Origin of the sequence: Terrisporobacter othiniensis, from assembly GCF_000808015.1 — a bacterium.
GTDB lineage: Bacteria > Bacillota > Clostridia > Peptostreptococcales > Peptostreptococcaceae > Terrisporobacter > Terrisporobacter muris.
In genome coordinates this window covers 1-57354 of the sequence record NZ_JWHR01000111.1, presented here as the reverse complement: position 1 = coordinate 57354, position 57354 = coordinate 1, and the positions used below count along the sequence as shown (strand labels likewise).

The 57354-nt window shown below is 31.1% G+C and carries 68 protein-coding genes, 12 tRNA genes, 1 riboswitch and 1 other annotated feature (1 of these 82 only partly in view); of the genes, 79 read left to right on the top strand and 1 reads right to left on the bottom strand.

Going from position 1 to position 57354, the window contains the following annotated elements:
• The 70 genes from QX51_RS13185 to rpsI form a co-directional block, all read left to right on the top strand.
• Positions 1-54: transfer RNA gene (locus tag QX51_RS13185), tRNA-Gln, on the top strand (it extends 22 nt beyond the left edge of the window).
• A 9-nt stretch (positions 55-63) separates the two neighbouring features.
• A tRNA-Lys gene (locus tag QX51_RS13180) sits at positions 64-139 on the top strand.
• A 7-nt stretch (positions 140-146) separates the two neighbouring features.
• A tRNA-Ser gene (locus QX51_RS13175) sits at positions 147-235 on the top strand.
• 5 nt (positions 236-240) lie between these two features.
• Positions 241-316 (top strand) — tRNA-Phe (locus QX51_RS13170).
• A 14-nt stretch (positions 317-330) separates the two neighbouring features.
• Positions 331-407, top strand: a tRNA-Met gene (locus QX51_RS13165).
• A 28-nt stretch (positions 408-435) separates the two neighbouring features.
• A tRNA-Ile gene (locus QX51_RS13160) sits at positions 436-512 on the top strand.
• Between the two features lie 11 nt (positions 513-523).
• Positions 524-600: transfer RNA gene (locus tag QX51_RS13155), tRNA-Pro, on the top strand.
• Between the two features lie 37 nt (positions 601-637).
• Positions 638-714, top strand: a tRNA-His gene (locus QX51_RS13150).
• 11 nt (positions 715-725) lie between these two features.
• Positions 726-801: transfer RNA gene (locus tag QX51_RS13145), tRNA-Lys, on the top strand.
• Positions 802-810: 9 nt separating this feature from the next.
• Positions 811-885, top strand: a tRNA-Cys gene (locus QX51_RS13140).
• Positions 886-894: 9 nt separating this feature from the next.
• Positions 895-971 (top strand) — tRNA-Arg (locus QX51_RS13135).
• Between the two features lie 19 nt (positions 972-990).
• Positions 991-1066, top strand: a tRNA-Val gene (locus QX51_RS13130).
• A 119-nt stretch (positions 1067-1185) separates the two neighbouring features.
• Positions 1186-1599 carry a hypothetical protein gene (locus QX51_RS13125; RefSeq protein ID WP_039680367.1) on the top strand — a complete coding sequence of 138 codons (414 nt, stop codon included), beginning with the start codon at positions 1186-1188 and terminating at the stop codon, positions 1597-1599.
• Positions 1600-1958: 359 nt separating this feature from the next.
• Positions 1959-5393 (top strand): pyruvate carboxylase, encoded by a 3435-nt coding sequence (locus QX51_RS13120; protein WP_039680366.1) that lies wholly within the window; start codon positions 1959-1961, stop codon positions 5391-5393.
• A gap of 254 nt (positions 5394-5647) precedes the next feature.
• Positions 5648-7579, top strand: coding sequence for an elongation factor G (locus QX51_RS13115; protein ID WP_039680365.1), 1932 nt, complete (start codon positions 5648-5650; stop codon positions 7577-7579).
• Positions 7580-7762: 183 nt separating this feature from the next.
• Positions 7763-8227 (top strand): CtsR family transcriptional regulator, encoded by a 465-nt coding sequence (locus QX51_RS13110; protein ID WP_039680364.1) that lies wholly within the window; start codon positions 7763-7765, stop codon positions 8225-8227.
• Between the two features lie 4 nt (positions 8228-8231).
• A complete protein-coding gene (locus QX51_RS13105) occupies positions 8232-8771 on the top strand; it encodes a UvrB/UvrC motif-containing protein (RefSeq protein ID WP_039680363.1) in 540 nt (179 codons plus the stop codon).
• Positions 8772-8783: 12 nt separating this feature from the next.
• Positions 8784-9788: a hypothetical protein gene (locus tag QX51_RS13100; protein ID WP_039680362.1), complete on the top strand. Its 1005-nt coding sequence runs from the start codon at positions 8784-8786 to the stop codon at positions 9786-9788.
• Positions 9789-9799: 11 nt separating this feature from the next.
• Positions 9800-12250: an ATP-dependent Clp protease ATP-binding subunit gene (locus tag QX51_RS13095; protein WP_139045092.1), complete on the top strand. Its 2451-nt coding sequence runs from the start codon at positions 9800-9802 to the stop codon at positions 12248-12250.
• 156 nt (positions 12251-12406) lie between these two features.
• Complete coding sequence (gene radA / locus QX51_RS13090) at positions 12407-13774, top strand: DNA repair protein RadA (RefSeq protein WP_039680360.1); 1368 nt, start codon at positions 12407-12409, stop codon at positions 13772-13774.
• An 18-nt stretch (positions 13775-13792) separates the two neighbouring features.
• Positions 13793-14863, top strand: coding sequence for a DNA integrity scanning diadenylate cyclase DisA (gene disA, locus QX51_RS13085; RefSeq protein ID WP_334291551.1), 1071 nt, complete (start codon positions 13793-13795; stop codon positions 14861-14863).
• A gap of 79 nt (positions 14864-14942) precedes the next feature.
• Positions 14943-16043, top strand: coding sequence for a PIN/TRAM domain-containing protein (locus tag QX51_RS13080; RefSeq protein WP_039680359.1), 1101 nt, complete (start codon positions 14943-14945; stop codon positions 16041-16043).
• A gap of 86 nt (positions 16044-16129) precedes the next feature.
• Positions 16130-16804, top strand: a complete 675-nt coding sequence (gene ispD, locus QX51_RS13075) for a 2-C-methyl-D-erythritol 4-phosphate cytidylyltransferase (protein ID WP_039680358.1) — start codon at positions 16130-16132, stop codon at positions 16802-16804.
• Positions 16805-16831: 27 nt separating this feature from the next.
• Positions 16832-17305 (top strand): 2-C-methyl-D-erythritol 2,4-cyclodiphosphate synthase, encoded by a 474-nt coding sequence (ispF, locus tag QX51_RS13070; protein WP_039680357.1) that lies wholly within the window; start codon positions 16832-16834, stop codon positions 17303-17305.
• Positions 17306-17533: 228 nt separating this feature from the next.
• Positions 17534-17747: a binding site (T-box leader), on the top strand.
• Positions 17748-17866: 119 nt separating this feature from the next.
• Positions 17867-19579 (top strand): proline--tRNA ligase, encoded by a 1713-nt coding sequence (locus QX51_RS13065; RefSeq protein WP_039680356.1) that lies wholly within the window; start codon positions 17867-17869, stop codon positions 19577-19579.
• A gap of 24 nt (positions 19580-19603) precedes the next feature.
• Positions 19604-21088 carry a glutamate--tRNA ligase gene (gene gltX / locus QX51_RS13060; RefSeq protein ID WP_039680355.1) on the top strand — a complete coding sequence of 495 codons (1485 nt, stop codon included), beginning with the start codon at positions 19604-19606 and terminating at the stop codon, positions 21086-21088.
• Between the two features lie 288 nt (positions 21089-21376).
• Positions 21377-22774 (top strand): cysteine--tRNA ligase, encoded by a 1398-nt coding sequence (gene cysS, locus QX51_RS13055; protein WP_039680354.1) that lies wholly within the window; start codon positions 21377-21379, stop codon positions 22772-22774.
• A complete protein-coding gene (locus tag QX51_RS13050) occupies positions 22759-23172 on the top strand; it encodes a Mini-ribonuclease 3 (RefSeq protein ID WP_039680353.1) in 414 nt (137 codons plus the stop codon). Before cysS ends, QX51_RS13050 begins: the two co-directional genes overlap by 16 nt.
• Positions 23173-23326: 154 nt before the next feature.
• Positions 23327-24085, top strand: coding sequence for an FAD-dependent thymidylate synthase (gene thyX, locus QX51_RS13045; RefSeq protein ID WP_039680352.1), 759 nt, complete (start codon positions 23327-23329; stop codon positions 24083-24085).
• Positions 24086-24098: 13 nt separating this feature from the next.
• Positions 24099-24830 (top strand): 23S rRNA (guanosine(2251)-2'-O)-methyltransferase RlmB, encoded by a 732-nt coding sequence (rlmB, locus tag QX51_RS13040; RefSeq protein WP_039680351.1) that lies wholly within the window; start codon positions 24099-24101, stop codon positions 24828-24830.
• Positions 24831-24841: 11 nt separating this feature from the next.
• On the top strand, positions 24842-25372 hold the full coding sequence (locus QX51_RS13035) for an NYN domain-containing protein (RefSeq protein ID WP_039680350.1): 531 nt from the start codon (positions 24842-24844) through the stop codon (positions 25370-25372).
• A 60-nt stretch (positions 25373-25432) separates the two neighbouring features.
• Positions 25433-26080, top strand: coding sequence for an RNA polymerase sporulation sigma factor SigH (gene sigH, locus QX51_RS13030; RefSeq protein ID WP_039680349.1), 648 nt, complete (start codon positions 25433-25435; stop codon positions 26078-26080).
• A gap of 73 nt (positions 26081-26153) precedes the next feature.
• On the top strand, positions 26154-27347 hold the full coding sequence (gene tuf / locus QX51_RS13025) for an elongation factor Tu (RefSeq protein ID WP_039680348.1): 1194 nt from the start codon (positions 26154-26156) through the stop codon (positions 27345-27347).
• Positions 27348-27720: 373 nt separating this feature from the next.
• The gene (gene rpsJ, locus QX51_RS13020; protein WP_018590366.1) at positions 27721-28032 is read left to right on the top strand and encodes a 30S ribosomal protein S10; all 312 of its coding nucleotides are present in this window, start codon (positions 27721-27723) and stop codon (positions 28030-28032) included.
• A 94-nt stretch (positions 28033-28126) separates the two neighbouring features.
• Positions 28127-28756 carry a 50S ribosomal protein L3 gene (rplC, locus tag QX51_RS13015; protein ID WP_039680347.1) on the top strand — a complete coding sequence of 210 codons (630 nt, stop codon included), beginning with the start codon at positions 28127-28129 and terminating at the stop codon, positions 28754-28756.
• Positions 28757-28783: 27 nt separating this feature from the next.
• The gene (gene rplD, locus QX51_RS13010; protein WP_039680346.1) at positions 28784-29407 is read left to right on the top strand and encodes a 50S ribosomal protein L4; all 624 of its coding nucleotides are present in this window, start codon (positions 28784-28786) and stop codon (positions 29405-29407) included.
• Positions 29407-29697, top strand: coding sequence for a 50S ribosomal protein L23 (rplW, locus tag QX51_RS13005; RefSeq protein ID WP_039680345.1), 291 nt, complete (start codon positions 29407-29409; stop codon positions 29695-29697). Before rplD ends, rplW begins: the two co-directional genes overlap by 1 nt.
• 30 nt (positions 29698-29727) lie before the next feature.
• Positions 29728-30558 carry a 50S ribosomal protein L2 gene (gene rplB / locus QX51_RS13000; RefSeq protein ID WP_039680344.1) on the top strand — a complete coding sequence of 277 codons (831 nt, stop codon included), beginning with the start codon at positions 29728-29730 and terminating at the stop codon, positions 30556-30558.
• Between the two features lie 54 nt (positions 30559-30612).
• On the top strand, positions 30613-30894 hold the full coding sequence (gene rpsS, locus QX51_RS12995) for a 30S ribosomal protein S19 (RefSeq protein ID WP_039680343.1): 282 nt from the start codon (positions 30613-30615) through the stop codon (positions 30892-30894).
• A 32-nt stretch (positions 30895-30926) separates the two neighbouring features.
• Entirely contained in the window at positions 30927-31271 is a 345-nt protein-coding gene (rplV, locus tag QX51_RS12990; protein WP_039680342.1) for a 50S ribosomal protein L22, read from the top strand.
• 11 nt (positions 31272-31282) lie between these two features.
• Positions 31283-32074, top strand: coding sequence for a 30S ribosomal protein S3 (gene rpsC / locus QX51_RS12985; RefSeq protein WP_039680341.1), 792 nt, complete (start codon positions 31283-31285; stop codon positions 32072-32074).
• A gap of 31 nt (positions 32075-32105) precedes the next feature.
• Positions 32106-32537: a 50S ribosomal protein L16 gene (gene rplP / locus QX51_RS12980; RefSeq protein WP_039680340.1), complete on the top strand. Its 432-nt coding sequence runs from the start codon at positions 32106-32108 to the stop codon at positions 32535-32537.
• A 1-nt stretch (position 32538) separates the two neighbouring features.
• Entirely contained in the window at positions 32539-32742 is a 204-nt protein-coding gene (rpmC, locus tag QX51_RS12975) for a 50S ribosomal protein L29 (protein WP_039680339.1), read from the top strand.
• 23 nt (positions 32743-32765) lie between these two features.
• Positions 32766-33020, top strand: coding sequence for a 30S ribosomal protein S17 (gene rpsQ / locus QX51_RS12970; RefSeq protein ID WP_039680338.1), 255 nt, complete (start codon positions 32766-32768; stop codon positions 33018-33020).
• A gap of 25 nt (positions 33021-33045) precedes the next feature.
• A complete protein-coding gene (rplN, locus tag QX51_RS12965; protein WP_039680337.1) occupies positions 33046-33414 on the top strand; it encodes a 50S ribosomal protein L14 in 369 nt (122 codons plus the stop codon).
• 22 nt (positions 33415-33436) lie between these two features.
• Positions 33437-33742: a 50S ribosomal protein L24 gene (gene rplX / locus QX51_RS12960; RefSeq protein WP_039680370.1), complete on the top strand. Its 306-nt coding sequence runs from the start codon at positions 33437-33439 to the stop codon at positions 33740-33742.
• 25 nt (positions 33743-33767) lie between these two features.
• Positions 33768-34310 (top strand): 50S ribosomal protein L5, encoded by a 543-nt coding sequence (gene rplE, locus QX51_RS12955; RefSeq protein WP_039680336.1) that lies wholly within the window; start codon positions 33768-33770, stop codon positions 34308-34310.
• Positions 34311-34327: 17 nt separating this feature from the next.
• Complete coding sequence (locus QX51_RS12950; RefSeq protein ID WP_018590380.1) at positions 34328-34513, top strand: type Z 30S ribosomal protein S14; 186 nt, start codon at positions 34328-34330, stop codon at positions 34511-34513.
• A 31-nt stretch (positions 34514-34544) separates the two neighbouring features.
• Positions 34545-34943 carry a 30S ribosomal protein S8 gene (rpsH, locus tag QX51_RS12945; protein WP_039680335.1) on the top strand — a complete coding sequence of 133 codons (399 nt, stop codon included), beginning with the start codon at positions 34545-34547 and terminating at the stop codon, positions 34941-34943.
• A gap of 29 nt (positions 34944-34972) precedes the next feature.
• Entirely contained in the window at positions 34973-35515 is a 543-nt protein-coding gene (rplF, locus tag QX51_RS12940; protein WP_039680334.1) for a 50S ribosomal protein L6, read from the top strand.
• 35 nt (positions 35516-35550) lie between these two features.
• Complete coding sequence (gene rplR / locus QX51_RS12935; RefSeq protein WP_039680333.1) at positions 35551-35919, top strand: 50S ribosomal protein L18; 369 nt, start codon at positions 35551-35553, stop codon at positions 35917-35919.
• Between the two features lie 22 nt (positions 35920-35941).
• Positions 35942-36448, top strand: a complete 507-nt coding sequence (gene rpsE / locus QX51_RS12930; RefSeq protein ID WP_039680332.1) for a 30S ribosomal protein S5 — start codon at positions 35942-35944, stop codon at positions 36446-36448.
• Between the two features lie 14 nt (positions 36449-36462).
• Positions 36463-36648, top strand: a complete 186-nt coding sequence (gene rpmD / locus QX51_RS12925; RefSeq protein ID WP_039680331.1) for a 50S ribosomal protein L30 — start codon at positions 36463-36465, stop codon at positions 36646-36648.
• Positions 36649-36680: 32 nt separating this feature from the next.
• Positions 36681-37124, top strand: coding sequence for a 50S ribosomal protein L15 (rplO, locus tag QX51_RS12920; protein ID WP_039680330.1), 444 nt, complete (start codon positions 36681-36683; stop codon positions 37122-37124).
• A 35-nt stretch (positions 37125-37159) separates the two neighbouring features.
• A complete protein-coding gene (secY, locus tag QX51_RS12915) occupies positions 37160-38428 on the top strand; it encodes a preprotein translocase subunit SecY (RefSeq protein WP_039680329.1) in 1269 nt (422 codons plus the stop codon).
• Positions 38429-38443: 15 nt separating this feature from the next.
• Entirely contained in the window at positions 38444-39094 is a 651-nt protein-coding gene (locus tag QX51_RS12910; RefSeq protein WP_039680328.1) for an adenylate kinase, read from the top strand.
• A 3-nt stretch (positions 39095-39097) separates the two neighbouring features.
• Complete coding sequence (gene map / locus QX51_RS12905; RefSeq protein ID WP_039680369.1) at positions 39098-39844, top strand: type I methionyl aminopeptidase; 747 nt, start codon at positions 39098-39100, stop codon at positions 39842-39844.
• A gap of 79 nt (positions 39845-39923) precedes the next feature.
• Entirely contained in the window at positions 39924-40142 is a 219-nt protein-coding gene (gene infA / locus QX51_RS12900) for a translation initiation factor IF-1 (protein ID WP_039680327.1), read from the top strand.
• A 29-nt stretch (positions 40143-40171) separates the two neighbouring features.
• Positions 40172-40285 carry a 50S ribosomal protein L36 gene (gene rpmJ, locus QX51_RS12895; RefSeq protein WP_018590391.1) on the top strand — a complete coding sequence of 38 codons (114 nt, stop codon included), beginning with the start codon at positions 40172-40174 and terminating at the stop codon, positions 40283-40285.
• A 158-nt stretch (positions 40286-40443) separates the two neighbouring features.
• Positions 40444-40815 carry a 30S ribosomal protein S13 gene (gene rpsM / locus QX51_RS12890; protein WP_039680326.1) on the top strand — a complete coding sequence of 124 codons (372 nt, stop codon included), beginning with the start codon at positions 40444-40446 and terminating at the stop codon, positions 40813-40815.
• A 26-nt stretch (positions 40816-40841) separates the two neighbouring features.
• Complete coding sequence (gene rpsK, locus QX51_RS12885) at positions 40842-41240, top strand: 30S ribosomal protein S11 (protein WP_018590393.1); 399 nt, start codon at positions 40842-40844, stop codon at positions 41238-41240.
• A gap of 15 nt (positions 41241-41255) precedes the next feature.
• Positions 41256-41879 (top strand): 30S ribosomal protein S4, encoded by a 624-nt coding sequence (gene rpsD / locus QX51_RS12880; protein ID WP_039680325.1) that lies wholly within the window; start codon positions 41256-41258, stop codon positions 41877-41879.
• Positions 41880-41953: 74 nt separating this feature from the next.
• Complete coding sequence (locus tag QX51_RS12875; RefSeq protein WP_039680324.1) at positions 41954-42901, top strand: DNA-directed RNA polymerase subunit alpha; 948 nt, start codon at positions 41954-41956, stop codon at positions 42899-42901.
• Between the two features lie 21 nt (positions 42902-42922).
• Positions 42923-43264, top strand: coding sequence for a 50S ribosomal protein L17 (gene rplQ / locus QX51_RS12870; RefSeq protein ID WP_018590396.1), 342 nt, complete (start codon positions 42923-42925; stop codon positions 43262-43264).
• Positions 43265-43442: 178 nt separating this feature from the next.
• Complete coding sequence (locus QX51_RS12865; protein WP_039680323.1) at positions 43443-44279, top strand: energy-coupling factor transporter ATPase; 837 nt, start codon at positions 43443-43445, stop codon at positions 44277-44279.
• Positions 44264-45130 (top strand): energy-coupling factor transporter ATPase, encoded by an 867-nt coding sequence (locus QX51_RS12860; RefSeq protein ID WP_039680322.1) that lies wholly within the window; start codon positions 44264-44266, stop codon positions 45128-45130. Before QX51_RS12865 ends, QX51_RS12860 begins: the two co-directional genes overlap by 16 nt.
• Positions 45124-45921: an energy-coupling factor transporter transmembrane component T family protein gene (locus QX51_RS12855; protein ID WP_039680321.1), complete on the top strand. Its 798-nt coding sequence runs from the start codon at positions 45124-45126 to the stop codon at positions 45919-45921. The genes QX51_RS12860 and QX51_RS12855 overlap by 7 nt, the downstream gene beginning before the upstream one ends.
• A gap of 12 nt (positions 45922-45933) precedes the next feature.
• Positions 45934-46665, top strand: coding sequence for a tRNA pseudouridine(38-40) synthase TruA (gene truA / locus QX51_RS12850; protein ID WP_039680320.1), 732 nt, complete (start codon positions 45934-45936; stop codon positions 46663-46665).
• 119 nt (positions 46666-46784) lie between these two features.
• The gene (rplM, locus tag QX51_RS12845; protein ID WP_039680319.1) at positions 46785-47213 is read left to right on the top strand and encodes a 50S ribosomal protein L13; all 429 of its coding nucleotides are present in this window, start codon (positions 46785-46787) and stop codon (positions 47211-47213) included.
• Positions 47214-47240: 27 nt separating this feature from the next.
• Positions 47241-47633, top strand: a complete 393-nt coding sequence (gene rpsI, locus QX51_RS12840; protein WP_039680318.1) for a 30S ribosomal protein S9 — start codon at positions 47241-47243, stop codon at positions 47631-47633.
• A 173-nt stretch (positions 47634-47806) separates the two neighbouring features.
• Here the strand turns inward: rpsI and rbr are convergent, their stop codons facing one another.
• The gene (rbr, locus tag QX51_RS12835; protein ID WP_039680317.1) at positions 47807-48346 is read right to left on the bottom strand and encodes a rubrerythrin; all 540 of its coding nucleotides are present in this window, start codon (positions 48344-48346) and stop codon (positions 47807-47809) included.
• 189 nt (positions 48347-48535) lie between these two features.
• Positions 48536-48652: riboswitch (FMN riboswitch) on the top strand.
• Between the two features lie 179 nt (positions 48653-48831).
• Here rbr and ribD point away from each other — a divergent pair.
• The 9 genes from ribD (at position 48832) to cwlD (ending at position 56909) form a co-directional block, all read left to right on the top strand.
• Positions 48832-49935 carry a bifunctional diaminohydroxyphosphoribosylaminopyrimidine deaminase/5-amino-6-(5-phosphoribosylamino)uracil reductase RibD gene (gene ribD, locus QX51_RS12830; protein ID WP_039680316.1) on the top strand — a complete coding sequence of 368 codons (1104 nt, stop codon included), beginning with the start codon at positions 48832-48834 and terminating at the stop codon, positions 49933-49935.
• Positions 49920-50567, top strand: a complete 648-nt coding sequence (locus tag QX51_RS12825; protein ID WP_039680315.1) for a riboflavin synthase — start codon at positions 49920-49922, stop codon at positions 50565-50567. Before ribD ends, QX51_RS12825 begins: the two co-directional genes overlap by 16 nt.
• Positions 50568-50578: 11 nt before the next feature.
• Complete coding sequence (locus QX51_RS12820) at positions 50579-51778, top strand: bifunctional 3,4-dihydroxy-2-butanone-4-phosphate synthase/GTP cyclohydrolase II (RefSeq protein ID WP_039680314.1); 1200 nt, start codon at positions 50579-50581, stop codon at positions 51776-51778.
• Positions 51779-51909: 131 nt separating this feature from the next.
• The gene (gene ribH, locus QX51_RS12815) at positions 51910-52377 is read left to right on the top strand and encodes a 6,7-dimethyl-8-ribityllumazine synthase (protein WP_039680313.1); all 468 of its coding nucleotides are present in this window, start codon (positions 51910-51912) and stop codon (positions 52375-52377) included.
• Positions 52378-52508: 131 nt separating this feature from the next.
• A complete protein-coding gene (locus QX51_RS12810) occupies positions 52509-53129 on the top strand; it encodes a VanZ family protein (RefSeq protein WP_152607239.1) in 621 nt (206 codons plus the stop codon).
• Positions 53130-53167: 38 nt separating this feature from the next.
• On the top strand, positions 53168-53869 hold the full coding sequence (locus QX51_RS12805) for a response regulator transcription factor (protein WP_039680312.1): 702 nt from the start codon (positions 53168-53170) through the stop codon (positions 53867-53869).
• Positions 53856-54050 (top strand): hypothetical protein, encoded by a 195-nt coding sequence (locus tag QX51_RS12800; RefSeq protein WP_039680311.1) that lies wholly within the window; start codon positions 53856-53858, stop codon positions 54048-54050. The genes QX51_RS12805 and QX51_RS12800 overlap by 14 nt, the downstream gene beginning before the upstream one ends.
• A 17-nt stretch (positions 54051-54067) precedes the next feature.
• Complete coding sequence (locus QX51_RS12795) at positions 54068-56095, top strand: sensor histidine kinase (RefSeq protein WP_039680310.1); 2028 nt, start codon at positions 54068-54070, stop codon at positions 56093-56095.
• 100 nt (positions 56096-56195) lie between these two features.
• Positions 56196-56909 carry an N-acetylmuramoyl-L-alanine amidase CwlD gene (cwlD, locus tag QX51_RS12790; RefSeq protein ID WP_052233051.1) on the top strand — a complete coding sequence of 238 codons (714 nt, stop codon included), beginning with the start codon at positions 56196-56198 and terminating at the stop codon, positions 56907-56909.
• The last annotated feature ends 445 nt before the right edge of the window (positions 56910-57354 follow it).

Below are 57354 nucleotides of genomic sequence, written 5' to 3'. Positions count from 1 at the left end.
GGCACATGACTTTGACTCATGCATGCGTAGGTTCGAGTCCTGCATCCCCAGCCATATAAATATGACTCATTAGCTCAGTCGGTAGAGCACTTGACTTTTAATCAAGGTGTCCGGAGTTCGAATCTCCGATGGGTCACCATTAATCTGGAGAGGTGTCCGAGTGGTTTAAGGAGCTGGTCTTGAAAACCAGTGATGCTTAACGGCACCGTGGGTTCGAATCCCACCCTCTCCGCCAATAGCGCCCAGATAGCTCAGTCGGTAGAGCAGGGGACTGAAAATCCCCGTGTCGGTGGTTCGATTCCGCCTCTGGGCACCATATTTAAATATTGTGGCGGTATAGCTTAGTTGGCTAGAGCGTTCGGTTCATACCCGAAAGGTCACAGGTTCGACTCCTGTTACCGCTACCATTTAAACTTTAACAATATAAATTAACGTGGACCATTAGCTCAGTTGGTTAGAGCGCCCGGCTCATAACCGGTAGGTCTGGGGTTCGAGTCCCTGATGGTCCACCACTTTTTTAGTTCGAGGTGTAGCGCAGTTTGGTAGCGCACTTGGTTTGGGACCATGGGGCCGGGGGTTCGAGTCCCTTCACCTCGACCATCAACTAAAAAAATAAAAACTAGTGCATTAGATTATGGTGGGTATAGCTCAGTTGGTTAGAGCGCCAGATTGTGGCTCTGGAGGCCGTGAGTTCGAATCTCATTATCCACCCCAAAAAAACATATGACTCATTAGCTCAGTCGGTAGAGCACTTGACTTTTAATCAAGGTGTCCGGAGTTCGAATCTCCGATGGGTCACCAATATAAAAAGGCGACATGACCAAGTGGCTAAGGTAGAGGACTGCAACTCCTTCATCCCCAGTTCGAATCTGGGTGTCGCCTCCACTTAAACATGCGCCTATAGCTCAACTGGATAGAGTGTCTGACTACGAATCAGAAGGTTGGGGGTTCGAGTCCCTCTGGGCGCACCACATATAAATAAAAAATTTCGGGACCATAGCTCAGCTGGGAGAGCACCTGCCTTACAAGCAGGGGGTCACAGGTTCGAGCCCTGTTGGTCCCACCATTTATCCTCTAGTTAATAAACTAGAGGTTTTTTAATATATAAAATAAGTTATAAATATTACTGTTTTAATTAACAATAAAATATAAGGTTTTTATAGAAAAATTAAGGAAGGTGTTATTATGTATATTATATTTGGAGAAGAGATAGTAGATAGTGAAGAAATAAGAGAAAGTATTGAAAAAAATAGTGATTTTACAGTAGATAGAGATATGTGCAAAGGAACAAAAAGAGAGGATGTTGTAGCATATCAACTAAGCATATCTATAAATATATTAAATGAAAAATTAAAGCATAGTTATGATTTAGATGAAATGAGTGAAGAAGAATTATTTGAAGAATATATAAATTTATCTGAAGAAATGGCAGTAGAATTACAGGATTATATGCCAAAACATTCTTTAGTAAATTCAATATCTTATAAATGGGATAATTCAGCTGATGTTATTAAAACAATATTTACTATGGCATATATAGGCTTAGGTCAATTAAAGCTAAACGATGTGTCTAGAAGATTATTAAATGAACTAGATTAAAAAAATATATATACTAGATATTATGCATATATATTCAAAGATTAGAGTAATGAAATAAGATATAATTTAATATAATAAGTAAGATAAATCCATGTTTATTAAAATGAAATAAATATGGATTTATTTTTTTATAGATCAATATATATTCATATCAATCGGAATATTATAAAAAATTATTATGAAAACATTCTACTATCACTTAATTAAGAAATAGGAATTTGCTAAAATACAAAATTTATTTACCTGTTTTAATGAATTTGTATTATTTATTAAGAAACTCTTTTGTAGGGGTTCAAAATTAAAATTTTATGGACTATAATCTTTAATATTACAACTAAAATATGGAAAAGGGGGATAACATGCTTAAAAAGTTTAAAAAAGTATTAGTAGCAAATAGAGGCGAGATTGCTATAAGAATATTCAGAGCATGCCATGAATTAGGAATTAAAAGTGTAGGGATATATAGTAAAGAGGATAAATATAGTTTATTTAGAACTAAGGCTGATGAATCTTATTTAATAGGTAAAGATAAAGGACCTATAGATGCTTATTTAGATATAGATGGAATTATAGAGCTTGCAAAAGAAAAAAATGTAGATGCAATACATCCTGGATATGGTTTCTTATCAGAAAATCCAGAGTTTGTAAGAAAATGTGAAGAAAATGGTATTGTTTTTATAGGTCCATCTGCAGAAATAATGGAAAGAATGGGAGACAAGATAAATTCTAAAAAGGTTGCTAATAACGTTGGAGTAAAAACTATACCTGGAGTAGAAAAAGTAATTAAAAGTGTTGAACAAGCAAAAGAAGTTGCAAGTTTTATAGGGTATCCAATAATGATAAAAGCCTCTAATGGTGGAGGCGGAAGAGGAATGAGGGTTGTTTATGATGAAAAGAACCTGGCTATTGAATACGAAAATGCATGTAGCGAATCTAGAAAAGCATTTGGAGAAGACTTAATATTTATAGAAAAATATATAGAAGACCCAAAACATATAGAAGTTCAAATATTAGGTGATAAACATGGTAATTTAGTTCATTTATATGAAAGAGATTGTTCTGTACAAAGAAGACATCAAAAAATAATTGAATATGCACCAGCATTTTCTGTAGATAAAAAAGTAAGAGATGAGCTTTGTGAAGATGCAGTTAAAATAGCTAAAGAAGTAGGATATGTAAGTGCAGGAACGTTAGAGTTTCTAGTTGATAATAAAGGGAATCATTATTTTATAGAGATGAATCCAAGAATTCAGGTTGAGCATACTGTAACAGAAGAGATTACGGGAATTGATATTGTTCAAAGTCAGATTCTTGTTGCTGAAGGATATAGCTTAGATAGTGAAGAAATAGATATAAAATCTCAAGATGATATAAAAGTAACAGGATATGCTATACAATGCAGAATTACAACTGAGGACCCTAAAAATAACTTTATGCCTGATACAGGAAAAATACAAGTATATAGAACCGGTTCTGGTGCAGGTATTAGACTTGATGGAGGAAATGGTTGTGCAGGATTTAGTATAACACCTTACTATGATAGTTTACTAGTTAAGACTATATCTTGGGATAGAACATTTGAAAGAGCAATTAATAGGACGATTAGATCTATAAATGAGCTTAGAGTTAGAGGGGTAAAAACTAACATTGGTTTTTTAGTTAATGTTTTGCAAGATCCTATGTTTAGAGCCGGCAAATGCAGTACTAAGTTTATAGATGAACACCCTCGATTATTTAAGATAAAAGAGAGTAAGGACAGAGGAACTAAACTACTTCAATTTATCGGTGATGTTATAGTTAATGAAAACAAATGTATGCCTAAACCTAAGTTTGAAACATTGCATCAACCAAGAATAATAACTGAAAGAATACCTAAAGTAGAAGGTAGTAAAGTACAGTTTGAGAAACTAGGAAAGAAAGCATATATTGAAAAAATAAAGAATGAAAAGAAATTATTATTAACTGATACTACAATGAGAGATGCTCATCAATCTCTTATAGCAACAAGATTTAGAACTTACGATTTATTACAAGTTGCTAAAGAAACAAATGCGTACCAAAAAGATTTATTCTCATTAGAAATGTGGGGGGGAGCTACATATGATGTAGCTTATAGATTTTTAAAAGAATCTCCATGGAGAAGATTACAAAAATTAAGAACAGAAATACCGGATATTATGTTCCAAATGTTGTTTAGAGCATCAAATGGTGTTGGGTATACAAACTATCCTGATAATGTAATAGTAGATTTCATAAAAGAATCTGCTTATCAAGGAATCGATGTTATAAGAATATTTGACTCACTAAACTGGGTGGAAAATATGAAACTGTCAATAGAGGCAGGGCTTGAAACCGGAAAAATAGTCGAAGGTACTATGTGTTATACAGGAGATATATTAAATCCTAATAAATCTAAATATAACTTAGAATATTATGTAAAAATGGCGAAAGAATTAGAGTCTTTAGGAGTAGATATAATCTGTATAAAAGATATGGCAGGACTTTTAAAACCTTATGCTGCTCACACTTTAATTAAAACATTAAAAGAAAATGTCAAAACACCAATTCACTTACATACCCATGATACAAGTGGAAACGGTGTAGCAACTTGTTTGATGGCGTCTGAAGCAGGGGTGGATATAGTGGACTCTGCATTACAAACTATGTCAGGTCTAACAAGCCAACCATCTTTAAATGCTATAGTAGAAGCTCTAAAAAATACAGAAAGAGATACTAAGATCGACTTATATGGATATGAAGAATTATCAAGTTACTACGGAGACCTAAGACAAATTTATAAAAAATTTGAAAGTGGTATGAGTACTTCTTTTGCTGAAATATATGAATATGAAATGCCAGGAGGACAATATTCAAATCTAAAAGCCCAAGCTGATAGCTTTGGTTTAGGAGATGACTTTGATACTCTTAAGGTAAATTACAAAGAAGCAAATCAAATAGTTGGAGATATAATAAAGGTTACTCCATCTTCAAAAGTTGTAGGTGACTTAGCAATATTTATGACAAAAAATAAATTGAACAAAGATAATATTATTGAAGAAGGTAAGAAATTATCATTCCCAGATTCAGTAGTAGATTATTGTAAGGGTATGATAGGTCAACCAGAAGGTGGTATACCAAAGGAATTACAAAAGGTAGTATTAAAAGGTGAAGAGGCTATTACTGTAAGACCTGGTTTATTAATACCACAAGCGGATTTTGACAAAGATAAAGATTATTTAAATGAAAAATTTAATATGAAATCTAATATAAGAAATATATTAAGTTATGAATTATATCCAAAAGTATATGAAGAATATCTAAAACATTTACAAGGATATAATGATATTTCCAAATTAGAAAGCAACGTATTCTTCTATGGTCTTGACATAGGTGAAGAATGTGATGTGGAAATAGAAGAAGGAAAAATGTTAACTATAAGTTTAAGAAATATAGGTGATGTAAAAGAAAATGGATATAGAACAATAGTATTTGACCTAAATGGAATGCATAGAGAAGTAGAGATAAAAGATAATAATTATGCAGGCAGTATTAAGCAAGTAGAAACTGCTGATATGGATAATACTTTGCAAATAGGGGCTAGTATTCCAGGAAAAGTAATAAAGGTTCTTGTTAAAGAAGGAGATGAAGTTGAAGAACATCAACCATTAATTGTTATAGAAGCTATGAAAATGGAAACTAATATAGTATCAAAAACAAGTGGGAAAATAAAGTCTATTAAAGTTAAAGAAAATGAAATGGTTTGTGATAAACAATTATTGATGACATTAGAATAGAGTAGAATAATAGTGAATTAAAAAAACTCTAAAGCATAGTAAATAACTGCTTTAGAGTTTTTTTATACAAAAAAGAGGAAAAATATAGATGTGTGTAGAAATATATTTTAAATCCAAGGGAAAGAGTACCAAATTGTTCTTATAAGAATAAGGTAATCTTATCTTACATAATTAGGAATATTATACATGTAAATGGTATAAAATTATTTATAACACTTGATAATTTTATATAATTAAAAAAGGTAGGTGCTAATATGAAAGTCTATGATAGTAACAATTTAAGAAATGTTGCAATACTGGGGCATAGTGGATGTGGGAAATCTAATTTAATTGATGCCCTAGCATACACTACAAATATTTCAAAAAAGATGCCCAAGTTGTCTGATAAAGTAAACATGACTTATAGTATTGGGTTAGCTCCCATAGAATACAACGGTATCAAGTACAATTTATTAGACACACCAGGATATTTTGATTTTAGCGGTGAAGTAATTTCTTCGTTAAGAGCAAGTGATGCAGCTATTATAGTAATAGATGCAACTTCTCCTATACAAGTTGGAACTGAAAAATCACTAGAATTGACTGAAAATATGCCGAAAATCATGTTTATAAATAAAATAGACAATGAAAAGGCAAGATATAAAGATGCAATAGAAATGTTAAGAGAAAAATATGACAATAAGATAGTACCAATGATAAGCCCTATATATAAAGATAAAAAATTTGTTAAATTACATAATGTGTTAGAAAACTTGGATGACGATTTAGATGGAGAATTCAAAGAGCAAGTTTCAAGTGTGAAAGAAGCTTTAATGGAACATATAGCAGAAACTGATGATGAAGTGTTAGACAAATATTTTAATGGAGAAGAATTAAGTCCACAGGAAATTCAAAAAGGAATAATAATAGGAATACAAAGTGGAGATATAATACCTGTAATATGTGGTTCTACAATAAATAACATAGGATCAGAAGAAATACTAAAAACTATAGGTGCATACATACAACCAAAAGCTATTGAAAAAGAAAAATCTTTAAGAGCTTTGGTATTTAAAACAATGGTTGACCCATTCATAGGAAAAATGTCTTACATAAAGGTAGTTGAAGGTCAAATAAAAAAAGATACTGAAATAGTTAATGTAAATAAGGATGTAAAAGAAAAAATTACTAATTTATATACAATGAAAAATGGAGAATTAGAAGAAGTAGACTATGCTAATGCAGGTGATATAGTTATAGTTACAAAAATGAATTCTCTAAAAACAGGAAATACTTTAGCAGAACGCTCAGGTGTTTCATTATTAGAAGAAATAGATTTACCAAAACCACAAATATATTTTTCTGTAGTACCAAAAAATAAAGGTGAAGAAGATAAGATAGGATCTTCATTAAACAAAATATCAGAAGAAGATCCAACTATACACTGGTACAGAAACGCAGAAACTAAGCAAACTCTTGTTGGTGGTCAAGGTGAGCTTCATATAAATACAGTTAAAAATAAATTAAAAGAAAAATTTGGTGTTGATGTAGATCTAGAAGATATTAAAGTTGCTTATAGAGAAACTATAAAAAGTTCTTCTGATGTACAAGGAAAACATAAAAAGCAATCTGGTGGCCATGGTCAATATGGAGATGTAAAAATTAAATTTACAAGATGTAGCGATGACTTTGAATTTGCTGAAGAGATATTTGGAGGTTCTGTTCCAAAGTCTTATATACCTGCAGTAGAAAAAGGATTAAAAGATTCTATGCAAAAAGGAATACTTGCAGGATATCCTGTTACAAATATAAAAGCAACATTATATGATGGATCATATCATGATGTTGACTCATCAGAAATGGCATTTAAAATGGCAGCATCAATAGCATTCAAAAAAGGAATGGAGGAAGCTCAACCAATTTTATTAGAACCTATTATGAAATTAACGATAACTGTTCCAGAAGAGTATATGGGAGATGTAATGGGTGATATTAACAAGAGAAGAGGAAAAATACTAGGAATGGAACCTGATGATAAAGGTAGACAAGTAATTTATGCAGAAGCACCACAAAGTGAAACATTTAAATATGCAATAGATTTAAGATCAATGACTCAAGGTAGAGGGTTCTTTGAAATGGAATTAGCAAAATACAATGAGGTACCTCAGCAGCTAGCATCAAAAATAATTGCAGAAGCTAATAATTAAAAAATATATATTAAAAGCGGCATGATGTTAAAAAAATCATGCCGTTTATTTTTTGTTTTATATAAAATATAAATTTGTTTTTGTTTATAATAATTAGATTATATGACTAAAATATGTATATAATATATATTAAATAGTAGTCAAAGAAAGTCAAAAGAAAAATTTATTTAAGTGGTGATGTATATGGCTTCAATTAGTGATATAATAGAAAAATTTATTAAAAATTTAATGGAAGACAGTAATACAGTTCAAATTCAGAGGAATGAGCTTGCTAATTTGTTTGATTGTGCTCCATCTCAAATAAATTATGTTTTGACAACTCGGTTTTCAAGGGAAAAAGGATATGAAGTACAAAGCAAAAAAGGTGGAGGAGGATATGTAAAAATAGATAAGATTTCAAAATTAAATCAAGAACAAATTTTGCATATTCTACATAAAAAGATAGATAAAGAAATAACATATATACAAGGAAAAATAGTTGTTAAGTGGTTATTAGATAAAAACTTGATTAATAATAGAGAATCAAAAATAATATTATGTGCTATAGATGATAAATCTTTAAACTCACCTATACATGGATTAAATGACATAGTAAGGGCAAAAATTTTGAAAAATATGATAGAAGAATTATTTAATATAGAGGAGTGATATTATGTTATGTCAAAAGTGTCATAAAAAAACAGCATCTGTTTTTATTAGCTCCATAATAAATGGTCAAGAAACAAGAATATATTTATGTGATGATTGTGCTAAGGATTATCCATTGCTTAATTTTAACTACCAAGACCCTTTTTCTATAAAAGATGTGATGGACAAATTAAAAATGGATGAAGGTAATTCTACAGATCGAGAAAAAGAAAATTCATTAGTAACTGATAACGATTGTGAGAAAAATAATATCATATGCCCTAATTGCCATAGCACATACAATGAGTATAGACAGACAGGTAAGTTAGGTTGCAGCAGATGTTATGAAGTTTTTGAAGAGCATCTAAAACCTATAATTAAAAATATATATGGTTATGAAGAATATATAGGTAAAACACCTAAAAAAGATAATAGCCGTATGTATATAAGCAGAGAGATTAGAATTTTAAAAGAAGATTTAAATATGGCTGTTGAGAAAGAAGAATATGAAAAAGCAGCTGACATTAGAGACAAGATAAAAGAGTTAGAAGAATGCAATGAATAGGAGGAGGTACTTATGGAAGATAGCATAATTATAGGTACTAAAGTATCATTATCTAGGAATATTAATAACTATCCTTTTCCACATAAGTTAAGTCAATCAGAATCTCAAGTCATAGCAAATAAAATTAACAATATAATATTAGAATCGGAGGATTTATTTCAAGAAGATTTTATTGCATACAATATAAAAGACATTAGTCAAATAGAAAAGAATACATTGATAGAAAGAAATATTATAAGCAATAAATTTTCTACAAATGATATAGGTTCAATTATTATTAACAAAGATAAAACTAAATACATAACAGTTAATGATCAAGAACATATAAAAATTAACATATATGAAAATAAATTTAATGTGGATGAGGCTTTTATAATTGCAAATAAAATAGATGACATATTAGAAAGTAAGTTAGATTATGCTTTTGATGATAAATTAGGATATTTGACTAGTTGTCCTGTTAATGCAGGCACAGGTCTGAAAGCATCTATCATAGTTCATTTACCAATATTATCTTTACAAAGAAGAGTAGATACTTATTCCAATATTGCACATAAATTAGGAGCAAATATAAAGGGTATTTGTAATGAAAAATCAAATATATTAGGTAATATGTATGAAATAAGCAATCAATCAGTAATTGGAAGATCAGAAAAAAATATTATTGAGAGTTTAAAAAGTTTAACAAAAGATATAATAACCAAGGAAAGGGAATCTAGAACTCTAGTAAAAATGGAAGCTTCTATAGAATTAGAAGATGAGGTTTATAGAGCTTTAGGAATATTACAAAATGCAAGAATTATAACAGCATACGAGGCTATGAAACATCTATCAAATATTAAGTTAGGTATCGAAATGGATTATATTAAAGATATTAATATAGACAAAATAATTAACTTAATGAAGGGAATGAAGCCCGCCTTAAGGTTGATGTCACCTATGACTGGTGATAGTGATACAAAAAGAGCAGATTTTTTAAGAGAAGAATTTACTCTAGCAAATAGAAATAAGAAATAGGAGGGATGAAAATGTACTTCAATAGGTTTACTCAAAGAGCTAAAACTGCAATTGACTTAGGTGTGGAGTCTGCAAAGAGCTTTGGACATAAAATTGTAGGAACAGAGCATTTACTTCTAGGTCTTCTAAAAGAAAAAGATGGAATAGCAGCTAAAGTTTTAAATAAATTAGGGGTTACTGAAGATATTTTAGAAAATAAGATTATTGAAATAGAGGGCAAAAATGATATAACTGCAACTGAGGTAACATTAAGCCCTAGATCTAAACAGATACTAGAGTTATCAGGAGCTTTTGCAAATAAACTTAAGACAAATTACATAGGAACAGAACATATATTATTAGCACTTGCTCAAGAAGGTGAAGGATTGGGAATGAGAATTTTGGCATCCTTAAATATCGATTCAAGAGATATTGCTGAAAGCATTATTGATATGATGGGAATAGATAATTACTCAATTGAACCTAAAAAAGTGAATAAAGCGAATTCTACACAAGATAGTACTTCATCAAAGTTACTTGATAAGTATGGTAGAAACCTTACTGAGAGTGCTAAACAAGATAAAATAGACCCTGTAATAGGAAGAAAAAAAGAGATAGAGAGAATTATTCAAATCTTAAGCAGAAGAACAAAGAATAATCCTGTATTGATTGGGGATCCTGGAGTAGGAAAAACTGCAATAGCAGAAGGATTGGCAATTGATATAGCAGAAGGTAGAGTTCCAGATACATTAAAAGATAAGATTCTTTATACATTGGATATGGGTTCATTGTTAGCAGGAGCAAAATATAGAGGTGAATTTGAGGAAAGAATAAAACAAGTTATAGATGAGGTTATTAAGAAGGGAAATATTGTTTTATTCATAGATGAAATGCACACAATTATAGGAGCTGGAGCTACAGGAGAAGGATCTATAGATGCTTCAAATATACTAAAACCTTGTTTAGCTAGAGGAGAAATACAAGTTATAGGAGCTACAACAATAGATGAGTATAGAAAGCATGTAGAAAAGGATTCTGGATTAGAAAGAAGATTCCAATCAGTTTTAATAGAGGAACCAACAAAGGAAGATACTATAGAAATACTGAAAGGTCTTAGAGATAAATATGAAGCTCATCATAAAGTAAAAATAACAGATGAATCTATTAAAGCATCTGTAGAGTTATCCGTAAGATATATAACAGATAGATTTTTACCAGACAAAGCTATAGATTTAATAGATGAAGCAGCTTCGAAAGTTAGGTTAAAAGAAAATACGCCTCCAAAGGAGATAAAGGATTTAGAAGATAAAATAAATAGTATCAAAAAAGAAAAAGAAGAATCAGTAAGAGGTCAAAACTTTGAAAAAGCTGCAAAACTACGAGATGAACAAAGAAAGACTCAAGAACAACTAGAGAAAATTAGAGATAGATGGAATAAATCATCTAAATATGCAAATGTGGTAGATGAAGAAGTAATTGCAGAGGTTGTTGGCTTATGGACTGGAATACCGGTAAATAGAATGATGGAAGAAGAAACAGAAAGGCTACTTAAACTAGAAGATATTTTACATGAGAGGGTTATAGGTCAAGAACAAGCAATAAAATCTATTTGTACAGCTATTAGAAGAGCTAGGGCAGGTTTAAAAGACCCAAATAGACCTATTGGCTCATTTTTATTCTTAGGTCCAACTGGAGTGGGAAAAACAGAACTTAGTAAAGCATTGGCAGAAGCTGAATTTGGAGATGAAAATCAAATAGTACGTATTGATATGTCAGAATATATGGAAAAACATTCTGTATCTAGATTAATTGGATCCCCTCCTGGATATGTAGGTTATGATGAGGGAGGTCAGTTAACAGAAAAGGTTAGAAGACATCCTTATTCAGTGGTATTATTTGATGAAATAGAAAAAGCCCATCCAGATGTATTTAATATTTTATTACAGATATTAGATGATGGTAGACTAACAGACTCTAAAGGTAGAACTGTAGACTTTAAAAATACAATATTAATAATGACATCAAATGTAGGAGCAAAAACAATTAAAAAGCAAAAAACATTAGGCTTTGGAATACCGAATGCAGAAACTCAAGAAAAAGATGAATATGAAAAAATGAAAGAAAATATAATGTCTGAACTAAAAAAACAATTTAGACCTGAGTTTTTAAATAGAATAGATGACATAATAGTATTTCATTCCCTTAATAAAGATGATATATCTAAAATCGTCAAATTAATGTGTAAGACATTAATTGCAAGATTAGAAGAAATGACTATAAAATTAGAAATGGATGAAGAAGCTATAGATTTGATTGCAAAATCAGGATTTGATTTAGAATATGGAGCAAGACCGCTGAAAAGATCTATTCAAAAAGAATTAGAGAATGAGCTGTCAGAACTGATACTACAGGGAACAATAAAATCAGGCGATGTTGTTGAAGCTACTGTAAAGGAAGGTAAGATGTCTTTTGAAGTAAAATGATTTTTTATGAGATAGAGGGAGAAAAACTCCCTCTATTTTAAGGTTTAGTAAAGATTATTTTGATATATTTAACATAAATCCGAATAATATTATATGCAGATATTAACAATATATAGTACAATAAAGTAATAATAAAGCATTTAAGGGTGAATAATAATGGCAAAAATTAAAACAAAGTATGTATGCCAGTCATGTGGATATGAAACTAGTAAATGGTTAGGTAAGTGTCCAGAGTGTACAAAATGGAATACATTTGTTGAAGAAATAGAAGAAAAAAAATCTCAAAGGGAAGTTTTTGTGATAAGTAAGGGTGATTCAAAACCTATAAGCATAAATTCCATAGAGATAAAACACGAAGAAAGATTTTCTACAGAAATTGAAGAATTAGACAGGGTACTAGGTGGAGGAATTGTAAAAGGTTCCTTAGTTTTAGTAGGTGGAGATCCTGGTATAGGAAAATCAACGCTATTAATGCAAGTATCTAGAAATGTTGCCTGTTCAGGAAAAAAAGTATTATATATATCTGGAGAGGAATCACAATCTCAAATAAAAATGAGAGCTCATAGATTGGGAGTAAATACAGATAATCTATTTATTTTCTCGGAAAATAATTTAAGTATAATAGAAGCTTATTTAGATAATATAAATCCAGATTTGATAATTGTGGACTCAATACAAACTGTATATAGTCCAGAGATATCTTCAGCACCAGGAACTGTAAGCCAAATAAAAGAAGGAACATCAAGATTTATGAAAATTTCTAAGAAGATGGGAATATCTACTTTTATTGTTGGACATGTAACTAAAGAAGGTTCTTTAGCAGGACCTAAATTATTAGAACACATGGTAGATACAGTTTTATATTTTGAAGGAGAAAGGTATAATACTTATAGACTTGTTAGGGCAGTCAAAAATAGATTTGGCTCAACTAATGAATTAGGTGTATTTGAGATGAAAGATAAAGGGTTAATAGAACTTACTAATCCATCTGAAGTCCTAATCTCCGAAAAGCCTAAAGATGTATCAGGTTCAGTTATAATATCAACTGTAGAAGGAACAAGACCGATGCTTTTAGAATTACAAGCATTAGTATCTCCAACAAGTTTTGGGATTGCAAAAAGGACAGCAACAGGAGTTGACTACAATAGAGTAGCTTTATTATTAGCTGTATTAGAAAAAAGGGTAGGATTACAAATACAAAATCAAGATGTGTACATAAATGTTGTTGGAGGGATAAAAATTAACGAACCTTCAATGGATTTGGGAATAATATTATCTGTAGCTTCTAGTTTTAGGAACTTGCCTATTGATGGCGATGTGGTTGTAACAGGCGAAGTAGGGTTAACAGGCGAAGTTAGGGCTGTTAGCTATATAGAAAAAAGAATAGCTGAATGCAAAAAATTAGGATTTAAAAAGATAGTTATACCGAAAAATAATTATGCTACAGTAAAAGATATAAAGGGTATAGAAATCATACCAGTAGATAATCTAAGACAAGCTATAAACTTAGTATTAAGGGGGTGATGAATAAGAATGTATAATATCGATAATATTATGGATAATAAAAACTTACTTCATGCTCTTAGAAAAATATCTCCAGGAACTCCTCTTAGACAAGGACTTGACAATGTACTTAGAGCTAAGACTGGTGGGCTTATAGTATTGGCAAATGATGATGAAATATCTGAAATAGTAGATGGTGGGTTTAAAATAGATGCAGACTACTCTCCAGCATATTTATATGAGTTAGCCAAAATGGATGGAGCTATAGTTTTAAGTGAGGATGTAAAGACAATATTATTGGCAAATGCACAGTTAATACCTGACTATTCAATACAAACATCAGAAACAGGGACTAGACATAGAACTGCAGAGAGAGTAGCCAAGCAAACTGGTGCTATAGTAATATCTATTTCTCAAAGAAGAAATATAATTACTGTATACAGGGGAGAACAAAAATATGTAATTGAAGAAATATCAAAAATATTTACTAAGGCTAATCAAGCGTTACAAACACTAGAAAAGTATAAATCAGTTTTAGATCAGGCCATTTTAAATCTTAATTCATTTGAATTTAAAGATATGGTTACTATCTATGAAGTAGCATTAGTAGTTCAAAAAATAGAAATGGTTATGAGAATAATAAATGTAATTGAAAAGTATGTAATTGAGCTAGGTGAAGAAGGTACACTAGTAAGAATGCAGCTAGAAGAATTAATGGGAACTACTAAGAAAGATAGAATGATGATTTATATGGATTACAAAAAAGATAATGTAGAGTTAAAAGAAATTCAAAGAAAGATGAAAAGTCTAACAGATGATGAATTACTTGACTTAGTAAAAGTATCAAAAATCTTAGGTTACTCGGGCATAACTGAAAGTATGGATATGGAGATTAGACCAAAAGGATATAGAGTTTTAAATAAAATTCATAGGTTACCAAGTGCAATTATAGAGAATATTATTAATTATTTCGATGACTTTAAAAGTATTCAAGCAGCTTCAATTGAAGATTTAGATGAAGTTGAGGGAATAGGTGAAATAAGAGCAACTTATATAAAAAATGGACTTATAAAAATGGAAAGAATGGCATCTTTAGATATGCAAATATAATGTAATTTTAAGAAAAAATTAATGAAAAATTCATATATATGATGTATCATATAAATCACACACTATAGGGGGTGAAGTTTTGATAAGCAAAATAATAAGAATGTTAATATCTCTTTTAGGAGTTATAATAGGAACAACTTCATATTTAAGTCTAGAAAAAATATTTCCACAACTTAGTTTTGGAATAGATAACGCATATTTAGTAGGTATAGTAGCAGGGCTATTAGTAGGTGTACTTTTCTACTTGATAAGTCCTTGGATTTTCAATAAAGTAAGAAGATTTGTAAAAATTTTAGATACTGAAATATCTAAATATCCACAGACAGATATATTATTAGGAGTAGTAGGACTAATTGTAGGCTTAGTTATCGCCTATCTAATAGTAGGAGGGGTATTTGGACCAATTTCAGGAATGCCTTTAATCAAAACAATTTTATCTATAATAATCTATTTATTTATGGGTTATATAGGTGTAAAAATTACATTGAAAAGTAGAGAAGATTTATTTAATATTAGTAAGTTAAGTAGATTATCTGCAAATTTAGGAAAAGATAAATCAAGTAAAAAAGATAATGCTACAAAATCAATACCACCAAAAGTATTAGATACTAGCGTAATAATAGATGGTAGAATAGCAGATATCTGCAGAACTGGTTTTGTAGAAGGAAAACTTATAATACCTAAGTTTGTCTTAAATGAATTACAACATATTGCAGATTCTTCTGATGACTTAAAAAGAGTTAGAGGAAGAAGAGGTCTAGATATACTTAATATAATTCAAAAAGAGTTAGATATAGAGGTCGAAATAACTGAAAAGGATTTTGATGACATATCAGAAGTTGATAGCAAACTTCTTAAGCTTGCTCAAGTAATGAATGGAAAGGTCGTAACAAATGATTATAACCTAAACAAAGTAGCTCAATTCCAAGGTGTGGAAGTCTTAAATATAAATGAACTTGCTAATGCTGTTAAGCCTGTTGCTATACCAGGTGAAGAAATGATAGCTCAAGTTGTAAAAGAAGGTAAAGAATCTAATCAAGGAATAGCTTACTTAGATGATGGAACAATGATAGTTGTAGAAGGTGGGAAGAAACATATTGGCGAAACTATAAATGTATTAGTTACATCAGTGCTTCAGACTTCTGCAGGAAGAATGATATTTGGAAAACCTAAGAATTAATATAATAAGGACCTTCTATTCATAGAAGGTCTTTTTTTACTTACTTAATAATAAACTTTTAAATCGAAATAAGAAGAGGTGAAGTTATGAATAGCGTAGTTATCGTTAGCGCAGGTAGGGGAAGTAGAATGAAAGCAGATATAAATAAGCAATTTCTAAAAATCGGAGATAAAGAAGTAATAGCCCATACCATAGATAAATTTTATAACAATGAAAACATAGGAGAAATAATTATAGTAGTAAGAGAAGATGAAAAAGAATTTTTTCAAGAAAATGTTATAGATAAATATGGATATAAAAATATTAAGATTGCTTTTGGTGGAAAGGAAAGACAAGATTCAGTTTACAATGGACTTAAAGCACTAGATAAAAATTGTGAAATAGTTTTAATTCATGATGGTGCAAGACCTTTTGTAACTGATGAAATTATAGAAAAATCCATAGAATGCGCCCAAAAATATAACTGTGCAATAGTTGGGGTTCCTGTTAAAGACACCATAAAAATAGTGAATGAAAATAATGATGTATGTGATACTCCAAGTAGAAATAAATTATGGTCAATTCAAACTCCACAAGTTTTTGACTATTCATTAATTATGAAAGCTCATGAAAAAGCTAAAGTTGATAAATACTATGGTACAGATGATTCAATGTTGATGGAGTATTTAGGATATAATGTAAAGGTAGTAGAAGGTTCTTATAATAATATAAAAATAACTACTCCTGAAGATTTAAAAATTGCAGAGGAAATTTTAAGATAAAACTAACATAAAAAGGAGCAAATTTACATGAGAATTGGTTTAGGATACGATGTACATAAACTTGTTGAAGGAAGACCTTTAATTATAGGAGGGGTAAGCGTTCCACATGAAAAGGGATTACTTGGACACTCTGATGCAGATGTATTGATTCATGCTATAATGGATGGTATGTTAGGGGCACTTGCCTTAGGTGATATAGGTAAACACTTCCCAGATACAGATGAAAAATACAAGGGTGCAGACAGTATTAAATTATTAAAGTGTGTTAATAATTTAATAAATGAAAAAGGATATGAGATAAATAATATAGATAGCATAATAATTGCTCAAAGTCCTAAGATGGCACCATATATAGAAGAAATGAGAATAAATATTGCTCAAATACTAAATACAGATGTTGGGAATATTAGTGTGAAAGCAACTACGGAGGAGGGCCTTGGATTTACAGGTACAAAACAAGGTATTTCAGCACAAAGTATTTGTTTATTGAATAAAAAATAAATAAATTAGTTATAGTAGAAAAAGTTTATCACAAAAGCTTTTGATAAGCAGTATATTAATATTACTTACTGGATATAATAATTTTTATATAGTAAAAGACAAGAAAAATAAAACTATTTTGAAATATACACTAAAAATTATAATGATATTATTTAAAAGTTGAAGTTGACAATAAAAATAAAATGCTATATCATTAAATTATTATATTTTTAAACAACTTGAATAAGACTAAAAACAATAATAAAGAAATAGTAAAAAATGAAATCTTTACAGAGAGGGAATAGTGGTGAGAGTTCCTAAGAGGAAGTTTTTGAACCAGTCTTTTAGTATAAAAACGGTAAAAAGTTTTTACGGGTCAGGACCGTTACATCCCTTGAGAGAATCATAATATATTATGATTAATTAGAGTGGTACCGCGGAAAGTCAGCCTTTCGTCTCTATTTTTAGAGATGAAGGGCTTTTTTTATATATTTAAAGAAATTATAATTTCTAATTGCTTAAACTGCGCAAAGCAAATTTTATATTTTGAAAATAATTAAAAAATTTAGGAGGTAATTTAATATGAGAATGTCAAAAATGTTTATACCAACGTTAAAAGAAATTCCAGCTGATGCAGAGATAACAAGTCATCAGTTAATGTTAAGATCAGGGATGATTAAAAAAATGTCTTCAGGACTTTACAATCATTTACCATTAGGACTAAGAGTTTTTAAAAAAATAAGTGACATAATAAGAGAAGAGATGAATGCAAAAGATGGTAATGAAATCTTCTGTACAGGTATAATACCTGCTGAATTATGGCAAGAGTCTGGAAGATGGACTGCAATGGGACCTGAAATGTTTAGATTACAAGATAGAACAGGTAAAGATTACTGCCTTGGACCAACACATGAAGAAGTATTTACAGATATAGTAAGACAAGAAGTTAAGTCATATAAAGATCTTCCTTTAAACTTATATCAAATACAAGCTAAATATAGAGATGAAAGAAGACCTAGATTTGGTGTAATGAGAACTAAAACTTTCTTAATGAAGGATGCTTATAGTTTTGATATAGATGAAGCTGGATTAGACAAATCATACCACGATATGTTTGAAGCATACACTAATATATTCGCTAGATGTGGATTAGATAATGCACCAGTACAAGCAGATTCAGGAGCTATAGGTGGAGCTTTCTCAGCAGAATTTATGGTTAAATCAGAAGTTGGGGAAGATGAAATAGTATTCTGTAAAGAGTGTGATTATGCAGCTAATATAGAAAAAGCTGAATCAGTAAATCATGAGCCATGCAAAGAAGAAATGTTGGAGTTAGAAGAAGTTTCTACACCAGATGTAAAAACAATAGAACAATTAGAAGCGTTTATGGGAGCTGATGCAAGTAAGTTTGCAAAAACTCTAATATTTGATGCAGATGGAAAATCTGTAGCAGTAGTTGTTAGAGGAGACAGAGATGTCAATGACACAAAAGTAGCTAATGCTGTAGGTGATGTTATTGAAATGGATTTAGCAGGAGAAGAGATGGTTAAGAAAGTTACTGGTGCTGAAACAGGATTTGCTGGACCAATAGGAATAAAAGCTGATTACTTATTTATAGATCAAGAAATAGTAGTTCAATCAAATTTAGTTGTTGGTGGAAATAAAACAGGATACCATATAAAAAATGCTAACTATGGAAGAGATTTTGAAGGTGTAGTAGGAGATTTCAGATCTGTACAACACGGAGATAAATGTATCAAGTGTGGTGGAGAATTAGAAATAATGAGAGGTGTTGAAGTTGGTCACATCTTTAAGTTAGGAACTAAATACTCTGAAGCAATGAACTGTACTTTCGTAGACAAAGATGGTAAATCTCAACCAATACAAATGGGATGTTATGGAATAGGTGTTGAAAGAACTGCAGCAGCTATAATAGAACAACACTATGATGAGAATGGTATAAAATGGCCTTTATCAGTAGCTCCATATCATGTTATAGTTGTACCAGTAAACATGAAAAAAGAAGAGCAAGTAGAAAATGCAGAAAAAATCTACAAGCAATTAGAAGCTATAGGTGTTGAAACTATATTAGATGATAGAGATGAGAGACCAGGATTCAAATTCAAGGATGCTGAGTTAATAGGTATACCAATGAGAATTACTGTTGGTAAAGATATAGTAGACGGAAAAGTTGAATTTGTATTAAGAGAAACTGGTGAAAAAGAATTAATAGCTGTAGAAGATATAGAATCTAGAGTTAGAGAAGAATTCAAAAAAAATAACGTAAGACTGTAATAGATTAGTTTTAGGAGGCATAAGATGAGTAATGTTAGAGTAAGATTTGCTCCGAGTCCTACAGGGTTTGTTCACATAGGTAGCTTAAGAACGGCTCTTTATAACTATTTATTCGCTAAGAAAATGGGCGGAGAATATATATTAAGAGTAGAAGATACTGACAGAACAAGACTTGTTGATGGTGCAATAGAAAATATGTTAAACGCTATGAAATGGGCTGGCGTAAATCACACAGAAGGTGTTATGTTAGATGACAATGGTAATGTGGTTCAAAAAGGTGACTGCGGACCATACATCCAATCTGAAAGACTAGATATATACCAAAAATATATACAAGAACTTTTAGATAGTGGTAAGGCTTACTACTGTTTCTGTACAAAGGAAAGATTAGATGAAGTAAGGGAAAAACAAAGAGAAGCTGGAGAAACTGCTAAATATGATGGTCACTGTAGAGACCTTTCTAAAGAAGAAGTTGAAGCTAAAATAGCAGCTGGTGAACCTTATGTTATAAGACTTAAATTACCAGAAAACCATGTTATAAAATTCATGGATGGTGTTAGAGGAGAAACCGAATTCAATACTAATGATTTAGATGATCAAGTTTTAATAAAAACTGATGGTTTCCCAACATACCACTTTGCTGTTGTAGTTGATGACCACTTAATGGGGATTACTCATGTAATAAGAGGTGAAGAATGGGTTTCTTCAACTCCTAAACATGTATACTTATATGAAGCATTTGGATGGGAAGCTCCAACATTTGTACATTTACCAAACATACTTAATAAAGAAAAGAAAAAATTAAGTAAGAGACAAGGTGATGTTGCAGTAGAAGACTTCAAGCAAAAAGGATACTTACCAGAAGGATTAGTTAACTATGTTGCGCTAGTTGGTTGGTCTCCAGAAGAAAATAAAGAAATATTCTCTATGGAAGAACTTGAACAAGCCTTCTCTATAGAAAGAGTTTCTAAGAGTGGTGGAGTATTTGACACAGAAAAATTAAACTGGGTTAACCAACACTACATGAAAGATGGAGATGATGAAGTATTAACTGCTTTAGCTATACCATTCTTAGTAGAAGCTGGATTTGTGACAGAGGAAGAAGCTAAAGAAAAGTATGATTTCTTAAAAGGAATAGTTTCAGTTTTAAAGGAAAAATTACAATATGTAAAAGAAATAACTGATCATGCTTCAATATTCTTTGGAGATACAGTTGAACTAGAAACTGAAGAATGTGGAGATTTCTTAAAATTAGAGCATATACCTACTCTAGTAGATGCTTTAATAGAAAAGCTATCTAACATGGAAGTTTTAGATGAAGCTAGCGCAAAAGCTATGCTTAAAGAAATACAAAAAGAACATGGAATAAAAGGTAAAAATTTATTTATGGGATCAAGAATAAGTTTAACAGGACAAATGCATGGTCCAGACCTTAATAAGATAATGGAAGTTATCGGAAAAGAAACTTGTTTAAACAGATTATCATATGTAAAAAATAACATATTATAATAAATAAGAATTGCTATCGAAAAGATAGCAATTCTTTTGCTTTAATTTAACAAAAGTTGAAGAATATGTTTTTTATAAAGAGTTAATTATGTATAATAATATAGTAGAGCAAATTTATTAGAAAATATTTGTATTTTCTTTAGATAATGTGAGCAAAATTAAAGTTAGAAATAAAATATATAAGGGTATAATAATATCATTGCTATACAATGGAATGAATTTATTTATAGAAAAATATTTTAAGATACATAATGAAGAGTAAACTAAATAGAAAGGAGAGATGGGAAAATGAAATTATTTAATACCATGACAAGATCAAAAGAAGAGTTTAAACCATTAGAAGAAGGAAAGGTTAAGATGTACGTTTGTGGACCAACAGTGTATAACTACATACATGTAGGTAATGCTAGACCTTTTATAATTTTTGATACATTAAGAAGATACTTAGAATATAGAGGGTATGATGTAAGCTATGTTCAAAACTTTACTGACGTAGATGACAAGATAATAAAAAGAGGTCATGAAGAAAATATAGAACCAGAAGAAGTTGCTAAAAAATATATAGAAGAATACTTTGTAGATGCTGATGGACTTGGAATAAAAAGAGCAACTGTACATCCACAAGTTACAGAAAATATAGAAGAAATAATTGAATTTGTTAAAGAATTAGAAGACAAAGGATATGCATATGCAGTAAATGGAGACGTATACTTTGATACTCAAAAATTCAATGAATATGGAAAACTTTCTGGAATAAAACAAGATGAATTAGAAGCAGGATCAAGAATAGAAGTAAATGACCAAAAAAGACATCCAATGGACTTTGTTTTATGGAAGGCTAAAAAAGAAGGTGAACCAGGATGGATGAGTCCATGGGGAGAAGGTAGACCAGGATGGCATATAGAATGTTCAGTTATGTCTCGTAGATATTTAGGGGATACTATAGATATACATGCTGGAGGTCAAGACTTAAAATTCCCTCATCATGAGAATGAAATAGCGCAAAGTGAAGCAAGAAGTGGAAAAACATTCTCAAATTACTGGATGCATAACGAATATATTAACATAAATAACGAGAAAATGAGTAAGTCAAAAGGTAACTTCTTTACAGTAAGAGATATATCAAAGCTATATGACTTAGAGATAGTGAGATTCTTTATGTTATCAACTCACTACAGAAACCCTATAAACTTTAGTGATGAAATACTAAATCAATCTAAAGCTGGACTTGAAAGATTATACAATGCAAAAGAAAGATTAGAATTTATAATAAGTAAATTAAGTGATGATGCTGAAAATGCTGAAGAGCTAAAATTAGAAGAAGAGCTAAACTCATTTAGACAAAGATTTATAGATGCTATGGATGATGACTTAAATACAGCAGATGCTGTAAGTATAATATTTGAATTAGCTAAATTTATGAACTCTAATGTAAATGAAAACTCAACTAAAGAATTTGCTAATAAAGTTTTAGCTGAGTTTAATGAGTTAACTAGTGTATTAAACGTTGTGAATAAAAAACAAGATGATATGCTAGATGAAGAAATAGAAAAATTAATAGAAGCTAGAACACAAGCTAAGAAAAATAAAGATTTTAAATTAGCTGATGAAATAAGAGATGAACTATTAGAAAAAGGTATTGTACTTGAAGACACAAGACAAGGAGTTAAATGGAGAAGGGCATAAAAATGGATAAAACACAACTAGTGACTATGTCACCTTTGGTATTAGCTTATTTGGGAGACACTGTATATGAATCTTATATAAGAGAGTATTTAATAAGAGATAACTGTAATAAAAAGGTTAATGATTTACACAAAACGGCAATCAAATACTCGAATGCAAAAGCTCAAGCATCTATAATACATGGTATGATGGAAGAGTTTACAGAAGAAGAAACTAGAATATACAAACGAGGAAGAAATCAAAAATCTCATACATCTCCTAAAAATGCAGACATTATAGATTATAAATGTGCAACTGGGTTTGAAGCTCTAGTAGGATATCTATATTTAAAAGAAGACAAAGAAAGACTTGAATATATAGTATATAAAGGAATTTCTATAATAGAAAGTAATATGTAACAAAAAAAGTATTGCCACTTGTGCAATACTTTTTTATTTAGTTGGTAAACCTATTGAAATAGAGAGAATTAAATGCTACTTTTTAAAATATTCCATAAATTATATGGTAATATAGTATAATATATTTATAACAATAGAACTAGGAGGTAAATATATGAAGGTAAAACTATTAGCACATACTCCACAACCTGAAAAGGTAATAGCTATGGCAGCTAAACTTTGTTATTCTCCAGTTGGAGTGGATGAAATAGAACAAAATTTAAGTGATGAAAGCGTGGAAAAGTTTTTAAATATGTTGATTAATATGGGACATGAATCTCCGTTAGAGCATGTAACATTTACATTTGGAATAGAAGGAATATCTAGGAGTTGTTCTCACCAAATAGTAAGACATAGAATAGCGAGTTTTTCTCAGCAAAGTCAAAGGTATGTTAAGCTAGATCAGTTTGAGTACATTATTCCTCCACAAATTGAAAAAATAGAAGAAGCTAAAGAAATCTTTATTCAGTCTATGAAAAAAGACCAAGAAGATTACGATAAATTAGTTGATATACTATTTAAAAAGCATTATAACAATTTACTTGAAAAAGGTAAAAGCGAAAAACAAGCAAAATCCCAAGCAGAAAAAATAGCAATTGAAGATGCAAGGTATGTATTTCCTAATGCTTGTGAAACAAAGATGGTACTTACCATGAATATAAGAAGTTTATACAACTTCTTTGATCATAGATGTTGTGAAAGAGCACAATGGGAAATAAGGGAACTTGCAGTCGAAATGTTAAGACAAGTAAAAGCAGTAGCGCCAGTATTATTTAAAAAATGTGGACCGAGATGTGTTTCAGGGCCATGTACTGAAGGTAAAATGAGTTGCGGTGAAATAGTCAGCATAAGGGAAAAATTCAAAAATTTATAGGCGGTGAACGAAATTGACAAATATAGAGGGAAGAAATCCCGTAATTGAAGTTTTAAAAAGCGACAGACAAATAGATAAAATAATGATCGCAAATGGAGCTAAAGAAGGTTCTATAAAAAAGATAATAGGAATGGCTAAGGACAAAAACATAGTTGTACAGTATGTGAATAAAAGTAAGTTAGATGAAATAAGTACAAGTCATGCGCACCAAGGTGTAATAGCTATTGTAAGTGATTATAAATATTATGAATTAGAAGAATTAATAGAAAAAGCAAAAAGCACAAATGAAGATATGTTCTTTATAATATTAGATGAAATTACTGATCCACATAATTTAGGGACAATAATAAGAACAGCAGATGCTGTTGGAGCTCATGGAGTTATAATACCAAAGAGAAGATCTGTACATATTACTCCTGTTGTGGCCAAAGCATCTGCAGGAGCTGTAGAATATGTACCTGTTTGTAAAGTAACCAATATAGTCAATACAATAAAAAGATTAAAAGAAGAAGGTCTTTGGATAGCTGCGGCAGATATGGACGGAGAAGTTTTCTATGAGCAAAACTTAACAGGTCCCCTTGGGTTAGTTATAGGAAGTGAAGGATTTGGTATATCTAGGCTAGTTAAACAAAATTGTGACTTCACTGTAAAAATGCCAATGACAGGTAATGTTACATCACTGAATGCCTCTGTAGCAGGCGGAATACTTCTTTATGAAATATTTAGGCAAAGAAATAAAGGCTAAATGTTAGAAAAATGAGGAGACATAATAGAAATTCTTATTTAATAATAGATGGTTACAATATTATAAACGCATGGGATAATTTAAAAGAAATATCTAAAGATGATTTAGAAGGTGCCAGAGAAAAACTAATTCATTACATTATTGAATATGCACAATATACTGGTAAAAAAGCAATCATAGTATTTGATGCTTATAATGTAAAAAACTCTAAAGAAAAAATAGAAGAGAGAAAGTATATAACTATAGTATATACAAAAGAACATCAAACAGCAGATAGTTATATAGAAAAATATATAAGTTCATTATCAAAATATGATGATATAGAAGTTGCTACTAGTGACTATGCAGAACAACAAATTATTTTAGGAAAAGGGGCTTCAAGAGTATCTGCAAGAGAGTTAAAACTCTATGTAGACAGTGCAATAGGAAAAATTAAAGAAGAACAAGAGAAACGTCAGCAAAAAATACAACGAAATTTCTTGGAGGAACGGTTAGACAAAGAGATATTGTCGAAACTTGAGAACATTCGTAGAAAGCATTGAAAACACTAAGTTTCGTAAGCTATAATATACTTATGAAACTTTTAATTGGGGGAGATTTTAATGTTAGTAGCTAATGATAATGATTACAAAGGATTGGATAATAATCAGCAAGATGAGTACAATATTGTATTAAAAGCAAGCAATGGGGATAAAATAGCATTAGAATATATTATTACAAAATATAAGAACTTTGTTAAAGCAAAGGCAAAATCCTACTTTTTAGTAGGTGCTGATAAAGAAGATATAATTCAAGAGGGCATGATAGGTCTGTATAAGGCTGTAAGAGACTTTGATGGAAGTAAGACTAATTCATTTAAGTGTTTTGCAGAAATTTGTATAACTAGGCAGATAATAACTGCAATTAAAACTGCCACAAGACAAAAACATATACCTCTTAATTCATATGTATCTTTAAATAAGCCTATTTATGATGAAGAGTCAGATAGAACTCTTTTAGACATAATAGCAACGAGTATAGTTACTGATCCAGAGGAACTAATAATAAGTAAAGAAGAACTAAGAAATATAGAAACTAAAATGAATGAACTTCTTAGTGATTTGGAACTTGAAGTGTTGGAATTATACTTAAATGGTAAGTCTTATCAATATATTGCGGACAAGCTTGATAGAGATGTTAAATCAATAGATAATGCTCTTCAAAGAGTCAAGAGAAAATTGGAAAAACATCTTGAAAACAGGAATGATTAATAGTAAAATACTTAACATAAGCTTATAGTAAGCATTTTAATCTATATTTAAATACAACAGGAGGTATTTTAAAATGGCTAAGGCTAAATTTGAAAGAAATAAACCACATGTTAATATAGGAACAATAGGTCACGTTGACCACGGTAAAACTACATTAACAGCTGCAATAACAAAAACATTATTTGACAGATATCAATTAGGAGAAGCTGTAGATTTCGCTAACATAGATAAAGCTCCAGAAGAAAGAGAAAGAGGAATCACAATATCAACAGCTCACGTTGAATACGAAACTCCAAACAGACACTACGCTCACGTTGACTGCCCAGGACATGCTGACTACGTTAAAAACATGATAACAGGTGCTGCTCAAATGGACGGTGCTATATTAGTTTGTTCAGCAACTGATGGACCAATGCCTCAAACAAGAGAGCATATACTATTATCTAGACAAGTTGGTGTACCATACATAGTAGTATTCTTAAACAAATGTGATATGGTAGATGACGAAGAGTTATTAGAGTTAGTAGAAATGGAAGTAAGAGAATTATTAAACGAATATGAATTCCCAGGAGATGACACTCCAATAATAAGAGGATCTGCTTTAAAAGCATTAGAAGATTCTTCTTCAGAGTGGGGAGACAAAATAGTTGAATTATTCGAACAAATAGATGAATATATACCAGCTCCAGAAAGAGATGTTGATAAGCCATTCTTAATGCCAGTAGAAGACGTATTCTCTATAACAGGTAGAGGAACAGTTGCTACAGGTAGAGTAGAAAGAGGAGTATTAAAAGTACAAGACGAGGTTGAATTAGTTGGATTAACTGAAGAGCCAAGAAAAGTTGTTGTAACTGGTGTAGAAATGTTCAGAAAGTTATTAGATAGCGCTCAAGCTGGAGATAACATAGGAGCATTATTAAGAGGTGTTCAAAGAGACGAAATCGAAAGAGGACAAGTATTAGCTAAGCCAGGTTCAGTTAACGCTCATACAAAGTTCACTGCAGAGATATACGTTCTTAAAAAAGAAGAAGGTGGAAGACATACTCCATTCTTCGATGGATACAGACCACAATTCTACTTCAGAACAACTGACGTAACAGGAGCTTGTAAATTACCAGAAGGAATAGAAATGGTAATGCCTGGAGATAACGTAACTATAGAAGTTGACTTAATAAACTCTATATGTGTTGAAGAAGGATTAAGATTTGCCATCAGAGAAGGTGGAAGAACAGTAGCTTCAGGAGTTGTAGCTGGAATAATAGAATAATCTAAAAAATAGATTATTTATATATATAAAGAAAGAGGGGGTTAAACCTCTCTTTTTTTGTATACAATATTGACAAAGGGAGAAAAAAATTATATACTAATCAAGTCGCTGTAAGAAAATAAGATAAAATTTTTTGAAATACAAAAGCAAAAAAATAATGTATGCAAAAAATAAAAAAATATCTTGAAAAAAAGTTAATAATAAGATAAAATATAATAGTGTGCTTGAGAGATACGAATTGTAAGGAAAGAGAGTTAGCCCTAATATTTTAATATTTTTTACTTTTAAAAAACAGGAACACCCGGAACTGTGTATCGGTATTAAAATAAATAAAGGTTAATGATAAACAAGCGAAGAAGGAGGGAAATAAAACATGGCTAAAAATGAAAAAATAAGAATAAGATTAAAATCTTATGATCACAAATTATTAGATTTTTCTGCTGGTAAAATAGTTGAAACTGCTAAAAAAGCTGGATCACAAGTTTCAGGACCTGTGCCACTACCAACAGAAAAACAAGTAGTTACTATATTAAGAGCTGTTCATAAATACAAAGATTCTAGAGAGCAGTTTGAAATAAGAACTCACAAAAGATTAATAGACATAACAAACCCAACGCCTAAGACTGTTGATTCTTTAATGAAATTAGACTTACCAGCAGGTGTTGATATAGAAATAAAGTTATAAGAACAAACACCTAAGATATTATCCTATAAGGTGACTATCTTAGAATGATTACTAAATTAGGTAATCCGCTGTAAGAATTATAGGAGGTGCTAATATGAAAGGAATATTAGGAAAAAAAATAGGTATGACTCAAATATTCACTGAAGCTGGAGAAGTAGTACCAGTAACAGTTGTTGAGGCAGGACCAGTTGTTGTAACACAAGTTAAAACAATAGAAAATGATGGATACAATGCAGTTCAAGTAGGTTTTGTAGATGCTAAAGAGAAATCTTTAAACAAGCCTCAAAAAGGACATTTAGCTGCAGCTAACACATTAAAAAAACACTTAAAAGAGTTCAGAGTTGAATCTGTAGATGCTTATACAGTTGGACAAGAAATAAAAGCTGACGTATTCGCAACAGGTGAAATGATAGATGTAACAGGAATATCTAAAGGGAAAGGATTCCAAGGTCCAATAAAGAGACATGGTCAATCAAGAGGTCCAGAATCTCATGGTTCTAGATACCACAGAAGACCAGGTTCAATGGGAGCTTGTTCTTACCCAGGTAGAGTTTTCAAAAACAAAAAATTAGCTGGACACATGGGTAGCGTTAAAGTTACAGTTCAAAACTTAGAAGTAGTAAGAGTTGATGCTGAAAAGAACTTTATATTAGTTAAAGGTGCTATACCAGGAGCTAAAGGTTCAGTAGTAACAATAAAAGAAGCAGTTAAGGCTTCTAAATAAGACTAACCTAAGAAAGGAGGATGCACAATGCCAAAATTAAATGTATTGAATATGAATGGACAAAATGTTGGTGAAATAGAATTAGCTGATTCTATATTCAATGTTGAAGTTAACGAACATGTTTTATATGAAGTAGTTAAAAACCAACTTGCAAATAAAAGACAAGGTACTCAATCTGCAAAAACTAGAGCAGAAGTTAGAGGTGGCGGAAGAAAACCTTGGAAACAAAAAGGAACAGGTAGAGCAAGACAAGGTTCTATAAGAGCTGTACAATGGATAGGTGGAGGAGTTGCTTTCGCACCAAAACCAAGAAATTACAGATATACTTTACCTAGAAAAGTTAGAAGATTAGCTATGAAATGTGCTTTATCTTCAAAAGTACAAAACAACGAAATGATAGTATTAGACGCTTTAACAATGGAAGCTCCTAAAACTAAAGATTTCGCAGCTGTATTAAAAAACATAAATGCTGGTAAAAAAGCTTTAGTAGTAATGGCTGAGAAAAACGAAAACATAATAAAATCAGCAGCGAACATACAAGGTGTTGAAACTGCATTAGTTAATACTATAAATGTTTATGATATCTTAAAATACGATTCTTTCGTAATAACAACAGATGCTGTTAAAAAAGTGGAGGAGGTGTACGCATAATGACTAATCCACACGATATAATAATAAGACCAATCGTTACAGAAAAAAGTATGGCTGAAATGGCTGAAAACAAATACACATTTGAAGTAAGCAAAAAAGCTAATAAAACTGAAATAAAAAAAGCTGTAGAAACTATATTCGGAGTTAATGTTGAAAAAGTAAACACATTAAACTACGATGGAAAAGTTAAAAGAATGGGTAGAAGTGTAGGAAGAACTGCAAGTTTCAAGAAAGCAGTAGTTAAGTTAACTGCTGATTCTAAAGAAATAGAATTCTTCCAAGGAATGTAATACCTTTTATTAACATAAGGAGGAAAAAAGATGGCTATTAAAAAGTTTAAACCAACTTCTCCTGCCTTAAGACAAATGACAGTTTTAGTTTCTGATGAGATAACAACTAACCAACCAGAGAAATCTCTTTTAGTTTCTTTAAAGAAGAACTCTGGTAGAAATGCTCACGGGAAAATAACTGTTCGTCACAGAGGTGGAGGAAACAGAAGAAAATATAGAATAATAGATTTCAAAAGAAATAAAGATGGAATACCTGCAAAAGTTGCAACTGTTGAGTATGATCCAAACAGAACTGCTAACATAGCTTTATTAAACTATGCTGACGGTGAAAAGAGATATATATTAGCTCCAGTTGGAATAAAAGTAGGAGATACTTTAATGTCAGGACCAGATGCTGATATAAAACCAGGTAATGCATTAGCATTAAAAAATATGCCAGTTGGTACAATAATTCACAATATAGAATTAAAACCAGGAAAAGGAGCTCAGTTAGTTAGATCTGCTGGTGTTTCTGCTCAGTTAATGGCTAAAGAAGGAACAAAGGCTTTATTAAGATTACCATCAGGAGAAATGAGATATGTAGCTATAGACTGTAAAGCTACTATAGGACAAGTTGGTAATGCTGAACATGGTAACGTTGTTATAGGTAAAGCTGGTAGAGTTAGACATATGGGTATAAGACCTACAGTTAGAGGATCTGTAATGAACCCTTGCGATCACCCTCATGGTGGTGGTGAAGGTAGAGCTCCAATCGGTAGATCTGGACCAGTTACTCCATGGGGTAAACCTGCACTTGGATACAAAACTAGAAAGAAAAACAAAGCATCTAATAAATTAATAGTTTCAAGAAGAACTAAATAATAGATGATTAAATAGATTTTATGAATTTATTTTACTCAGAGAGGAGGAAATTAGATGTCAAGATCAACTAAAAAAGGACCTTTTGTACATGCTAGACTTTTAAAGAAAGTTGAAGAAATGAATGCATCAGGAAATAAGGAAGTTATAAAGACTTGGTCAAGAAGTTCAACAATATTCCCTCAAATGGTAGAGCACACTATAGCTGTTCATGATGGAAGAAGACATATACCTGTTTATATAACAGAAGATATGGTTGGACATAAATTAGGAGAATTTGTTCCTACTAGAACGTTCAAAGGACACAAAGACGACGAAAAGAGTAACAAGAGAAAATAATACCATTCTTACTAAGGAAGGAGGATATTAAAATGGAAGCAAAAGCAATTGCAAAATATGTACGTGTATCTCCAAGAAAAGCTGGACAAATATGTAGCTTAGTTAGAGGTAAAAACGTTGATGAAGCATTAGCAATATTAAAATTCACTCCAAGAGGTGCTGCTGCAGATATAGCAAAAGTTGTAAAATCTGCTAAAGCAAATGCTGAAAACAATCACGAAATGAATGCTGAAAACTTATATATAGAATCAATAGTTGCTAACCAAGGGCCAACAATAAAGAGATTTATGCCTAGAGCACAAGGTAGAGCTACTATGATAAGAAAAAGAACTTCTCACATAGAAGTAGTTGTAAAAGAAAAAAATAGTCACAGATAGGAGGGAAATAAATGGGACAAAAGGTTAACCCACACGGATTAAGAGTCGGTGTTATAAAAGATTGGGATTCAAGATGGTTCACAACTGATAAAAAAGAGTTCGGAGCATTATTATTAGAAGACCACAATATACGTAAATTCTTAAAGAATAAATTATACTCTGCTGGAGTTGCTAAAATAGAGATAGAAAGATCTGCTAACAAGATCAAATTAGATCTTCATGTTGCTAAGCCAGGTGTTGTTATAGGAAGAGCTGGTGCAGGAATAGAAGCATTAAAAGCTGAGTTAGAAAAAATGACTAAGAAAAATATAATAGTAAACATAGTTGAGGTAAGAGCTATAGACAAAAATGCTCAACTTGTTGCTGAAAACATAGCTTTAGCTATAGAAAGAAGGGTTGCTTTCAGAAGAGCTATGAAACAAGCTGTTCAAAGAGCACTTAAAGCTGGAGCTAAAGGTATAAAAGTTGCTGCATCAGGTAGACTAGGTGGAGCTGAAATGGCTAGAACTGAAGGATACAGCGAAGGAAATGTACCTCTTCAAACTTTAAGATCTGACATAGACTATGGATTTGCTGAAGCTGATACTACTTATGGAAAAATAGGTATAAAAGTTTGGATCTGTCATGGTGAAGTATTACCAACTAAAAACGGAATAAATCCAAGAGAAGAAAGAAAAGATAATAGAAGAGACAGAAGAGATAACAAGAGAGATAATAGAAGAAGAGATTCTAGAGGAAATGGAAGAGGACAAAGACCTCAAGGACAAAGACCTCAAAGAACTGAAAACAAAGGAAATAAATAATATATAAGGTTCGAGGAAGGAGGAAACACTCATGTTAATGCCAAAAAGAGTAAAACGTCGTAGAGTTCACAGAGGTACTATGGCTGGTAAAGCTCAAAAAGGTAACAAAGTTACTTACGGAGAGTTCGGTTTAATGGCCATGGAAGCATCTTGGATAACTTCTAATCAAATAGAAGCTGCCAGAATAGCTATGACTAGATATATAAAAAGAGGCGGGAAGGTTTGGATAAAAATATTCCCTCATAAGCCAGTAACAAGAAAACCAGCTGAAACTCGTATGGGTGCTGGGAAAGGTTCTCCAGAATATTGGGTAGCCGTAGTTAAACCAGGAAGAGTTATGTTCGAATTAGCAGGTGTAGATGAAGCGAAAGCTAGAGAAGCTATGAGACTTGCTGCACATAAACTTCCAATCAAATGTAAATTTGTTAAAAAAGAAGATTTAGAAGTAAAGGGTGGTGAATAGGATGAAAGCTAAAGAACTAAGAGATTTAACAAGCGAAGAGCTAATGAGTAAATTAAATGACTTCAAAAGTGAATTATTTAGCTTAAGATTCCAATTAGCTACTGGTCAATTAGAAAACACAGCAAGAATTAAGTTTGTTAAAAAAGATATAGCTAGAGTTAAAACTATCCTTGCTGAAAGAAAGTTAAACGAAACTAGAGCTTAATTTGGAGAGGAGGCTTTTTAAACATGGAAAGAGGAAGAAGAAAAGTTAGAATAGGCCGTGTTGTAAGTAACAAAATGGATAAAACTATAGTAGTTGCTGTTGAAGATTTCGTACGTCATGAGTTATATAACAAGCCTGTTAAAAGAACTAAAAAGTTCAAGGCTCACGATGAAAACAATGTATGTTCAATCGGAGATAGAGTTAAGATAATGGAAACTAGACCTTTATCAAAAGATAAACACTTCAGACTAGTAGAAGTTATCGAAAAGGTTAAATAGTTTTGCGAAAAGGAGGTATTACGATATGGTACAACAAGAATCACGTTTAAAAGTTGCTGACAATTCTGGTGCAAAGGAACTTTTATGTATCCGTGTATTAGGTGGAAGTAAAAGAAGATATGGTAACGTAGGTGACGTAATCGTTGCTACTGTTAAAAGTGCAACACCTGGTGGAGTTGTAAAAAAAGGTAAAGTTGTTAAAGCTGTTATAGTTAGAACAAAAAAAGGTATAAAGCGTAACGACGGATCTTATATAGCATTCGATGAAAATGCTGCAGTTATAATAAAAGACGATAAAACTCCAGTAGGAACTCGTATATTCGGGCCTGTTGCAAGAGAGTTAAGAGATCATGAATTTATGAAAATAGTATCTCTTGCTCCAGAAGTACTATAATAAGGAGGTGCAATAGGACATGATGCGTGTTAAAAGAGAAGATACAGTTGTTGTTATAGCTGGTAAAGATAAAGGTAAAACAGGGAAAGTTGTTAAAGTATTCCCTAAGACTAACAAAGTAATAGTTGAAGGTGTGAACGTAGTAACTAAACACCAAAAACCAAGTGCTATAAACCCACAAGGTGGAATAGTAAATAAAGAAGCTGCTATACACGTTTCAAATGTAATGCCAGTTGATCCTGAAACAGGAAAAGGAACAAGAGTTAGATTTGAAATGAGAGATGGTAAAAAAGTTAGAGTAGCAGTTAAGAGCGGAAAAGAAATATAATATAGCTTGAAAGGAGGGACCTTAAATGGCTTCTAGATTACAAGAAAAATATACTCAACAAGTTGCTCCAGCGATGATGGAGAAATTTGGATATAAAAATATAATGGAAATACCTAAATTAGATAAAATAGTTATCAATATGGGTGTTGGAAATGCTAAAGAAAATCCAAAAGGATTAGAAAAAGCAGTAGAAGAAATGGAAATAATATCTGGTCAAAAACCAGTTACGACTAAAGCTAGAAAATCAGTAGCTAACTTTAAATTAAGAGAAGGTATGCCAATAGGTGCAAAAGTTACATTAAGATCTGATAAAATGTACTACTTCTTAGATAAATTAGTTTCTGTATCATTACCAAGAGTTAGAGACTTTAGAGGAGTTAACCCTAACGCTTTCGATGGTAGAGGTAACTATGCTTTAGGTTTAAAGGAACAAATAATATTCCCAGAAATCGAATATGATAAAATAGATCAAGTTAGAGGAATGGATGTAATATTCGTTACTACAGCTAAAACAGACGAAGAAGCTCGTGAATTATTAAAATTATTAGGAATGCCATTTTCTAAATAATTAAAGGAGGGATTCCAGTGGCTAGAAAAGCGATGGTTGTAAAACAACAGAAGAAGCAAAAATATTCAACAAGAGAATATACTAGATGCTCAATATGTGGTAGACCACATTCTGTTATAAGAAACTTTGGTATATGCCGTATATGCTTTAGAGAATTAGCTTATAAAGGTCAAATACCTGGTGTAAGAAAAGCAAGTTGGTAAGATTTTTTTAAACTGAAAGGAGGGTTTCAATATGACAATGACAGATCCAATTGCAGATATGCTTACTCGTATAAGAAATGCGAACACTGTTAAGCATGAAACTGTTGACGTTCCTGCTTCTAACATAAAGAAAGAAATAGTTAGAATCTTATTAGAAGAAGGTTTCGTTAGAGGTTATGATGTTATAGAAGATGAGAAACAAGGAATAATAAGAATACAATTAAAGTACGGACAATCAGGCGAAAGAGTTATACAAGGTATAAAGAGAATATCTAAACCTGGTATGAGAGTTTATACAAATGCTTATGAAGTACCAAAGGTATTAAACGGATTAGGAATATCTGTAATATCTACTTCAAAAGGTATATTAACTGATAAACAAGCAAGAAAAGAAAATGTTGGTGGAGAAGTAATCTGCTACGTTTGGTAATCAATCGAACTAAGTAAGGAGGTGCGACTATGTCAAGAATAGGTGTTAAACCAATAACAGTACCAGCTGGTGTTGAAGTTACTATAGCTGCTGATAATACAGTAACTGTAAAAGGACCTAAAGGAACTTTAACAAAGCAATTTGATGGTGCTTTAACTATAAAACAAGAAGGAAATGTTATAACTGTTGAAAGACCAACAAATAACAAACAACACAGATCATTACACGGGTTAACTAGAACTTTAATAGATAACATGGTAATAGGTGTTAATACTGGTTTCGAAAAGAAATTAGAATTAGTAGGTGTTGGATACAGAGCACAAAAGCAAGGAAATAAATTAGTTATGAACTTAGGATACTCTCATCCAGTAGAAATGGAAGATCCAGAAGGAATAACTGTAGAGGCTCCAAATCAAACTGAATTAGTAGTAAAAGGTATAGACAAGCAATTAGTTGGTAACTATGCTGCTAAAATAAGAGATTGGAGAAAACCAGAGCCATACAAAGGTAAAGGTATAAGATACGCTGGTGAAGTTGTAAGACGTAAAGAAGGTAAAACTGGTAAAAAGTAAGCCTAATTAAATAAAGGTTGAAAGGAGTGAGCTCAATGTTAAAGAAAGCTGATAAAAATGCTATAAGACTTCAAAGACATAAGAGAGTTAGAAGAAAAGTTTCTGGAACTACTCAAAGACCAAGATTATGTGTATTCAGAAGTTCAAACAATATATACGCTCAAATAATAGATGACACTAATAGGGTAACTCTTGTTGCTGCTTCTTCTTTAGAAGCAGATGTTAAGGGTGCTGTTAATCATACAGGAAATAAAGAAGCAGCTAAATTAGTTGGACAATTAGTAGCTAAGAAAGCTGTAGAAAAAGGTATAACTGAAGTTGTATTTGACAGAGGTGGATACTTATATCACGGAAGAATAAAAGAGTTAGCTGAAGCTGCAAGAGAAGCTGGTCTTAAATTCTAATTAAAAAAGGAGGGACATGCACATGCGTCGTAAATTAATAGATGCGAGACAACTAGATTTACAAGAAAAAGTTGTTGAAGTTAGACGTGTTACTAAAGTTGTTAAAGGTGGTAGAAACTTTAGATTCGCAGCTTTAGTAGTTGTTGGAGATGAAAACGGACACGTTGGAATAGGTTCTGGAAAAGCTATGGAAGTTCCAGATGCTATAAGAAAAGCAGTAGAAGATGCTAAAAAGAATCTTATAAAAGTACCTATGGTAGGAACTACTATACCTCACGAAGTTATCGGACACTTCGGTGCTGGAAGAATAATAATAATGCCAGCTCAAGAAGGTACAGGAGTAATCGCTGGTGGTGCGGCTAGAGACTTATTAGAATTAGCTGGATTAAAAGACGTTAGAGCGAAATGCTTAGGAACTAGAAATCCAAGAAACTTAGTAAATGCTACAATAGAAGGACTTAAATCTCTTAAAACAGCTGAAGATGTAGCTGCACTAAGAGGTAAAAAAGTTGAAGATCTTTTAGGCTAAGGAGGTAGTGTGAAATGGCTAAATTACAAATCAAATTAGTTAGAAGTACAATAGGAACTACTCCTAACCAAAGAAAAAACGTTGAAGCGTTAGGATTAACAAAAAGAGAACAAGTAGTTGTTAAAGAAGATAATGCCCAAATGAGAGGTATGATCGCTAAAGTTAGTCACTTAGTTGAAGTAACTGAAATAACTGAATAATTTATTTACGAAATAAGAAGGAGGTGCAATCCATGAAACTACATGAGTTAAAACCTGCTAAAGGAGCAGTAAAAGCTAAGAAAAGATTAGGTAGAGGTACTGCTACTGGTCAAGGTAAAACTGCAGGACGTGGACAAAAAGGACAAAAGTCTCGTTCAGGTGGTGGAGTTAGAGTAGGATTCGAAGGTGGACAAATGCCACTTGCTAGAAGATTACCTAAAAGAGGTTTCACAAATATATTTAAAAAACAATATACAGAAGTTAACGTTGAACTTTTAAATAGATTCGAAAATGGTACTGAGGTAACTGCAGAATTATTAAAATCTACAGGTGCTGTAAGTAAAATAGAAAAAGACGGTATAAAAATATTAGGACAAGGAAATCTTGAAAAAGCTGTTACAGTTAAAGCTGCTAAATTCACTGCTTCAGCTCAAGAGAAAATAGAAAAAGCTGGAGGAAAAGCTGAATTAGTATAATTTAAGCTTTCTAGCAACACTTGTGGGGTGATTACGTGCTATCAAAGATAAAACAATCTTGGAAAGTGAAAGATGTAAGAAAAAGAATTTTATATACCCTAATGATGATTCTAATATTTAGAATAGGTACTACTATACCAGTTCCTGGAGTCAATACCAGTATTATAAAGGATATGGTAGGCAACAATAGCCTACTTTCCCTATATAATATGTTTGTTGGGGGAGCTTTCAGTAACTTCACTCTGTTTGCATTGGGCATAGGACCGTTTATTACAGCCTCAATTATTATACAACTTCTTACGATAGGTTTTGATAGTTTAAAAGAACTACAAAAGTCTGGTGAAGAAGGTAGAAAGAAAATGAATGCGTATACTAGATATACAGCTTTAGCATTAGGATTTGTACAAGCGATAGGTATTACACTAGGAATTGTAAGATCTGCTTTAGCGTCTGACAGCATATTTTTCATTTTAACAGTTATAGTAACTTTAGTTGCAGGTAGTATGCTTGTAATGTGGATGGGCGATAGAATTACTGAAAAAGGTTTGGGTAATGGTAGTTCAATTATAATATTCGTTGGTATTATATCAAGAATACCATCAGATCTTATAGGAACTGTAAAAGATGTAAATCAAGGAAGTCTAGCTTTATGGGCAGCAATATTAATTGTTGTTGTAATGCTAATAACTATAATGGCTGTAACATATATAAGTGAAGCAGTTAGAAAAATTCCAGTACAATATGCTAAAAGAGTTGTTGGAAGAAAATTATATGGAGGACAAAGTTCTCATATACCAATGAAAGTAAACCAATCAGGTGTTATGCCAATAATATTTGCTAGTTCACTTTTAGCTTTTCCACAAACGATAGCGTTATTTATGGGAGAAAGTGCTCAAACATTTGTATCAACTTACCTAAGTACAAGTTCAGACATAGGTTTTTGGATATATAGATCTTTAGAAGTTCTATTGATAGTATTTTTCTCATATTTCTACACTACTATATCATTCAATACTGAAGATATAGCAGAAAATATGAAAAACAATGGTGGATTCATCCCGGGTATAAGACCTGGAATGCCTACAGTTGATTATTTAAATAAAATATTATCAAAGCTAACATTAGCAGGAGCTGTATTCTTAGCTATAATTGCGATGATACCAGCATTCACAGTACATTTTTTAAGTGTTGAAATGAGTTTGGCTGGAACATCTATACTAATCGTTGTAGGGGTAGCTCTTGAACTTAAGAGACAATTAGAGTCACACCTTGTTATGAGAAGTTATCAAGGATTTTTAAAATAAATTGGAGATGATAGTATGAGACTTATATTATTAGGACCTCCTGGGGCGGGTAAAGGTACTCAAGCTGCAGGAATAGTTGAAAAATACCAAATACCTCATATATCAACAGGAGATATATTCAGAAAAAATATTAAAGAAGGAACAGATCTTGGAAAAAAAGCTAAAGAGTTTATGGACCAAGGGTTATTAGTTCCTGATGAATTAACTGTAGGATTAGTTACAGATAGATTATCTCAAGATGATTGTAAAATGGGGTTCATGCTAGATGGATTCCCAAGAAATGTAGCTCAAGCTGAACAGTTAGATGCTTTCTTAAAAGATACAGGGATGGCATTAGACAGAGTTATCAACATAGAAGTTGATAAAGAAAAATTAGTAGCAAGAGCAGTTGGTAGAAGAATCTGCAAATCTTGCGGTGCTACTTACCATATAGAATTTAACCCTTCAAAAGAAGAAGGCGTTTGTGATATATGTAAAGGTGAGCTTTATCAAAGAGCTGACGATAATGAAGAAACTGTATCAAAAAGAATACAAGTTTATTTAGATGAAACCAAACCATTAGCTGATTATTATTCTAAATCAGGTATAATAGCAGATATAAATGGTCAACAATCTATAGACAAAGTATTTAATGATATAGTATCTGCTTTAGAGAGTAGTAAATAATTGATGATTATTATCAAATCTAAATCAGAAATTGAACTTATGAGGGAAGCGGGGAAAATTGTCGCTGACACTCATGAAGTTATTAGAGAGGCTATTATTCCGGGAATATCTACTTTAGAGTTAGATAAAATAGCTGAAGAAAATATAAGAAAATATAATGCAGTACCGTCTTTTAAAGGCTATGGAGGATTTCCAGGAAGTATATGTGCTTCTATTAACAACAAAGTTGTGCATGGAATTCCTGGTAATGAAATAGTGAAAGAGGGAGACATTATAAGTATAGATATAGGCGCCTATTATAAAGGATACCATGGTGACTCTGCAAAGACTCATGGAGTTGGCCTGATATCTGAAGAAAATAGGAAACTAATAGAAGTTACAAAAGAAAGCTTCTATGAAGGACTTAAATTCGCGAAGGTTGGATATAGACTTTCGGATATCTCACACACAATACAAGCACACACAGAAAAAAATGGTTTTTCGGTAGTTAGATCACTAGTTGGACATGGGGTTGGTAAAGATCTTCATGAATCACCCAATATTCCTAACTATGGAAAACCGAACAGAGGACCTATGTTAAAACCAGGCATGGTATTAGCCATAGAGCCTATGATTAATCAAGGAAGTCACCGTGTTTACTGTTTAGCCGACGGCTGGACAATTGTAACGGGAGATGGAAAGAATTCTGCTCATTATGAGCACACGATAGCAATAACAGAGGAGGAACCTCTTATATTAACTAGTTTGTAAAAACGGATAGTATGATGCTATCACAAAAATTGCATTTAGTTCTAAGTATTTAAATGTAAAATGGAGGGCTGATTATATAATGGCCAAAAAAGATGTTATAGAATTTGAAGGTACAGTTATTGAAAACTTACCAAACGCTATGTTTAAAGTTAGACTAGAGAATGGACATGAGGTATTATGCCATTTATCTGGTAAGTTAAGAATGAACTTCATAAGAATTCTTGAGGGTGATAAGGTTAATGTTGAGCTTTCACCTTATGATCTTACAAGAGGAAGAATCACTTGGCGTAAGAAATAGGCTATGAACTAGTCTAAGGAGGGATAATAATGAAGGTAAGACCATCAGTAAAACCAATGTGCGAAAAATGTAAAATCATTAAAAGAAAAGGTAAAGTAATGGTTATATGTGAAAATCCTAAGCACAAACAAAAACAAGGATAAGAAAAAATTACTAGCATAAAGTCATCAAATATGTTATAATGATAAAATGTGACATTGACTGGATGCGTTGGAAATACAGTACTTGAATGATTTTTTTAGTGGAAAATTCAAGTAAGACAATGAAAAGTAAAATAACTAAGTCGTAGGAGGTGCAAGTAATGGCAAGAATCGCTGGGGTAGATTTACCTAGAGAAAAAAGAGCGGAAATAGGCTTAACTTATATATATGGTATAGGTAGAGCAACTGCTAATGAAATATTAGCAAAAGCTGAGATAAATCCAGATGTAAGAATCAAAGATTTATCAGATGATGAAGTTAATACATTAAGAAGAATAATAGACACTGATTTCTTAGTTGAAGGTGACTTAAGAAGAGAAATCGCTTTAAATATAAAAAGATTAAGAGATATAAAATGCTACAGAGGTATAAGACATGCTAAAGGTTTACCACTAAGAGGGCAAAAAACTAAGACTAACGCTAGAACTAGAAAAGGTCCTAGAAAAACTGTATCTCGTAAGAAGAAAAAATAATAAGTAGATAGGAGGGAAATCGAACAATGGCTAAACAAAAAAAGAAAGTTACACGTGTAAGAAGAAGAGAACGTAAAAACATAGATCGTGGTCATGCACATATACAATCAACTTTTAACAACACTATAATCACTTTAACTGACGTTCACGGAAATGCTATATCATGGGCATCTTCAGGACAATTAGGATTTAAAGGATCAAGAAAATCAACTCCATTTGCTTCTCAAATGGCTGCAGAAACTGCTGCTAAAGCTGCAATGGAACATGGTTTAAAAAGTGTTGAAGTATTCGTAAAAGGACCTGGTTCAGGAAGAGAAGCTGCAATAAGAGCTTTACAAGCAACTGGACTAGAAGTAACAATGATAAAAGATGTTACTCCAATCCCACACAACGGATGTAGACCACCAAAAAGAAGAAGAGTATAATTAGGAGGTGTAATTATGGCAAGATATACTGGTGCATCATGCAGACAATGCCGTAGAGAAGGAATGAAATTATTCCTTAAAGGTGATAGATGTTATACAGATAAATGTGCTATAGTTAAAAGAAACTATGCTCCAGGACAACATGGTCAAGGAAGAAAGAAAGTTTCTAACTATGGTTTACAATTAAGAGAAAAACAAAAAGTTAAGAGAATATACGGAGTTTTAGAAACTCAATTCAGAAACATGTACGAACGTGCTGAGAAAATGACTGGTAAAACTGGTGAAAACTTATTAAGCTTATTAGAAAGAAGATTAGATAATGTTGTTTACAGAATGGGATTAGCTAACTCTAGAAAAGAAGCTAGACAATTAATAACTCATGCACATTTTACTTTAAACGGTAAAAAAGTAGATATACCTTCAATAACTGTAAAAGTTGGAGATGTTATAGCAGTTAAAGAAACTTCTAAATCATCTGCTAAATTCAAAGGTATAGTAGAAGCAAATACAAAAGTAGCTCCAAGATGGATAGATGCAAGCGTAGAAAATATGACTGCAACTGTAACTGCTCTTCCAGGAAGAGAAGATATAGATCTTGAAATAGCTGAACACTTAATCATAGAGCTTTATTCTAAATAATAAGCATCTTCTAAAGTTTATCTTTAGAGGTGTTTACCCTCAGTGGATTAATAAATTTGAAGGAGGGTTTATCCATGATAGAAATAGAAAAACCAAAAGTAGATATTGTAGAACTTGGTGAAGATTATAGATATGGAAAGTTTGTCATTGAACCTTTAGAAAGAGGATATGGAATTACTATAGGAAATGCTCTTAGAAGAATATTATTATCTTCTTTACCTGGTGTAGCAGTAAATTCTATAAGAATAGATGGTGTTCTTCATGAATTCTCAACAGTACCAGGAGTTAAAGAAGATGTTACTGAAATAATATTAACTTTAAAAGAACTTTCAGCAACTATAGATGGTGAAGGAAGTAGAACTCTTAAAATACAGGCTCAAGGTCCATGTACTGTAACAGGTGCAGATATAATCTGTCCTCCAGATGTTGAAATATTAAGTAAAGACTTAGTTATCGCTACTTTAGACGATAATGCTAAATTTAATATGGAAATAAACATCGATAAAGGTAGAGGATATGTTCCAGCCGAGGAAAACAAAACTGAAAATATGCCTATAGGTGTTTTACCTGTAGACTCAATATACACTCCCGTACAAAAAGTTAGCTACCATGTAGAAAACACTAGAGTTGGTCAAAAATCAGATTATGATAAATTAACACTTGAAGTTTGGACTAATGGAAGCATTAATCCTCAAGAGGGTATATCTCTTGCAGCTAAAGTATTAGTTGAGCATTTAAATCTATTCATTGACTTAACTGAGCATGTAAGCAATGTTGAAATAATGGTAGAAAAAGAAGAAGATCAAAAAGAAAAAGTTCTTGAAATGACTATAGAAGAGCTTGATTTATCAGTAAGATCTTACAACTGTTTAAAGAGAGCGGGAATTAACACAGTTGAAGAATTAGCTAATAAATCAGAAGATGATATGATGAAGGTTAGAAACCTTGGTAAAAAATCACTTGAAGAAGTTATTCAAAAACTTGAAGAATTAGGATTAGGACTTAAACCTAGCGAAGAATAAGCGAGCAAAGGAGGGATTGGCGTGGCTAATTACCGTAAATTAGGACGTGTGACATCACACAGAAACCTTATGTTAAGAAACTTAGTAACTGACTTACTAAGATGTGGTAGAATAGAAACTACAGTAACAAGAGCTAAAGAAACTCGTAGAATGGCTGAAAAGATGATAACTCTTGCTAAAAGAGGAGATCTTCATGCTAGAAGACAAGTTTTAGCTTACGTTATGGATGAAACAGTAGTAAACAACTTATTCACTGATATAGCTCCAAAATATGCTGAGAGAAATGGTGGATACACTAGAATAATCAAAAAAGGGCCAAGAAGAGGCGATGCAGCTGAAATGGCATTTATTGAATTAGTTTAGTAAATAGTTAATATATATGAAAAAAAGATTAAGTTTGATGGGCTTAATCTTTTTTTTGTGCAAATAATATTAATAAAAAGAACATTATATAATCAAAGGAATTATTTTTTAATTAGAACTGTGATATAATATTAAGATACAAATTTTAAATTACTACTTTAAAGAGGGAGTAGAATAAATGAATAATATTATAAAGGTTAACAATATTTCATATGAATACATAACTGAAGAATCTAGTTTTAAAGCCATAGATAATTTAAGTTTGAATGTTAAGCAAGGTGAATTTGTAGCTATTATAGGTCATAATGGTTCGGGAAAATCAACTTTATCTAAAAACTTGAATGCTATTTTGATGCCAACAGAAGGTAATATTCTTATAGATGGAAATGATACAAAAAATGAAGAAAAACTATGGGATATAAGACAAACAGCAGGTATGGTATTCCAAAATCCAGATAATCAAATAGTTGCAACTATAGTAGAAGAAGATGTAGCATTTGGTCCAGAAAACTTGGGTGTAGAACCAAAGGTAATTAGAGAAAGAGTAAAAGAGGCTCTTGAAAGTGTAGGTATTACAGAGTTAAAAGATAGACAACCGCACTTATTATCTGGAGGTCAAAAACAAAGGGTTGCCATAGCGGGAATAATTGCTATGAGACCAAAATGTATAATTTTTGATGAAGCAACAGCAATGCTTGATCCATCAGGAAGAAAAGAAGTTATGAATGTAATAGAAAAACTTAATAAAGAAGAAAATATTACAGTATTACACATAACTCATTATATGGAAGAAGCTGTAGAAGCTGATAGAGTTATAGTTATGGACAAAGGACGTAAAGTATTAGAAGGAACGCCAAAAGAAGTGTTTAGAAACGTAGAAAAGCTTAAAAAAATAGGATTAGACGTTCCTTATATGACAGAACTAGCCACTTCTTTAAAAGAAGAAGGAATAGAAATTAGTGATGATATATTAACAGTAGATGAGATGGTGGTGAAATTATGTCAATTATTATAAAAAATTTAACTTATATATATGATGAGGGTATGCCTTTTGCTAGTAAAGCATTAGATAATATATCATTTGAAATAAAAGATAGAGATTTTGTTGGTCTAATAGGCCATACTGGTTCAGGCAAATCTACCCTTATACAGCATTTAAACGGTCTTATAAAGCCATCATCAGGAGAGATTTTCATAAATGATTTCAACATAACTGGAGAAAATCAAAATTTAACTGAAATTAGAAAAAGAGTAGGAATAGTGTTTCAATATCCTGAATATCAACTTTTTGAAGAAACAGTTGAAAAAGATATAGCTTTTGGACCTTCTAATTTGAATCTAAGTCAAGAAGAAATATCTATTAGAGTAAAAGAATCTATGCAAGCTGTAGGACTTGATTATGATGAGTATAAAGATAAATCACCATTTGATTTATCTGGTGGCCAAAAGCGTAGAGTAGCAATAGCTGGTGTTATAGCAATGAAGCCAGAACTACTAATACTGGATGAGCCTACAGCAGGATTAGATCCAGGAGGAAGAGATGAAATCTTTGCTTTAATAAAAAGATTACATGAAGAAAGTCATATGACAATAATACTTTCTTCTCATAGCATGGATGATATGGCTAAAATAGCTAAAACAATAATAGTTATGAATCATGGTAAGATTGAATTTATGGGAACACCTAAAGAAATCTTCAATAGTAATGCATCAAGACTTAAGGAAATAGGGTTAGATATACCACAAGTTTTAGAATTAGCTATTAAACTAAAGGATAAAGGTTTTGATATAAAAACTGATGTCTTAACAATAGAAGAAATAAAAGACGAAATACTAAACTTTATGAAAGGAAGAAAGAAATGTTAAAAGATATAACCATAGGTCAATATTATCCTGCAAATTCTTGTATTCATAAGTTAGATTCAACAACAAAGCTTGTTGCAACAATAGTATTCATGGTATCTTTATTTGTAGTAAATAAATTTTGGCCATATTTATTAGTAGCTTTAGTCTTAGTTACAGTGATTAAAATGTCTCAGATACCTCTTAAATACATTATAAAAGGAATTAAGCCGCTTAGATGGATAATTCTATTTACTTTTGTTATAAATATATTCTTTTTACCTGGAGAGGTAATTTGGAAGTTTGGTTTTTTAACCCTGACTAGAGAAGGTATAAGACAGGCTATTTTTATGTCTATAAGGTTGATATTTTTAGTTGTGGGCACATCTTTGCTTACTTTAACAACTTCACCTATACAACTTACAGATGGTATAGAAAGAATGTTAAGTCCTTTTAAAAAGATAGGTATGCCTGTACATGAGTTGGCTATGATGATGACGATAGCGCTTAGATTTATACCTACATTATTAGATGAAACAGATAAGATTATGAAAGCTCAAATGTCTAGAGGTGCTGATTTTGAAAGTAGCAACATAATAAATAGGGCTAAAAACTTAGTACCATTATTAGTTCCTTTATTTGTTAGTGCTTTTAGAAGGGCTGATGAATTAGCTATGGCTATGGAAGCTAGATGTTATAGAGGTGGATATAATAGAACTAAAATGAAAGAAGCTAAAATTACAAAAGCTGATTATACAGCATATGTTTTACAAGTAGTATTTTTGGCAATCATAATAGTAACTAAATTCATATAAATGAGGAAGTAAATGAGAAATTTAAAACTTACTATACAATATGATGGCACTAGATATTGTGGTTGGCAAAAACAACCTAACTCTTCTGGTATACAGGGTACAATAGAATATGCTATCTATGAAATAACAAAAGAAAAAGTAAATATTATAGGCTCTGGAAGAACTGATGCTGGTGTTCATGCTTTAGGCCAAGTTGCAAATTTTAAAACAAGTTCAAGCATACCTGCTAATAGAATTCCTGACGCTTTAAATGCAAAATTGCCAAAGGATATATCTATAATTGACTGCCAAGAAGTATCTGAGGACTTTCACTCTAGATACAGTGCAACAGGGAAAATATATAGATATTTGATATATAATAAGCCTTATAGAAGCCCATTATACAAGGATACATCATATCATGTTAGGTATGACCTTGATATACAAAAAATGCACTCAGAAGCTAAATCATTACTTGGAACACATGAATTTAAAGGATTTATGAGTTCTGGATCATCGGTAAAGGATACAGTTAGAACTATACACAATATTACAATTGAGGAGAGTGGAGACTTAATTGTTTTAGAAGTGGAAGGAAATGGATTTTTATACAATATGGTGAGAATAATAGTAGGAACATTGGTGGATATAGGCAGAGGAAGAATAGATAAATCAATGGAAGAAATAATTGCTTCGCAAGATAGGGGAGAAGCAGGTCATACCGCGCCTGCACACGGATTATTTCTTAAAAAAGTTCATTATTAAACTTGACACACCAGGGTCATTGTATTAAAATGAATAAGAGTGTGCTAGTAAGTCCACATTGCCCCGGACTTTATATATACGGTAGATAAAAAAATTATGAAAATTAAGGAGGGACAACCATGAAAAGTTATATAGCTAAACCAGCTGACGTACAAAGAAACTGGTACGTAGTTGATGCTGAAGGAAAAACATTAGGTCGTCTTGCTACAGAAATAGCAACTATATTAAGAGGAAAGCATAAACCAACATTTACACCACACGTAGACGGTGGAGATTTTGTTGTTGTTGTAAACGCAGCAAAAGTAGTTTTAACAGGAAAGAAATTAGATCAAAAATTATATAGATACCACACTGGTTATGTAGGTGGATTAAAAGAAATAACTTACAGAGAAATGATGGATAAGAAACCAGAAGAAGTAGTAGCACATGCAGTTAGCGGAATGTTACCAAAAAATAAATTAAGAAGCAGAATGATGACTAGATTAAGAGTTTTTGCAGGTGCTGAACATACACATGCAGCTCAAAACCCAGTTGAATTAAACGTATAGAATTAATAGGTGAAAGGAGGAGTTATCATGGAAAAAGTTCAATTCTACGGAACAGGAAGAAGAAAAAGCTCTGTAGCTAGAGTTAGATTAGTTGCAGGTGAAGGAAATATAGTAGTTAATGGAAGACCAGTTGGAGAATACTTCAACTACGAAACATTAATAAGAGATGTTAAACAACCATTAGTTTTAACAAGCAATGAAAATAAATACGATGTAATAGTAAAAGTTGAAGGTGGAGGATTCACTGGACAAGCTGGAGCTATAAGACATGGTATATCAAGAGCTTTATTAAAAGCTGATGCTGAGTTAAGAGGAGACTTAAAGAAAGCTGGATTCTTAACAAGAGATGCAAGAATGAAAGAAAGAAAGAAATATGGTTTAAAAGCTGCAAGAAGAGCGCCTCAGTTCTCAAAAAGATAGTTTTTATTCAATATTGGAAATTTTTCAAATTGTATATACAAGATGTATTTCAACATTATGTTGGAATGCATCTTTTTTATTATTAAAAAGAAAAGCTAACAACTATTAGTTGTTAGCTTAACTTATATTGGGTGTTGGGTATTGGGATTATTTATTTGATGTAAATTACTGACTTATTTATAATTCTCTGCTCTAACTTCGAAGTATGACTGTGGATGATTACAAACAGGACATACTTCAGGTGCTATCTTACCTTTATGTATATGTCCGCAGTTTTGGCAATGCCAATAAACTTCACCATCTTTTTCAAATATAGTTCCATTTTCCAAGTTTTCAAGAAGTTTACGATATCTTTCTTCGTGCTCTTTTTCTATTTTTCCAACAGATTCAAATAAATATGCTATTTTATCAAAGCCTTCTTCTTTAGCTTCTTTAGCAAAAGTATGATACATATCTGTCCATTCGTAATTTTCTCCTTCAGCAGCATCTTTTAAGTTTTCTGGAGTAGAAGATATACCATCATGTAAAAGTTTGAACCATATTTTAGCGTGCTCTTTTTCGTTATTTGCAGTTTCTTCGAATATAGCGGCTATTTGATTATAGCCTTCTTTTTTTGCTTTAGAAGCATAGTAAGTATATTTGGTTCTTGCTTGGGCTTCTCCAGCAAAAGCAGATAATAAATTTTTTTCGGTTTTACTTCCCTTTAATTCCATAATTATTTCCCCTTTAATTTGAAGTATTTAATTTATCTAATTGATAATTATTTTCTTTATACTATATTTATACCATAAAATTCCAAATTAAAACATAGAAAATGTAATTTTTCTAAATATTTTATTTATAAGTAAAATAAAATATAATTGACATGATAAATATATTGAAGTACTATTGTATTAATTGAATAAAATCTTCAGGGCAGGGTGAAATTCCCTACCGGTGGTTATAGCCCACGAGCCATTATGGCATGATTCGGTGAGATTCCGAAGCCGACAGTAAAGTCTGGATGAAAGAAGATAGAATTAATCTAATTTAAGTATCATGATTTGAATTATATGCTCTGAAATGAATTTATCATTTCAGAGTTTTTTAATTTAAAGTTGAATAATCTATTATTAGATTAATTAATTTATAGAAATCTTGCCTTGAACATATTGTTCAGGGCTTTTTATATTTGAGGGAGATTTATTGGAGGTGAACTATGACTGATAAACAATATATGAAAATTGCATTAGAACTTGCCATAAAAGGATGTGGATTTGTAAATCCAAATCCTATGGTTGGAGCTATTATTGTAAAAGATAATGAAATAATAGGCGAGGGATATCACCAAGCTTATGGAATGTTCCATGCGGAACGAAATGCTATTATGAATTGCAAAAAATCACTTAAAGGAGCAACCATGTATGTTACATTAGAACCTTGTTGCCACTATGGAAAAACGCCACCCTGTACAGAAGTTATTATAGAAAGTGGTATAAGTAAAGTTGTTATAGGGTCATTAGATCCGAATCCATTGGTTGCAGGAAAAGGGATAGAAATTCTTCAAAATAATAATATAGAAGTTGTAGAAGGAGTATTAAAAGAAGAATGTGATGATATTAATGAAGTATTTTTTAATTACATAAAAACAAAGGTGCCATATGTAGTAATGAAATATGCTATGACTATGGATGGGAAGATAGCAACTTATACTGGTAAATCAAAATGGATAACAGGAGAAGCCTCTAGAAAAAAAGTGCATGAGGAAAGGCATAAATACAGTGGAATTATGGTTGGTGTAGGAACGGTATTATTAGATGATCCAATGCTTAACTGTAGATTAAAAAATGCCAAAAACCCTACAAGAATAATATGTGATACTAATTTAAGAACACCTATTGATTGCAAAATAGTAAATACAGCAAAGGAAATACCTACAATAATAGCTACAAGTAATACAGATAAAGAAAGACAAAGGTTATACATAGATAAGAGTTGTAAGATTATAGTTATTTCTAAAAAGGATAATCACATTGATTTAAAGGAATTAATGCATATACTTGGTCAAGAAAAGATTGACAGTGTTCTTTTAGAAGGTGGGGGAACTTTAAACTGGTCTGCATTACAGAGTGGAATAGTTAATAAAATTCAAACTTATATTGGTCCAAAAATATTTGGAGGTAAAAATGCTAAATCGCCAGTATTGGGATTAGGAGTAGATTGTCCGCAAGAATCTTTTTATTTAAATAATACAAAAATAACGAAAATAGATGAAGATATATTAATAGAAAGTGAGGTAATATCTAAGTGTTTACAGGTATAGTTGAGGAAATAGGAAAAATACAAAATGTAAAAAAGAATGTTAAATCATCGGTGCTTACTATAGAAGGGAATAAAATATTTGAAGATATTAATATAGGGGATAGTATTTCTGTCAATGGTGTTTGTCTTACTGTAACAACATTTAGCAATAATACTTTTACAGCAGATGTAATGAATGAAACTATAAGTAGATCTTCATTGGGACAATTGAAAAATGGAAGCAGTGTTAATTTAGAAAGGGCGATATCTGCCAATGGAAGATTTGGAGGCCATATTGTATCAGGCCATATTGATGGCATAGGAAAAATAATAAAAATAGAAAAAGATGATAATTCAATTTGGTATACCATTGCAGTGAAGGGTAATTTAATGAAATATATAGTAGAAAAAGGCTCAATTGCCATAGATGGAATAAGTCTTACAATAGCAAAAGTTGCAGTAAATGATTTTAGTATATCTATTATTCCGCACACAGTGCAGGAAACTATACTTTCCCACAGGTCGGTTGGGGATATTGTGAATATCGAGAATGATGTCATCGGAAAGTATGTGGAAAAGTTAATAACTTGTGAAAAAAATAAAAAAGTTGAAAGCAATATAACTATGGATTTTTTAATAAAAAATGGGTTTTAGGAGGGAGAAAAATGTTTAAATTTAATACTATCGAAGAAGCTTTACAAGATCTTAGAGAAGGAAAAATAATAATTGTTACAGATGATGAAGATAGAGAGAATGAAGGAGACTTTATATGTGCAGCTGAGTTTGCTACAACAGAAAATGTGAACTTTATGGCAACATATGCGAAGGGGCTAATATGTATGCCTATGAGTAAAGAGATTTGTGAAAAATTACAACTTACACAAATGGTATCTAACAATACAGATAATCATAGTACTGCTTTTACAGTTTCTATAGATCATATAGATACAACTACAGGAATATCAGCACAAGAAAGAAGTATAACAGCTATGAAATGCGTGGATGAAAATTCTAAACCAGAAGACTTCCGTAGACCAGGTCATATGTTTCCACTTTTATCAAAGAAAAATGGAGTATTAGAACGTAATGGTCATACAGAAGCTACAGTTGATTTAATGAAGTTAGCAGGACTTAAAGAGTGTGGATTATGTTGTGAAATCATGAGGGAAGATGGAACTATGATGCGTACATTAGAGTTAATAGACTTATCTAAGAAATGGAACTTGAAATTTATAACAATAAAAGATTTACAAGATTACAGAAAGAAACATGATAATCTTGTTGAATGTGTAGCTAATACAAAAATGCCTACTTCATATGGAGAGTTTAGAGCATATGGCTACATAAATAAATTAAATGGAGAGCATCATGTTGCTCTAGTAAAAGGTGATATAGGTGATGGTAAAAATCTATTATGTCGTGTTCATTCTGAGTGTTTAACAGGTGATGCTTTTGGTTCACAAAGATGTGATTGTGGGCAACAATTTTCGGCGGCGATGAGACAAATAGAAGAAGAGGGAAGAGGTATACTTCTTTATATGAGACAAGAGGGTCGTGGCATAGGTCTTATAAATAAATTGAGAGCATATGAATTACAAGATCAAGGTATGGACACTTTAGAAGCTAACTTAGCTCTGGGATTTGAGGGAGATATGAGAGAGTATTTCATAGGAGCACAAATATTAAGAGACTTAGGAGCTAAGACTTTAAGACTTCTTACAAATAATCCAGAAAAATTATATGGACTATCTGGATTTGGTATGGAAATTATAGAAAGAGTACCAATTCAAATGAATCCGACTATAAATGATCTGTTTTATTTAAAAACAAAACAAGAGAAAATGGGCCATATCTTAAATTATTAAAATTCGCTTCGCTCATATAGCCCAAATTGAGAAGTATATCGTCAACGATATATTCTCGCTGCCGCTTCGGGCAAATCCGTTGCTTAAAATAAAATTCGTTTAGTTTAAAATTATAAAAGGAGATAAAATAGATGAAATTATATGAAGGGAAATTAGTATCAAAGGATATAAAAATAGGGATAGTAGCAGCTCGTTTCAATGAGTTTATAACATCTAAATTATTAGGAGGAGCAGTTGATGCTCTAAAACGTCATGATGTTGATGATGACAATATAGAAGTTGCATGGGTACCGGGAGCATTTGAAATACCTCTAATAGCATCAAAAATGGCAAAAAGCAATAAGTATGATGCTATAATATGCTTAGGGGCAGTTATTCGTGGAAATACTACGCATTATGATTATGTATGTAGCGAAGTATCAAAAGGAATTTCTCATGTATCATTAAATAGTGATATACCAGTAATGTTTGGAGTTATAACTACAGAAAATATAGAACAAGCAATAGAACGCGCAGGAACGAAAGCAGGAAACAAAGGATTCGACTGTGCAGTAGGTGCTATAGAAATGGTAAGTTTAATAAGAGAAATAGAAGCTTAGTAAAAACTAATGTTTCACAAAAAACAATTATGCTTATATAACAAATATAAAACTAACGAAAAACTCATGGTATTTATCCATGAGTTTTTTGTAAGAATTCCTTAAGAATTAGAGTAACTATTATGTAAGAATTGTATTTTATTATATTAGTATATAAAAATGGATTCGGAAAATACATAGAGGGAGTTGGAACTGATATGATTACTCAATATATTTGGGAGGGTGTAAGTATACTGAATAGAAGTATACTTGTAGGCTCTATAATATATTTAATAATTCTAATAGGGTTATATTTAACTAAAAAAAGAAGAAAATTTGAAATAAAACAAATTATTCCAGAAATATTACTAAATGTATATACAATAGTATTGTTAAGAATAACTGGAATAATAGGGATAAAGTTTTATTTTGACTATATTATGAGTGGATTTTATAATTTAAATCTCATTCCTTTTAGAGATGTGTCCATAATGATGGTATTTTTAAACTTTTTATTATTTATACCTTATGGTGTATTATTGCCTTGTATATTTAAAAAACTAATATATAGTTGGAAGAAAGTTTTTATAATAGGGTTTATAACTAGTTTAAGTATAGAAGTATTACAATTATTTTGTGGTAGATTTGCAGAAATTGATGATGTCTTAATGAACTCCATAGGAACATTAGTAGGATTCATGGTATACACTCATATTACTAATAACATATTAAGACATGAGAATCTTATAAAAGGATGTGATCCTAGTGTATAATACAAGTGATAAGGAATTGTATAAAGGAGATGACGGGAATGTACAACATATTAGTAGTGGATGATGATAAAGAAATTGTTGAATCAATAGAGATATTCTTGAGAAATGAAGGTTATAACGTATATAAAGCATACAATGGAATAGAAGCTTTAGATGTATTAGTAAACAAAGAAGTACATTTAATACTTATGGATATAATGATGCCAAAACTTGATGGAATAAAAGCAACAATAAAAATAAGAGAAGAAAAAAACATACCAATAATATTAGTATCAGCAAAAAGTGAAGATACAGATAAGATAATGGGACTTAATATAGGTGCAGATGATTATATAACAAAACCATTTAATTTATTAGAGCTTATTGCGAGAGTAAAATCAAACTTAAGAAGATATGTAACACTTGGAACTTATAATAATGATAAGGTGAATAATAAAGAAGTATTAAGTAGTGGTGGGTTAGAGTTAAACACTTCTACAAAGGAAGTAAAAGTAGATGGACAAGTAATAAAAGTAACTCCAATTGAGTTTAAAATATTAAATTTACTTCTTGCTAATAAAGGAAGGGTATTTTCTATAGATGAAATATATGAAAGAGTATGGAAGGAAGAGAGTTTTAATGTGGAAAATACAGTAGCAGTTCATATAAGAAGAATAAGGGAAAAAATCGAGATAAATCCAAAAGAACCGAGATATTTAAAAGTTGTATGGGGAGTGGGATATAAAATTGAAAAATTATAATGGAAAAGTATTTAGAGAAAAAAGCTTAATGTTTAATTTTATATTTATATTACTAATGTTTGCTATAACTCAAATAATAGGAATTATAATATGTTTTAATTATGGTGATATGAATATATTTTTAGATACAATGATTATATTTGCATTGAATTATATATTATATAAAGCATTAAGATTTTAAATGAATAAGGAGAGTATATGAAAGGAAATAGAGGATTTAAATTTATCAACTTAATAATTATATTTGTATGCATATCAGCGTTTTTAGCAACAATACCTACAACTATTAGTTTATTTGCTAATGGAGCAGGAGTATTTACTAGCTATATGCATAAAGATCAGTTCGCTATAGAAGATGAATTTTATAAAAGTAGGGCTTTTGATAGCAACTTAATGAGCTATTTAACATCAGCTACTAGTGGAAGTTTACAAGGTACAGACAAAGATACATCTGATGAAGATAAAAAAAATATAGAAGAAACAAGAAAGTGGGCAAGAGAGGAATTAAAAACCATATCCAACCTTAATTATTTTATTATAAATAAAGATACAAATGAGGTTTATACAAATTCAGATTCTAAAACAGCAAAAGAGTTTCAAGGCAAGTATAAAGGTGAATGTGACGTAAAAATATCAGCTAATAACCACAATGTTAGTTATTCAAAAACATTTGGTAATAAAGAGTATAAGAACTTAAATGTAAATGATGAATTAGGCTCTGTTATGCAATTAAGAAATGGCGATATATATATGTCTATACCTGAAAATTTTGAACGAGTTCCAGGTATTTATGACAGGATATATGAAACTAAGAGTGACTTCGAAAGAGATATAATACATGTTCAAATAATACTAGCAACTCTAGGAGCTTCATTAGTATTAGGAATAATATCAACATTTTTATATAAAAGAAGTAAAACTGAGCTATTTGATAAAGATAGTTTTTGGTTGAAGTTTAGTAAGTTTATACCTTTAGAATTATATATAGTGGGACTAATCTGTGCAGTAGTATTTATAGTGCAAGGAATGGATTATTACTACGATATGCTTAGTAGTTTTACATTTAGCTTTTTAGGTATAGGATTTATTTGTACTGTACTTTATATATTTAATAAACAAATAAATAGCTATGATAATAAGTTGGATTTTTTTAAAACGGCTTTTATTTACAGAGTGCTCAACTTTTCTAAAAAAGCATTTGTAAGAATATTTAAATTAACGAAGAGTATGCCTCTATCAAAGAGGATAGTAGGTTTAGCAATAGTATGTATAGGAGTTAATTTATTTTTAATGATATTTGCCATATCAGATTATAATCCTTTTATTGCAATTATAGCAGCTATTTTAACAATAGGTGGATTTGCTTATTATGTATTAAAAAAATTATGGTATCTATCTTATATAATGGATGGTACGGAGAGAATAAAAAATGGAGACATACATCATAAGTTAAAATTAATCGGAGAAGATAATTTTACAACTTTAGCAGATAACATAAATAACATAAGAGATGGACTAGATAAAGCTATAGATAATCAGCTAAAAAGTGAGAGGATGAAATCAGAACTTATAACAAATGTATCTCATGATTTAAAAACTCCGTTAACTTCAATAATAAATTATGTGGAATTGATTAAAAAAGAAGAAGATATAAGTCCTGAGTATCTAAAAGACTATGTAAATGTACTAGACTCAAAATCAAAAAGGTTGAAAATATTAATAGAAGATTTATTTGAAGCTAGCAAAGCTAGTAGTGGAAATATAGAATTAAATATGGAAAAAATAGATCTTACTCAATTACTTAGACAATCTATTGGAGAAATGGAAGAAAAATTATCAGAAGCTAAATTAAATCTAAAAATAAATGTACCAGAAGAAAAAACTTATATAAGAGCAGATGGACGAAGATTATACAGAGTTTTAGAAAATCTGTTAGGTAATATATCAAAATATTCTCTACCAAATACGAGAGTATATATAGATATAATTGAAGAGGATGGTAAAGTAAAGTTAACAATGAAGAATATATCTTCATATGAATTGAATTTTGATCCAGATGAAATAATGGAAAGATTTAAAAGAGCTGATGACTCTAGAAATACGGAAGGTAGTGGACTAGGACTTGCAATAGCCAGAGATTTAGTAAACTTACAAGGTGGAACTTTCTCAATAGATATAGATGGAGATTTGTTTAAATCTATAGTAGAGTTTGATGAGATAAAATAAATTAAAATACTTAGGGATGTACTTTTATAGTATGTCCCTTTTTATTTAAATAGAGTAATAAATTAAGACAAACCTAAATATAAATATATGGGGTGATAATGTGAGCAAATTAAATAAAAAAATAATATTTGGAATAATATCATTAGCATTAGTAATCGTATCGATAATAGAAATAAAAACTGCATCAGAAGAAGTAATAAAAGTTATGCCTATAACTAGTAAAACTATAATAGTAGATGCAGGGCATGGTGGTATAGACCCAGGTGCTATGACAGATGATCAATCAATAAAAGAAAAAGATGTTAATCTAAAAATAGCTAAGAAGGTTAAAGAGTTAATTGAAGCTAGTGGTGCAGCAGTAATATTGACTAGAAATGACGATACGAGCTTATACACTGAAGAAGCAGGAAAAACCATCAGACAAAAGTATAATGAAAATTTAAGAAACAGAAAAAAAATAATTGATGAATCTTCAGCGGACATGTTTGTGTCTATACATCTTAATAAATTTGAACAATCAAAATACTATGGAGCACAAACTTTTTATCCAGAAGGTAAAGAAGAAGATAAAAAATTAGCAACATACATTCAAAGTGAATTAAAGAGGGTAGTAGATAATACGAATAATAGACAGATAAAACCTAGGAATGATATTTATTTGTTAAAAGATAATGAAATACCATCTACTTTAATAGAATGTGGATTTCTTTCTAACGACAAAGAAGCTAAGTTACTAAATGATGAAGAATACCAAGATCAAATAGCATGGGCTATTTATGTTGGTATACAAAAGTATTTTAGTGAAGATAACTAAAAATAATATAATTAAATTACATATTTACATTAAAAGTTATAAAATCTATTGGGTTTTATAACTTTTAATATTAATAATTATTTTTAAAATATTAAATTATATATAAATGAGTGTATGACTATAGTTAGAGTATTTGATGTATAAATTGAATTAAAATATATAAAAAAAGTTTTCTGAAAAGTGTTGACGGATTTAATTTAAGGTGATATAGTTATACTTGTCCTTGAGACGAAGGCAAACAAGCAAGAAAAACTTCTTAAAAAAGTAGTTGACAAAAATCAATTAACTTGATAAGATAGATAAAGTCGAGAGACAACACAAAGAACTTTGAAAATTAAACAGTAGGTTAACAATAAATTAATTCTTTAAGAATTAAACTGAAACAACAAACAAACCAAGCCAGATATTCAGATAATGATTAGTCTGAGCAATGGACAACTTTTTT

Bases quoted from the DNA above. Each gene is read 5' to 3' on its own strand.
- QX51_RS12855 (WP_039680321.1), top strand. From the start codon at position 45,124: ATGTTAAAAGATATAACCATAGGTCAATATTATCCTGCAAATTCTTGT.
- QX51_RS13110 (WP_039680364.1), top strand. From the start codon at position 7,763: ATGGCTTCAATTAGTGATATAATAGAAAAATTTATTAAAAATTTAATG.
- rpmC (WP_039680339.1), top strand. From the start codon at position 32,539: ATGAAAGCTAAAGAACTAAGAGATTTAACAAGCGAAGAGCTAATGAGT.
- QX51_RS13115 (WP_039680365.1), top strand. From the start codon at position 5,648: ATGAAAGTCTATGATAGTAACAATTTAAGAAATGTTGCAATACTGGGG.
- rplX (WP_039680370.1), top strand. From the start codon at position 33,437: ATGCGTGTTAAAAGAGAAGATACAGTTGTTGTTATAGCTGGTAAAGAT.
- rpsC (WP_039680341.1), top strand. From the start codon at position 31,283: ATGGGACAAAAGGTTAACCCACACGGATTAAGAGTCGGTGTTATAAAA.
- QX51_RS13050 (WP_039680353.1), top strand. From the start codon at position 22,759: ATGGAGAAGGGCATAAAAATGGATAAAACACAACTAGTGACTATGTCA.
- infA (WP_039680327.1), top strand. From the start codon at position 39,924: ATGGCCAAAAAAGATGTTATAGAATTTGAAGGTACAGTTATTGAAAAC.
- QX51_RS13065 (WP_039680356.1), top strand. From the start codon at position 17,867: ATGAGAATGTCAAAAATGTTTATACCAACGTTAAAAGAAATTCCAGCT.
- rplO (WP_039680330.1), top strand. From the start codon at position 36,681: ATGAAACTACATGAGTTAAAACCTGCTAAAGGAGCAGTAAAAGCTAAG.
- rplR (WP_039680333.1), top strand. From the start codon at position 35,551: ATGTTAAAGAAAGCTGATAAAAATGCTATAAGACTTCAAAGACATAAG.
- rplP (WP_039680340.1), top strand. From the start codon at position 32,106: ATGTTAATGCCAAAAAGAGTAAAACGTCGTAGAGTTCACAGAGGTACT.
- rpsI (WP_039680318.1), top strand. From the start codon at position 47,241: ATGGAAAAAGTTCAATTCTACGGAACAGGAAGAAGAAAAAGCTCTGTA.
- ribH (WP_039680313.1), top strand. From the start codon at position 51,910: ATGAAATTATATGAAGGGAAATTAGTATCAAAGGATATAAAAATAGGG.
- rpsJ (WP_018590366.1), top strand. From the start codon at position 27,721: ATGGCTAAAAATGAAAAAATAAGAATAAGATTAAAATCTTATGATCAC.
- QX51_RS13125 (WP_039680367.1), top strand. From the start codon at position 1,186: ATGTATATTATATTTGGAGAAGAGATAGTAGATAGTGAAGAAATAAGA.
- rplM (WP_039680319.1), top strand. From the start codon at position 46,785: ATGAAAAGTTATATAGCTAAACCAGCTGACGTACAAAGAAACTGGTAC.
- tuf (WP_039680348.1), top strand. From the start codon at position 26,154: ATGGCTAAGGCTAAATTTGAAAGAAATAAACCACATGTTAATATAGGA.
- rpsQ (WP_039680338.1), top strand. From the start codon at position 32,766: ATGGAAAGAGGAAGAAGAAAAGTTAGAATAGGCCGTGTTGTAAGTAAC.
- radA (WP_039680360.1), top strand. From the start codon at position 12,407: ATGGCAAAAATTAAAACAAAGTATGTATGCCAGTCATGTGGATATGAA.
- rplN (WP_039680337.1), top strand. From the start codon at position 33,046: ATGGTACAACAAGAATCACGTTTAAAAGTTGCTGACAATTCTGGTGCA.
- QX51_RS12910 (WP_039680328.1), top strand. From the start codon at position 38,444: ATGAGACTTATATTATTAGGACCTCCTGGGGCGGGTAAAGGTACTCAA.
- QX51_RS13095 (WP_139045092.1), top strand. From the start codon at position 9,800: ATGTACTTCAATAGGTTTACTCAAAGAGCTAAAACTGCAATTGACTTA.
- rbr (WP_039680317.1), bottom strand. From the start codon at position 48,346: ATGGAATTAAAGGGAAGTAAAACCGAAAAAAATTTATTATCTGCTTTT.
- QX51_RS13120 (WP_039680366.1), top strand. From the start codon at position 1,959: ATGCTTAAAAAGTTTAAAAAAGTATTAGTAGCAAATAGAGGCGAGATT.
- rplD (WP_039680346.1), top strand. From the start codon at position 28,784: ATGCCAAAATTAAATGTATTGAATATGAATGGACAAAATGTTGGTGAA.
- QX51_RS13100 (WP_039680362.1), top strand. From the start codon at position 8,784: ATGGAAGATAGCATAATTATAGGTACTAAAGTATCATTATCTAGGAAT.
- rpsM (WP_039680326.1), top strand. From the start codon at position 40,444: ATGGCAAGAATCGCTGGGGTAGATTTACCTAGAGAAAAAAGAGCGGAA.
- rplV (WP_039680342.1), top strand. From the start codon at position 30,927: ATGGAAGCAAAAGCAATTGCAAAATATGTACGTGTATCTCCAAGAAAA.
- map (WP_039680369.1), top strand. From the start codon at position 39,098: ATGATTATTATCAAATCTAAATCAGAAATTGAACTTATGAGGGAAGCG.
- rpsH (WP_039680335.1), top strand. From the start codon at position 34,545: ATGACAATGACAGATCCAATTGCAGATATGCTTACTCGTATAAGAAAT.
- QX51_RS13035 (WP_039680350.1), top strand. From the start codon at position 24,842: ATGAGGAGACATAATAGAAATTCTTATTTAATAATAGATGGTTACAAT.
- rpmJ (WP_018590391.1), top strand. From the start codon at position 40,172: ATGAAGGTAAGACCATCAGTAAAACCAATGTGCGAAAAATGTAAAATC.
- ispF (WP_039680357.1), top strand. From the start codon at position 16,832: ATGAGAATTGGTTTAGGATACGATGTACATAAACTTGTTGAAGGAAGA.
- sigH (WP_039680349.1), top strand. From the start codon at position 25,433: ATGTTAGTAGCTAATGATAATGATTACAAAGGATTGGATAATAATCAG.
- gltX (WP_039680355.1), top strand. From the start codon at position 19,604: ATGAGTAATGTTAGAGTAAGATTTGCTCCGAGTCCTACAGGGTTTGTT.
- rplE (WP_039680336.1), top strand. From the start codon at position 33,768: ATGGCTTCTAGATTACAAGAAAAATATACTCAACAAGTTGCTCCAGCG.
- thyX (WP_039680352.1), top strand. From the start codon at position 23,327: ATGAAGGTAAAACTATTAGCACATACTCCACAACCTGAAAAGGTAATA.
- rplW (WP_039680345.1), top strand. From the start codon at position 29,407: ATGACTAATCCACACGATATAATAATAAGACCAATCGTTACAGAAAAA.
- ribD (WP_039680316.1), top strand. From the start codon at position 48,832: ATGACTGATAAACAATATATGAAAATTGCATTAGAACTTGCCATAAAA.
- rpsS (WP_039680343.1), top strand. From the start codon at position 30,613: ATGTCAAGATCAACTAAAAAAGGACCTTTTGTACATGCTAGACTTTTA.
- ispD (WP_039680358.1), top strand. From the start codon at position 16,130: ATGAATAGCGTAGTTATCGTTAGCGCAGGTAGGGGAAGTAGAATGAAA.
- rplF (WP_039680334.1), top strand. From the start codon at position 34,973: ATGTCAAGAATAGGTGTTAAACCAATAACAGTACCAGCTGGTGTTGAA.
- QX51_RS12865 (WP_039680323.1), top strand. From the start codon at position 43,443: ATGAATAATATTATAAAGGTTAACAATATTTCATATGAATACATAACT.
- rpmD (WP_039680331.1), top strand. From the start codon at position 36,463: ATGGCTAAATTACAAATCAAATTAGTTAGAAGTACAATAGGAACTACT.
- QX51_RS12875 (WP_039680324.1), top strand. From the start codon at position 41,954: ATGATAGAAATAGAAAAACCAAAAGTAGATATTGTAGAACTTGGTGAA.
- QX51_RS12820 (WP_039680314.1), top strand. From the start codon at position 50,579: ATGTTTAAATTTAATACTATCGAAGAAGCTTTACAAGATCTTAGAGAA.
- rpsK (WP_018590393.1), top strand. From the start codon at position 40,842: ATGGCTAAACAAAAAAAGAAAGTTACACGTGTAAGAAGAAGAGAACGT.
- QX51_RS13105 (WP_039680363.1), top strand. From the start codon at position 8,232: ATGTTATGTCAAAAGTGTCATAAAAAAACAGCATCTGTTTTTATTAGC.
- rpsD (WP_039680325.1), top strand. From the start codon at position 41,256: ATGGCAAGATATACTGGTGCATCATGCAGACAATGCCGTAGAGAAGGA.
- cysS (WP_039680354.1), top strand. From the start codon at position 21,377: ATGAAATTATTTAATACCATGACAAGATCAAAAGAAGAGTTTAAACCA.
- rplC (WP_039680347.1), top strand. From the start codon at position 28,127: ATGAAAGGAATATTAGGAAAAAAAATAGGTATGACTCAAATATTCACT.
- rpsE (WP_039680332.1), top strand. From the start codon at position 35,942: ATGCGTCGTAAATTAATAGATGCGAGACAACTAGATTTACAAGAAAAA.
- QX51_RS12795 (WP_039680310.1), top strand. From the start codon at position 54,068: ATGAAAGGAAATAGAGGATTTAAATTTATCAACTTAATAATTATATTT.
- QX51_RS12860 (WP_039680322.1), top strand. From the start codon at position 44,264: ATGTCAATTATTATAAAAAATTTAACTTATATATATGATGAGGGTATG.
- rplB (WP_039680344.1), top strand. From the start codon at position 29,728: ATGGCTATTAAAAAGTTTAAACCAACTTCTCCTGCCTTAAGACAAATG.
- truA (WP_039680320.1), top strand. From the start codon at position 45,934: ATGAGAAATTTAAAACTTACTATACAATATGATGGCACTAGATATTGT.
- QX51_RS12805 (WP_039680312.1), top strand. From the start codon at position 53,168: ATGTACAACATATTAGTAGTGGATGATGATAAAGAAATTGTTGAATCA.